Origin of the sequence: Devosia faecipullorum (genome assembly GCF_015158295.1) — a bacterium.
Lineage (GTDB): Bacteria > Pseudomonadota > Alphaproteobacteria > Rhizobiales > Devosiaceae > Devosia > Devosia faecipullorum.
Window position 1 is genome coordinate 111,640 of the sequence record NZ_JACDXV010000002.1, and the last position, 55,305, is coordinate 166,944.

The following is a 55,305-nucleotide window of genomic DNA, read 5'->3' on the forward strand; positions in this document are numbered from 1 at the left end:
ATAGTGCCGATGTGCCCGACATCAGGGACCGCGTTGCCGACCGCTATCCGTTCTTCATGTCACTACCGGAGGAGCGCGCTGCCCTTTTCGGAGCGCTTCATCCCGATCTCATCGCCATAAAGCCTTCGGCGCGGCAGGCGCAGCGGCTGGAATTGATGGAACGGCTCGGCTGAGAAAAGTGGTGCCGCTTAGGTGACTCGAACACCTGACCCCATCATTACGAATGATGTGCTCTACCAACTGAGCTAAAGCGGCGCCGGCTGGGTTTTGGTCCAGCGGATGGCGGGTCTTTTACTGGGCGTTTTCGGCGGATGCAAGGGGCAAGGGCGATGATGGCTCGGCCAGCGCCGGGAGGCTATCCTGCGCGGAAGGGGGCAGAGGCACCGGGCGGGCATTATTGGCTAGCGGAACCTTCCATTCAAAGGCATCGAGCCTGCCGGTGAGGGGGGAGACCGGCTCCCATTCGTCGCTGACGATATTGTCCGCGGTCCAGGCCGGGTCGCGCGGCGCATGCACGGCTCGGGCCAGCCATTCGCGGGCCTTGCCCTGATCGCCGCTCTGGCCTTCCTCGATCTCGGCCATGAGGGTGGCGACGCCCTGAGTGGCGTCTGACCCCGCAAAGGGCAAAAGGGCATCGTGGGCCAGGGGCCAGTCATAGGCGTCGATGGCGGCGCGGGCCAGCGCCATGGCGGCGGCACGGTGCGGAGCGGGCAATTCGACGATCTCGCGGATGCGCTTCAGCCGTTCCAGGGCCGAGGCGCCGGGCTGGGAATGGGCATAAAGTGCGGCGATGTCGGGATGGCCAGTGGCGCGCCACACCCGGCGCAGCAGGCTCTGGGCTTTTCGGGTCTCCCCGCGATTGATGTAGATGCGGGCCGCGATCAGGGCCGAGGGCACGAAATCGGGCAATAGCTTGAGCGCGGTGAGCGCATGGTCGAGCGCCGCATTGGGCTGGCCAATTTCGGTGTCGCGGGCGCGCGCGGTTTCGATAATGGCCTGGCGGCGGCGCTTGCGCGCCTTGTCTTCGCGCGAGGTGACGGTTTCGGCATTGACGATGGCCACGGCCTCCGCCCATTGGCCGCGCCGGGCCAGGTCGCCGAAGACCGCCTCCGCCGCCCAGGCGGTGCCCGGCGCCAGAGCCAGGGTCTTGCGGGCAAAGGTGAGGGCCGCATCAGGCCGATTTTGGGTTCGTGCCTGATCGTAGAGTCCGGTCAGCGCCGCGACGGCGGTTTTCTCGCTGGCGATCAGGGCGCGGTAATGTTCGCGCGCGGCGGGCATATCGCCCAACGCCAGGTCGGCGCGCGCTTCGAGCAACTTGGCCGCATCGCTGTCGGGCAGGCGGGCCTGGGCCTCGCGCGCCATGATCCGCGCCCGGGCCGGGTCGCCCGATTGCAGGGCGATAAAGGCATCGGACAATGCTTCCACGCCCTGTTCGCGCCTTTTGACGGCGCGGCGGCGCGCCATGGTTTTCGGGGCATCGATGAGCCGGCGCAGTACTGCCCAGATGGCGATGATCAAGGCGGCGGTGAGCAGCAGAACGACGACGGCCGTGCCCAGACGCGGTTGCAGGCGCTGGCCGGCAAGTTCCAGCGTCAGCGTGCCCGGCAAAGCGATGACCCAGGCGGCGAGGGCCGCAATGGCGAGGCTGGCGATGATCCAGGAGGCGAGCCGAATCATAGGCTGCCCTCCGGCCCGAGCGCGGCTCGGCGCAGATCGAGGAGGAACAATTCGGCATCGGCCAGAAGTGCAATATCGGCAGCGATTGCACCAGCAGCGTCACGCATCGATGCGGGCAGGGCCGTCAATGTGTTGTGGGCGGCGCTGAAATCCCGTCTGGCAATGGCCGCTTCCAGCCGCGCTACCAAAGCTTCGGGGCTGTCGCCCTCGATGTCTTCCGTCGGGCGGATGGCGATCACGCCGCGCAGCCAGTCCATGGCGCCATCCTGCCAGCTGGCGGCACTATCGGCGGGACGACCGGCCAGAATATCGGGAATGGCGGCATTGAGACGGCGCGCTACATCGTCGGGGCGCGGCAGGCCCTTGTCGGCGCTGGCGACGATTGCCTGCGGCACGGGCGCTTCATGCCAGATCGTGCGCAAGGCGGTCAGCTCGGTTTGGTAGGCGCGACCGGCGGCAAAGGCCTGGTCGAGCCCGGTGAGAATGAGTGGCAGGCGGGCCGGCGCATCGTCCGTAGCCTGTTCGGCTGCGCTGGCGAGGGCGGCAATCCGGCTTTCGGCGTCGGACAATCTCGCTGTCGCCTCGCTGCTCGTTTGCCGCAATTGGCTTATCTGCGCTTCGAGTGCGGCCAGCGCTTCGGCATTGTCCGCTTGTGCGGCGGTGTCCGTAGTCTCGGTCGGGCGCGCCGCCAGCATGTCGAGCCGGGCGGAGAGTGCGGTGACCTCGTCGGCAAGGTTGGAATCGGTATTTCCCGAGGGGATGGCGGCGAGCTCGGCTTCGATGGCCGTGAGGCGCGTCGTCAGCGACGAAAGCGTGTTTTCCACACTGCCCGAGCGCGATTGCAGCTCAGGAATGGCGGTGGCGAACTGGGCGAGGCGAGGATCGGCAGGCGGCGGGCTTTGCGACACACTCGGCCAGAGACCGAACCAGGCAAGACCATAGGCCGCGCCCAGCCCGAGCGCGCCCCCGACGAGGCCAGCGAGCCAGGGTGCGCCGGTCCCGCTGGTGGGTTCGGGGCTGTTTGGTTTGGTATTCGGCGATGGTTTGGGCGCTTCCGGCCGGCTGGGCGCCGGTTTTTCGGCTGGCTTGTCGCCGGCGGCAGTGCGCGCCGTGCCTTCCAGCACCGGGGGCCGCACCGGGCCGGTCTTGTCCGGGCTTTTGGGATCGGTGGACGGCGTCTGCTTGCCGGGATTGTCAGCCATGGGCCTTCCTCTCTTCTCTACCGATCATGATCCAGTTTGCTCGCGGGCAAAAGCCAGGGCCAGCGCCATCATCGCCTCTTCGCTGGGATGGTCGGCCAGAAGAATGCGGCTGAAATGGTTTTCGATCAGGGGCGAGGCGACATTTTCCGACAGGCAGAGCATGGGCAGGCTGCGCCTGGCGCTGTCGGGGAGCAGCGGCGCCGCGAGACGGACGAAGATTTCGGCGGTGCGGCGGGAATAAACGAGGACACCTCCGAAACCCCTATCGGCAAGGACTTGCGCAATATCCGGCGCAATCGCGGTTTCCGCGACCATTTCATAGACCGGGCTGGTCACCACCATCAGCCCGTGGGGGGCCAGAGCCTGGGCGAGATCGCCGCTCAAATGCTTGCCGCTGGGATAAAAGACCGGCCCGGACAGCCGGGCCAATGCAATCATGGTCACCAGCGAATCGAGTGTACCATCGGCTGCCTCGACCGAGGAAAACCCCATCGATCGTGCCTCATGGGCGGTCCGGTGGCCCACGGCGAAGACCGGAATGGAGAGGAAAGCTGTCAGTGCCTCAAGATCGGCAAGAGCGCGCAGGGCATTGGTGCTGGTAATGGCGAGCGCCGCGAAACCCTCGGCCTGCGGCAGGTTGGCGGGCAGGGTCTGCCGGCTCATCAGGGGGGCGACGCCCGACGCGATCCCCAGTGCGGCGAGGCGCTCGGCGCTGGCCTGCGCATCGGGCTCGGGCCGGGTCACCAATATCGGCATCATGAGAGGAACCTCGTCTGCCAATCTGGGCCGGCCTGGGCCAGCAGATCCTTGCCCACCTGTTGGCCGATTGCCTCAGGGTCAGTGCCGCTGGCTTCGGCGCGGAAGGTGGTCTGGCCGTCAAGACTGAGAATTTCGCCCTTGAGCGTCAGCATATTGCCCGCGATGGCGCTCAAGGCGCCTACCGGGGTGCGGCAGGAGCCGTCGAGCACCGCCAGCATGGTGCGCTCGGCGCTGATGGCGGCATGGGTCGGGGCATGGTCGAGCGGCGCAACGATGGCGGCGAAATGCTCGTCTCCCTGGCGCGTGGCAATGCCGATGGCACCCTGGGCGGGGGCCGGCATGAAGGCATCGGCATCCAGAATGGCGGTGGCGCGGGCCGCCTCGCCCAGCCGGTTGAGCCCGGCCATGGCCAGAAGCGTCGCGTCGGCCACGCCGTCCAGCAGCTTTTGCAGCCGGGTATGGACATTCCCGCGAAAGGGCACGATGCGCAGGTCCGGCCGCAGACGTCGGGCCTGGGCGGCGCGGCGGATGGAGGAGGTGCCGAAACGGGCGCCATCGGGCAGATTGTCGATATTGTTGACGCTGACCGAAATGAAGGCGTCGCGGATATCCTCGCGTTCGAGAAAGGCAGAGAGCACCATGCCCGGCGGCAGGCCAGTGGCGACGTCCTTGCTCGAATGCACCCCGATATCGATCTGGCCGGCGAGCAGGGCTTCATCGATCTCCTTGGTAAAGACCCCCTTGCCGCCAATATCGGAGAGGGTAGTGTTTTCGGCCTGGCTGCGGTCGCCGCCGGTGGAGATCACCGTGATGGCAATATCTTCCTCGGCCACGCCATGGGCTGCTGAAAGCAGCCTGCGCACCAGCCGGGCCTGGGCCAGAGCGAGCGGGCTGCCGCGTGTTCCGATCCGGGCGAAGGGGGTTGGCGATTGCATATCCGGGCGGTCCTAGTGTAGGCGATAGGCTCCCTTGTGGGAGTAACCAATTCGACATGACCGGGCAAGCGCCAGCCATCATTCTGGGCATCGAGACCAGCTGCGACGAAACCGCCGCCGCCATTGTCACACGCGATGAATCCGGCCGGGGCCGCATTCGTTCCAATGTGGTGCGCAGCCAGATCGATGAACATGCGGCATTTGGCGGCGTGGTGCCGGAACTGGCGGCACGAGCCCATGTCGAATGGCTCGATCATATCATCGCCCAGGCTATGGACGAAGCGGGGATCTGCCTCGACGATATCGACGCGGTGGCGGCAACGGCCGGTCCGGGACTGATCGGGGGTGTGCTGGTGGGGCTGACCACGGCCAAGGCGCTGACCGCTTCGCTCGGCAAGACCCTCATTGCGGTCAATCACCTGGAAGGCCATGCGCTGACGGCGCGGCTGACCGATGGGGTCGAGTTCCCCTATCTGATGCTGCTGGTTTCGGGCGGGCACAGCCAATTCGTGCTGGTGCGGGGGGTCGGCCATTACGAGCGCTGGGGCGGCACGATCGACGATGCGCTGGGCGAGGCCTTCGACAAGGTGGCCAAGCTGCTCTCGCTGGGCCATCCCGGCGGGCCGGCGGTCGAACAGGCGGCCAAGGTGGGGGACGCGCGCCGGTTCAAGTTTCCGCGACCGCTCTTGCGGGAGGCGCGGCTGGATTTTTCCTTCTCCGGGCTCAAGACCGCAGTGCGGCTCCAGGCCGAGGCCATAGCGCCGCTCACCGACAAGGATGTCGCCGATATTGCCGCCAGCTTCCAGGCGGCGGTGACCGAGATCGTCGCCACGCGGTCGCGGCAGGCATTGGAACGGTTCAGGACGGACTTGCCCGAGGCCATGCCGCAATTGGTGGTGGCGGGGGGCGTTGCGGCCAATCGCAAAATTGCGGCGGCGCTGGCGGAGGTGGCGGAGGAGATGGGGGCAAAGCTGGTCGTGCCGCCCATTGCGCTCTGCACCGATAATGGCGCCATGGTCGCCTGGGCCGGCGCCGAGCGGCTGGCGCTGGGCGCGGCGGATGGATTCGAGGTGGTGGCGCGGCCGCGCTGGCCGCTCGACAGTCCTGATATGAAGGTGGGCGGCGATGCGGCTTGAGACGGTTTCGGTCATTGGCGGCGGCGCCTGGGGCACGGCCTTGGCGCAGGCCGCTGCCATGGCGGGGCGGGATGTGACCCTGGTGGTGCGCAGCGCCGAGCGGGCCGAAGCGATCAACATGAGCCGGGTCAATGCCTCGGCTCTGCCCGGGCAGAGGCTGGTTGACGGGGTGACGGCGGTAGCCAGTTTTAGTGGCGCCGATATCATCATTCTGGCGGTGCCGGCGCAGGCGACGCGGGGATTGCTGGCCGGCATCGATCCGGCCCTTTTGGCCGGCCGGCCGGTGGCGCTCTCGGCCAAGGGGCTGGAGACCGGCACCTTGGCGCGGCAGAGTGAAATCCTCCTCGACATGGCGCCAGACGCGCTGCCCTACGTGCTCTCGGGGCCGAGCTTTGCGGGGGACGTGGCGGCAGGACGGCCGACGGCGGTGACTTTGGCCGGGGACGATGCCAGCGACACGTCCGATCTGGCGGCGGCGTTGGCCGGCCCCTCCTTCCGGCCCTATGCCGCCGATGACCGGATCGGGGTCGAGATCGCCGGGGCACTCAAGAATGTCTATGCGCTGGCCTGCGGCGCAGTCGAAGGGGCTAGCCTGGGGGCTTCAGCCCGGGCGGCGCTGATCGCGCGAGGCTATGCCGAGATGGCGCGCATGGTGACGGCCATGGGCGGTTCGGCCCATACGCTGACCGGACTGGCCGGGCTCGGCGACCTGACGCTGACCTGCACTTCGGTGCAATCGCGCAATTATCAGTTCGGCATGGCGCTGGGCGCCGGGCAACAGACCGAAGCAATCCTGGCCTCCGGGGCCAAACTGGCCGAAGGGGTCGCCACCGCGCCGGTCGCGGCCGCGCTGGCCAGAAGCCTTGATGTCGAAGCGCCGCTGATCGATGCCGTCAGCGATGTGGTCGCCGGTCGGGCCGATATTGCAACAATCGTGGCGGGACTGATGTCCCGCCCGCTCAAGAGGGAACATTAGAAATGCTCTATGCCATGATCGCCAAGGATGCCCCCGGCGCGCAGCAATTGCGGACCGATACGCGGCCGGTGCATCTGGATCACCTGAAATCGCTGGGCCAGAAGCTGGTCTTTGCCGGCGCGCTGCTCGACGCCGATGACCGGCCGGAGGGCTCGATCGTGGTGTTCGAGGCCGAGAGCCTTGCGGAAGCCGAACAGCTGGCCGCCGCCGATCCCTTCGTGCCCGCCGGGGTTTTTGCCAGCTATGAGGTCAAGCGCTGGCGTCTGGCCATCAACAATTCCGGCGCGGAGCTCTAGACCATGGCCTATTGGCTGATGAAGTCCGAGCCCGACGTGTTTTCATTCGACGACCTCGTGGCCAAGACCGAAAAGGGCGAGGCAGAAGAATGGCATGGCGTGCGCAATTATGCGGCGCGCAACAATATGCGGGCCATGGCCATCGGCGATGAGGCCTTCTTCTACCATTCCAATATCGGCAAGGAGATCGTCGGCATCATGAAAATCGTGGTGCCGGCCCATCCCGACAGCACCGCCGAGCTCAATGCCAAGGGCGAAGTGGTCTGGGAATGCGTCGATGTGCAATCGGTCAGGCCGTTCCCGCGCCCGGTGAGCCTAGCCGAGATCAAGGCGGTGCCGGAACTGGCCGATCTCGAACTGGTCAAGCTGTCGCGGCTCTCGGTCTCCAAAGTGTCGGAGGCCGAATGGCAGCGGCTCTGCGCCATGGGCGGGCTCTGAGACACGGACAGGCGAAAATGCCGGACGGCGAGGCGCCTCCGGGTTTGCTGTGGATAGAGTTCGCCATTCGAGCTTGGCGCTCATGGCCTTCTCGGCAATAACCTTCCACCGGAAGGATTTTGCGTGCCGCCGCCTCGAAGCTGCGGCGTGGGGCGAAATTCGCCTCGGTGCCGGTGGTCCGGCAAAGGTATAGGTTGAGGAAAACCTCGCCCCACGCACCGGCGGCTCGTTCGACGCGCTGGGTCCGGCGGAATTACGTCCGCTCCGATCCATGAGGGACTGCTTCGTCTTCGCCCTGCTGGCGACGTGGCAGCTGCCGATCCGGTGCAGCCGGAAGGGCCCGACATGGTTCCCCGGGGAGAGTACCGGGGGTCCGTCCATTCGCGCGAACGGAAGAAAGGCGACCCCTTCTCCATCCGGTCCCCCACACCGATTGTTCGTCGCGACCGCGCAGCCTGTGCAGGAGTGCGGACAATGTGCCTGAGGTTTCGGGGGAGGGGGATAGAGGGGATAAGTCTTGGTTCAGTTCACGCAAGCCCGAGGGTGACGAGCGAGGGTGAGAGTGTTTGTGAGCCCGCTGGGACTCGGTGTCTTTTTGAAGCTGCGGAACGCCCATTCTCGTTCTCTCCCCTCAGGGGGAGGGAGGCGCAGGAGCCGATGAATGGGCACCATCTTGATCCTGCAGATCAAGGGGCGATGGGCGGGGTTTCGGCTTCGGGGGCGTATTTATTGAGCAGCGGCAATTGGGTCAAAGAGAAGATCACGGTCAGCGGCATGATGCCCCAGACCTTGAAGGCGACCCAGAAATCGGTGGTGAAATTGCGCCATACCACTTCGTTGAGCACCGCCAGCACGACGAAGAACAGGCCCCAATTGAGGGTTAGCTTCCACCAGCCCTCGGGCCGCAATTTATAGACGTCGCCGAAGACATATTTGAGCAGCGATTGCCCGAAGACCAGTCCGCCCAGCAGCACCGAGGCGAACATCACATTGGTGATGGTGGGCTTCATCTTGATGAAGGTGTCGTCCTGCAGCCATAGCGTCAGCCCGCCAAAGACCAGGACCACCACGCCGGTGACCAGCGGCATGACCGCTACCTTTTTGAGGATCAGCCAGCTCAGCGCCAGCGAGACGGCCATGGCCGCCATGAACCAGGCGGTGGCGACGAAAATGTCGGCGCGGCCATTCATGATGAAGAAGATGACCAGCGGCCCCAATTCCAGCGCCAGCTTGATGATCTGGGGGCGCAATTCGTCCCAATTGACGTCCGGTTCGGCAGCTTTGTCGGTCATCATCTATTCCGTGGATTTGCCTGCCAATGTGATGGCAGGGGCCCCGCTATGCAAGCGATAGGGAGCAAGAATGGTGTTTTTGGGACGGTGCGCCAGTCTAGGGGTGCGCCCCGCCGGTGATCGCCCGGGCGAAATCGCTGGCCGCGAAGGGCTCGAGGTCTTCCACCCCTTCGCCGACGCCGATGAAATGCACCGGCAGGCCGAACCTTGAGGCAATGGCCACGAGAATGCCGCCCCTGGCCGTGCCGTCGAGCTTGGTCATGACCAGGCCGGTGACCCCGGCGCGCTGGCCGAAAATCTCCACCTGCTTGAGCGCGTTCTGGCCGGTGGTGGCATCGAGCGTGAGCAGGGTCGCATGCGGCGCGCTCGGATCGACTTTCTTGATGACGCGGATGACCTTTTCCAGCTCGCCCATCAATTCCTCGCGGTTCTGCAGGCGGCCGGCCGTATCGATGATGAGGATGTCGCGGTTCTCTGCCGTCGCCTGGGTGACAGCGTCGAAGGCCAGGCCCGAGGCATCGGCGCCGGCGGGGCGGGCAATGACCGGCGCGCCGGTGCGCTGGCCCCAGACCTGCAGCTGTTCGATGGCGGCGGCGCGGAACGTGTCGCCGGCAGCCAGCATGATCGAGCGGCCTTCGCGGCTGAATTTTTGCGCCAACTTGCCGATCGTGGTGGTCTTGCCCGAGCCATTGACCCCGATCATCAGGATGACGAAGGGCTTTTTGGCGCTGTCGATCACCAGCGGACGCGCCACCGGGTCCAGCACTTTTTCCACCTCGGCGGCGAGGACGGCGCGTACATCGGCGTCCGAAATCTCCTTGTCGAAGCGGTCGCGGCGCAGCGTCTCGGTGATGGCGCTTGCCGTGTCCACGCCCAGATCGGCCTGGATCAGGACATCCTCGAGCTCGTCCAGCGTTGCCGCGTCGAGCTTGCGCTTGGTAAAGACCGAGGTGATCGAAGTGCCGAGCGTGTCCGAAGAGCGGCGCAGGCCGGTGGCGAGGCGGGCGAACCAGCCCTGCGGCTTGGCCGGTTCGCCGACGGCAGCAGGCGGGGTGATGAACTGGTCTTCGATCCGCTCGATATAATCAGGCGTGGTCTCCGGCGGGCCGGGCGGGGGTGGATGATCGGCTGGGACCGGAGCCGGGGGCGGTTCGGGCGCAAAAGGCGCCGGCCCGGGCATCGGCGGGGCCGGGCTATCGGGTATTTTCTGTGGCGTTTCGGTCGGCGCCGGCAAAGGCGCGCCCTGGGTGCCGAAGAGGCGCTGGAAAAATCCGGGTTTCTTGTCGCTCATGGCAATCCCTGAAAACAATATTAGGCGGCGGCGCGCACGATGTGCCCAATAAGGCCATCGCCATCCATGGCGGTGATCTGCATCTCGACCAGCTCGCCCGGCTCGGCATCGGCAACGCGCACCGGGATGAAATGTTCGGTGCGGCCCCGCCCGCCGCGTTCGACCAGAACTCGTTCGATAGCGCCAAGCCGTGTCCCACACAAAGCGGCAAATTGTTTCTCGCCGGCCTCACGCAGCAATTGCGCCCGCTCGCGGGCCTGTTTCCGGGGCACTTGCGGCATGCGGGCGGCGGGGGTGCCGGGACGGGGCGAATAGGGAAAGGCGTGAATATATGTGAGACCGGCTTCGGCGATGAAGCGCAGCGAATTGTCGAACATGGCATCGGTCTCGGTGGGGAATCCGGCAATGATGTCGGCGCCGAACACAATGTCGGGGCGGCGGGCGCGCAGCTTGTCCACCACGGCAAGGGCCTCGTCGCGCAAATGGCGGCGCTTCATGCGCTTGAGAATCAGATCGTCGCCCGATTGCAGCGACAGATGCAGGTGCGGCATCAGCCTGGGGTCGCCCAGGGCGTCGTAAAGCGCGGGATCGGCCTCGATGGAATCGATGGAGGAGAGGCGCAGGCGCGGCAGATCGGGCACGTGCCGGAGAATGGCCTGCACCAATTGCCCGAGGCTCGGGCGGCCAGGCAGGTCGGGGCCATAGGAGGTGATGTCGACCCCGGTCAGCACGATCTCGGCATAGCCGCGGGCGACCAATTGGCGGATCTGATTGACCACCAGCCCCATGGGCACCGAGCGCGAGGGGCCGCGGCCCAAGGGAATGATGCAGAAGGTGCAGCGATGATCGCAGCCATTCTGCACCTGCACGAATGCGCGGGTATGGCCATCCATGCCCTCGATGAGATGGGCGGCGGTTTCGCGCACATTGGCGATGTCGTTGACCTGCACCTTGTCGTTGAGCGGGAGGCCCAGGACCATGGGCGCGTAGCTCTCGGCCTTGAGCTTGTCCTGATTGCCGATGACGAGATCGACCTCGTCCATGTCGCCGAAGGCGCGCGCCTCGGTCTGGGCGGCGCAGCCGGTGACGATGATGCGGGCATCGGGGTGCTCGCGCCGGGCCTTGCGCACGGCCTGGCGCGCCTGGCGCACGGCTTCGGCGGTGACGGCGCAGCTATTGATGATGACGGCATTGTCGAGCCCGGCCTTTTCGGCCTCCGCCTTGATCACCGCGCTTTCAAAGGCATTGAGGCGGCAGCCGAAAGTGAGGGTCTCGACCCCCATCACGCCGCCTCGCTGCGCGTCCAGGCGCCGCTGGCCGGGTCGAAGCGGCCACGCCATTCGAACTCGGCCGGGCCGGATAGGGTCACATGGTCATTGTCGAGCCATTCGACCACGAGGTCGCCGCCGGGCAGGGTGATTGTCGCCTTGCGGCCGGTGCGGCGGGTGCGCGCGGCGTTGACCAGAGCGGCGCAGGCGGCGGTGCCGCAGGCCTGGGTGAGGCCGGCGCCGCGCTCCCAGGTGCGCAGGATGATGCGGTCGGGTGCGATCACATTGGCGATGGAAATATTGCAGCGCTCGGGAAAGAGCGGGTGGTTTTCCAGAAGCGGGCCGAAGCGGTCGAGCGCATAGGACCACACATCGTCCTTGACCCAGAACGTGGCATGGGGATTGCCCATGGACGCGACCGAGGGGGAATGCAGGACCGGGGCGTCGATCGGGCCGATCTGCAATTCGATGGCACGGGTATCGGCGAATTCCTCATTGAGCGGAATGTCGTACCAGGCGAATTTGGGCGTGCCCATATCGACAGTGATCAGCCCGTCCTCGGCCTCCTGGCCGAAGAGAATGCCGGCAATGGTCTCGAAGGTGAAACGCTGCCGACCCTGTTCGGCGCTGAGCGTCTGGACCACGCAGCGCATGCCATTGCCGCAGGCCTGGGCGCGGGTGCCGTCGGAATTGATGATCTCAATATAATTGGCGGTGCCGGGGGTGCGCGGATCATGGATGGCCATGATCTGGTCGAACCGGGTTTCGGGGCGCGCATTGATGGCGATGGCCGCCTCGGCGCTCACCCGGGCGGCGGAACCGCGCAGATCGGCAACGATGATCTGGTTGCCCAGCCCGTTCATCTTCAAAAAGGGGACGTCGCTCAATGGGGTCTTCCCGGATGGGCCTGCATTCAGGTTGCTGTGCCATTCTATATGGCGGATGTGACCCCGAATTGCCAGCGGCAGACCTTGGGGAGCAAGGATGATCTTAACCAGAAAGCCAGCTTTCAGGTGCGGCAAAGCCGGGTTGGACTAGAATTGGCGCTGGAGCAATGTCGTCCGCGCACCCCTGGAGCCCGATCATGAACATGAATCTCGTCACCGACCAGATCATCAGCGATTGGCGTCCGTACTACCCCAAGCTCTGGGGCAATCAGGCGCTGCGGCTCAGCCATAACCTCGCCCATTCGGACCTGTTCAGCGACGCAGCTTTGGCCGCTTTGATCGACCGCACGCCGCGCGAGGCCTATCACGTCAATTACTCGCAGAAAACCCCCGGCAATCCGCCCAAGAGGCGCGAGGGCGAGATCAAGGATATTTCCGGCGCCGAAGTGCTGGACGTGGTGCGCAAGGGCAATATCTGGGTGAACCTGACCGCGCCGGCCAAGACCGATCCGGCCTATGGCGATCTGCTCGAGCGCCTTTATGCCGAGTTCGAGGAGCGGGTGCCGGGCTTCAGGAGCTATAAGCAGAACCTCACCATTCTCATCTCCTCACCCAATGTGTCGGTGAAATACCATTCCGACGTGCCGGGGCAGAGCCTGTGGCAGGTGCGCGGCACCAAAAAGGTCTATGTCTATCCCGCCCAGGCCCCGTTCATTTCCCAGCCGGCGCTGGAAAAGCTGATCCTGGGGCAATTGCGCGAAACCGACATGCCGTTCGAGCCCTGGTTCGACGATTTCGCGCAGGTCTATGATCTGGAAGCGGGGCAGATGCTGCATTGGCCGCTCAATGGACCGCATCGCGTGGTCAATCACGGCATGCTCAATGTCAGCTTCACCACCGAGCACTGGACCGACGAATTGCGCAAGCATTATGCGGTCAATTACGCCAATGGCGTCTTGCGCGGCAAAATGGGGATCAACAAGCTCAGCCAGCAGGTGACGGGCCCCTCCTATCTGACCAAGCTCGGCCTTGCCGGGGCGGTGAAATTCTCCCCGCTCAATCCGCAGAAGAAAAAGGTCTACACGGTCGATTTCCGGGTCGATCCAAATGCGCCCGAAGGCGTGCGCGATATCGACGCCCACGTCTTCGAGAAATAGCGCCGATGGGCGTCCTGGCCATGCCGGCGCCGAGAAGCGCTGCCCGGCCGGCAGCGCCGGCCATGGCGCTTGCGGCGCGGGTGGTGCGGGATCGGGCAGACCTCGAGGCCCTGGCCCAGGGCTGGCAGGCGCTGGAATGCAGGAGCGCCGACGCCACCCCGTTCCAGAGCCTGGGCTGGGTGCGGGCGATCTTTGATTTCGAGGCGGCGCGCAACAATAGCAGGTTCGATCCGGTGATCGCCGTGCTGGAGGATGAGCGGGGCCTGCTGGCGGTGTTGCCGCTGGAGCGCATCCGCACCCCGATGCGGCGGGTGCTGGCGCCGCTGGGCGATGGCTTCGGCCAATATGCGGGCCTATTGCTCGATCCGGCAGTCGAGCCGGCGCCGGCAATGCAGCGCCTCCTGGCGGCAGCCATCGAGGCGGCGCCCTGCGATGGAGTGAGCCTGCTCAAGGTGCGCGACGGCTCGCCGCTGGCGCGGGGACTGCCGGATAAAAGGATCGAAACCGGAACCACGGCCGGGGCGCCTTATGTGGCGCTGGATGAATTTGCCGATTTCGGCAGCTATTTCGCCACCATTCGCACCAAGACGCGCAAGAATATGCGCAATGCCCGCAATAGGCTGGAACGCGATGGTCCGCTGGAGCACCATGTCGTGCCGCCAGCGGATATGCGCGCCATGATCGAAAGCACCCTTGCCAGCCGCGCCTCGCGGCTGCGGGAGCAGGGGCTGACCTCCCGCGCTTTCCGCGACCGCCTGTTTCCCCAATTCTGCGCCGGCCTGGCCAGCCGCGACGATGTCGGGCTCATGGGATTTTCCCTCATGCACAATGGCCAGCCGATTGCCGAGCAATGGGGCTTCGTGCAGGACGGGCGCTATTATGCCTATGTGGCGGCGCGCGACTTTTCCAATTCCGAGGAAAGTCCGGGAAAGCTGCATCTGGCCGAAATCCTGCGGGCCGGCGCCGAACAGGGCCTGTCGGGATGCGATCTGGGCGTGCCGGCCATGCCCTATAAATTGACCTTTGCCACCAGGGTCGTGACGGTGCGCGATATCGCCCTGCCGGTCACGCTCAAAGGCTGGCTCGTCGTCCAGACCTGGGACGCCGCCATGCGGCCGGCGCTCAAGGCCCTGATGCTGCGCCTGCCCGCCGGCCTGCGGGCGCGGATCATGGACTGGGCGGGAGCGTTTTGAGTTAATCTTTTCTTACAATCTGTTTCCGTATTGTCGCGAACGCTGACAGTATGGAGGGGAACATGCCAGCCAGCGCCGTTTCGCGCCTCGAGGACGCCGACGAGACTGTCCGCCTGTCCGCCATAGGTGACCGGGCCGGGCTGCTGGGCGTGGAAATCGCCGATGTGGCGGGCCTCGTCTCCGATCTTTCAGCCATCAGCCAGCAGCAGGGATTGCAAGCCGACGCCGCTCGCAGCGCCGCGAGCGAACTCAATGCCACCACGGCGCAATTGAGCCGCACCATGGCGGTGACGCGCGAGGCGGCGGCCGAAGCCCGGCAGATTCTCGACCAGAGCGCGGCAACGCTGTCGGACGTGGTGACGCGCAGTTCGGGCACGATGGTGGCGCTTTCCGAGGGGGCCATGGCGTTCCAGACCTCGCTGGAAGGGGTGGCGGAAAATGTCGCCGGGGTGCAACGCGCCAGCGCAGCCATCGCCCAGATCGCCAGGGAAACCAAATTGCTGGCCCTCAATGCCTCGGTGGAGGCGGCGCGGGCCGGGGAGGCCGGGCGCGGCTTTGCCATCATCGCCAATGCGGTCAAAAGCCTTGCCGACCAGATCCAGGGATTTTCCGGTCAGACCGTGGCCCATCTCAGCGATCTGGGGGAAGCGCTGGGACATTTGCAGCAACAGGCCAGGAGCAATGGCGAGGCCGCGCAGCAGGCGATAAAGGATTCGGAGGCCGCGGGAGAGGCCAGCGCCACGCTGGAGGAATTGGTGGATTCGGTGGGACGGCTGGTGGTCGATATTGACGACATGGCCCAGCCCGTCGAGCAATCCATCGAAGGCTTCGAGACCATGCAGGGCGAATTGGCGGCTCTGGCCGATGGGGTCAGCGCCTGCCGGACGCATCTGGAAAAGGCCGAACAGCGCACGCAGACCATTCTCGGCATTTCCGAGGATTTCATGCTGTTCTTGGTTCAGGCCGGGGTGGAGACGGCCGACGCGCCCTTCATCGATCTGGTGCGCGCCCGGGCCGACGATATTTCGGAATTGTTCAGCGCCGCCGTGGCGCGTGGCGACATTTCCATGGGAGAATTGTTCGACGAAGCCTATCGCGATATTGCCGGCAGCAATCCCAAACAGATGCTGACCCGTTATACCGCCTTTACCGACAGGGTGCTGCCCGCATTGCAGGAGCCAGTGCTGGGTTTCGACCGGCGCATCGCCTTCTGCGCGGCGGTGGACCGCAATGGCTATCTGCCGACCCATAACCAGATCTATTCCCAGAAACAGGGCGCCGATCCGGTCTGGAACGCTGCCAATTGCCGCAATCGCCGCATCTTCAACGACCGCACCGGGCTGTCGGCCGGGCGGTCCACCAAACCCTTCCTGCTCCAGACCTATCGGCGCGACATGGGCGGGGGGCAATTCGCGCTGATGAAGGATTGTTCGGCCCCGATCATGGTCAATGGCCGCCATTGGGGCGGGCTGCGGCTGGCCTATAAGGTTTAGGCGCGCCGCCCGACCCCCGCGTCTTTCCTGAGACACGGAAGCGATTTTGCCGCGCAATCGTGTCGGCTTTTCTTGACTCCTGCCCGGCTTTCCCATAGAGCCAGCCCGTTCATCAGGCTTTTGCTCCTGACCAGCCGACCGGGGCCCCTGACGGGTTCCACGATCCCGGAGGCCAACATCCGCCAGCGCGTCGCGCCCGCGGGTGGGTTTTGCATTTGCGCTTTTGACACTTATCTCTCCGGGGCAGACCCCCGCGAGCGAAAGGAAAGACGATGTTCGAGAGCCTCTCAGACCGGCTTGGCAAGATTTTCGATGGCCTTCGCGGACGCGGCGCGCTCAACGCCGCCGATGTCGATGCGGCCATGCGCGAAATCCGCCGGGCGCTGATCGAGGCCGATGTCAGTCTCGAAGTGGTCCGCGCCTTTGTCGAACAGGTCCGCGAACGCGCCGTGGGCGCGGAGGTCACCCGTTCGGTGACGCCGGGCCAGCAAGTGGTCAAGATCGTCAATGACGAGCTTGTTGCCGTGCTGGGTTCCGATGCCGTCACTATCGATCTCAATGCACCCGCCCCCGTGACGCTGCTGATGGTGGGTCTGCAGGGCTCGGGCAAGACCACGACCACGGCCAAGATCGCCAAAAGGCTCAAGGACAGGCAGCGCAAGAAGGTGCTGCTGGCCTCGCTCGATACGCGCCGTCCGGCTGCCATGGAGCAATTGCGGGTGCTGGGCGAGCAGGTGGGGGTCGATACGCTGCCCATCGTCGCCAGTGAAAGTCCGGTCGAGATTGCCCGCCGCGCCGAGCGCGAAGGGCGTCTGGGCGGCTATGACGTGCTCATTCTCGATACGGCCGGCCGCACCCATATCGATGACGAGTTGATGGAAGAAACCGTCAGCATCAAGGATATTGCCCGCCCGCACGAAATTCTGCTCGTGGTCGATGCGCTGACCGGCCAGGACGCTATCAATGTGGCGCGCAGCTTCGACGGCAAGCTGGACATTACCGGCATCGTCATGACCCGCGTCGATGGCGACGGGCGCGGTGGCGCGGCGCTCTCCATGCGCGCGGCCACCGGCAAGCCGATCAAGCTGATCGGCGTCGGCGAAAAGATGGATGCGCTCGAGGATTTCCATCCCAGCCGCATCGCCGACCGTATTCTGGGCATGGGCGACATCGTCTCGCTGGTCGAGAAGGCGGCGGAACATGTATCGGCCGAAGACGCGGCCAAAATGGCCAAGAAGCTCAAAAAGGGCTCGTTCGACTTCGAGGATCTGCGCAGCCAGCTGTTGCAGATGAAGAAGATGGGCGGCATGGGCGGGCTCATGGGCCTGTTGCCCGGCGCCGGGCAGCTCAAAAAGGCCATGGCCGGCGCCAATGTCGATGAAAAAGTCTTCGACCGGCAGATCGCCATCATCAATTCCATGACCAAAAAAGAGCGGGCCGAACCGGACCTGCTCAATGCCTCGCGCCGCAAGCGCATCGCGGCCGGCGCCGGCGTCGAAGTCAGCGAAATCAACAAGCTTGCCAAGCAGCACCGCCAGATGGCGGACATGATGAAAAAGGTCTCCAAGGGCGGCATGGGCGCCTTGGGCGGCATGTTCGGGGGCAAGATGGGGGGCATGCTCGGCGGCATGCCGGACCTTTCCAAGATGGACCCCAAGCAGCTCGAGCAGATGGCCCGCCAGGCCGGGATTGACCCCAGTCAATTGCAGGGCCTGCCCTCGGCAGAGCTTCCGGCGCAAAAGGCTTTGCCCAGCGACGTCAATGCGCTGTTGAAATCCTCCGGCGGGCCGGTTCTCCCCGGCCTGGGCGGAGCCCCCCGGTTCCCCGGCCTTCCCGGCCTGGGCAAGAAGAAATAACCCACTTAAACCGACTTAACGTACAGGACTGAAAAATGGCTCTCAAGATCCGCCTTGCCCGCGCCGGCACCAAGAAGCGCCCCTTCTACCACATCGTCATCGCCGATGCCCGTTCGCCGCGCGATGGCCGCTTCATCGAAAAGCTGGGCACCTTTAACCCGCTGCTGGCCAAGGACGCGGAAAACCGCGTCGTGCTCAACACCGAACGTGCCCAGCACTGGGTCTCCGTCGGCGCCGTGCCGACCGATCGCGTGCTGCGTTTCCTCGACGCTGCCGGTCTGGTCAAGCGCGAAGCCCGCAACAATCCGAACAAGGGCGAGCCGGGCGAAAAGGCCAAGGAACGCGCTGAAGAACGCGCCGCCAAGGAAGCCGCCGCCGCTGAAGGCGCCGCCGAATAATTTCGGGAGCGCTGGTCTCCGGAATTGAAAAGCCCCGGTCGTGAGACCGGGGCTTTTTGTTGTCTGGATTATCGCTCGTCATCATTGCCGGGACGAGATGGACCACCGGGACAGGCCCGGTGGCGACGAAGACGGGACGCCTCTGGCTTATTGCTGCAGCTTGGCGAGGATGGCGGCGCCCATTTCCTCGGTGCCGACGGTCTTGCAATTGGCCTGGGCGATGTCGCCGGTGCGCAGGCCGTCGCTGAGCACGGCGGAGATGGCGTCCTCGACGCGGCCCGCCAACTCGATCATGCCGAAGCTGTAGCGCAGGGCCATGGCGAAAGAGGCGATCATGGCGATGGGATTGGCAATGCCCTTGCCGGCAATGTCGGGAGCCGAGCCGTGGACGGGCTCGTAGAAGGCCTTGCGCTTGCCGGTGGCCGGATCGGGCGCGCCCAGCGAGGCGGAGGGCAGCATGCCGAGCGAGCCGGTCAGCATGGCGGCGACGTCGGAGAGAATGTCGCCGAAGAGATTGTCGGTGACCATGACGTCGAATTGCTTGGGCGTGCGCACCAGCTGCATGGCGGCATTGTCGGCCAGGATATGGTGAAGTTCCACATCGGAATAATCCTTGGCGACGCCCTTGACCACTTCGTCCCAGAGCACGCCCGATTTCATGACGTTCTTCTTGTCTGCCGAATGGACCTTGCCGCCGCGGGTGCGGGCCAGGTCGAAGGCGACCCGGGCGATGCGGTCGATTTCGTAGGTTTCGTAGACCTGGGTATCGATGGCGCGCTTCTGCCCGTTGCCGAGATCAGTAATGGTCTTGGGTTCGCCGAAATAGACGCCGCCGGTCAATTCGCGCACGATGAGGATGTCGAGACCCTCGACCAGTTCGCGCTTGAGCGAGGAGGCTTCGGCCAGAGCGGGATAGCAGATGGCGGGGCGCAGATTGGCGAAGACGGCCAATTCCTTGCGGAGGCGCAGCAACGCGGCTTCCGGTCGGTGCTCATAGGGCACGTCATCCCATTTGGGACCGCCCACGGCGCCGAAGATCACCGCATCGGCGGCCTTGGCCTTGGCAACGTCTTCGTCGGTGATGGCGACGCCATGGGCGTCATAGGCAGCGCCGCCGGCAAGGCCGCGATCGGTCGAAAAATCGGTGAGGCCCTCGGCATTGGTCCAGGCGATGATCTTTTCGACCTCGACCATGATCTCGGTGCCGATGCCGTCGCCGGGCAGCAGGAAAAGGGAATGTTTGGCCATGAAAAAGCTCCTCGCCGTACTGGTGGGTACACCTTGGCGCGCACATAGCGCTTTTTGCGTGCGGGGCGCAAGCCGCAGAGCGGCGCGGCGATAGTCCACAGCCAGGATTGTTTTTGCTTTTCCAGATTCAGCAAGTGTTTACCCGTGACGGGTTTGATCGCCCTTTTGAAAAATCAGCCGCCGCGCGAATGGCCAGGGGATAAAGAATGACGAGACGACACGCCACGATTTCGGTGCTGGCCATGCTGGCGGTGTTGGGCCCCGCTTTCGCCGAGGAGGCCGGCAAGGGACCGGATATGGGCGAGGCATCGGCATGGGTGCGGTTTCCGGCCATCGCCCCGGATGGGGAAATGCTGAGCTTCACCTATCGCGGGCGGATCTTCATCGTCGACGCGGAGGGGGGGCTGGCCGTGCCGCTCACGGCCAATGGCACCTATTCGCATCGCGCCACCTGGTCGCCGGATTCGGAAATGCTGGCCTTTGCCTCCAATCTCAATGGCGACGACGATGTCTATGTCACCGATTTCTCCGGCACGCTGGAGCGCATGACCTGGTCCTCGGCCAATGAAGTGCCGACCAGCTTCACGCCGGACGGCAGCTCCATCCTCTATACCGCCCAGCGGCTGGGCGATGCCGAGCAGAGTGTGCAGGCGGCATTGTCGGGCAAGACCCAGCTCTATGCGGTCAATGCCGAGACGGCGCGTGAAACCCTGGTCCTGCCCAACCTGGCCGAGCAGGCCCAGTGGAACCGCGACCAGACCAAGCTCGTCTATTCCTACAATCCTTCCGGCGATCCCGATAACCGCCAGCATCGCGTCTTGCCCAATGCGCGCCAGATCTGGATCTATGACAAGGTCAGCGGCCGGCATGAGGCGGTATTCGAGGCCGATGGCGCCGATCGCCACAATCCGGTGTGGAGCGCGGATGGCGCCACGCTCTATTATCTCTCGGAAGCTTCGGGCTGGCTCAATGTCTGGCAGCTCGATCTGGCCTCCGGCGTGGAAACCCAGCTCACCGCTTTCGAGGGCGACCCGGTGCGCGACCTGTCGGTCTCCGATACGGGCACTATCGCCTTCGCCAATCGTGGGCGCATCTATGTCAAGGCTGCTGACGCCGCCGAAGCGACCCCTATCGAAGTGCTGACGCTCGAGCAGCGCGCCACGCGGCAAAGCAATTATGTCGGGGCGAGCATTCAGGATTTCGTCTCCTCGTCCGATGGCGAAGTGTTCGCCATGGTCTACAATGCCGATGTGTTCGTGCAGGATATTTCCGGCACGGTGCGCCAGGCGACCAGCACGCCGGGCCAGGAAAAGGACATCACCTTCTCCCCCGACGGCGCCATGCTCGCCTATGCGGCCATTCGCGATCATCGCTGGGGTATCTATGGCATCATGCTGCGCAGCGATCCGGAAGATATGGCGCTGCAGCACCGCTTCACTGAAATCCCGCTCTATGTGCCGGAACAGGGCAATGCCTATCGTCCGGCATTTTCGCCCGATGGCAGCAAGCTCGCCTTTGTCGCGGATCGGCGCGAGGTGCAGGTGCTCGATCTCGAGACCGGCGCGGTTACCAGCCTGGTCGGCGAGGGCGATTACAATTCCGTCTACGCGGATGGCGACATGCAATTCGCTTGGTCGCCGAGTTCGCAGGATCTGCTGATCCAATGGCGATCCATGGGTGGCACCGAATCGCGGCGTGTTGCCGTGGTTCCCGCCGATGGCAGCGCTCCCGCCCGGCCCATCGGCAATATTCCCAATCTCTTCGATGGCATCTGGAGCGCCGATGGCACCCAGGTCATCGGCTATACAACACTCTACTCAACGCAATCGGCGCAGCTTCATTCCCAAGGCGTGAGCATGTATCGCATCTTCCTCTCGGAAGAGGCGCGGCAGGATTTCCTTGAAGTCGTCAACGATGAAGGCACCGGTTTTGACGAGGATGAAGACGGCCTTGCCGTCGTCCGGCGCTATGAAATGCCGCATTTCCGCAATCTCAATCTCGAGGGCCGCCTGGGCGAAGGCGCGGCAAATGCATTGACGCTCGCTGCCCTGCCGGACCAGCAGAGCCTGCTCGAGGTCGTGCCGGTCGATCGCGACACGCTCGCCCTGCAGGTGACCAGTCTCGTCGATGGCAGCGCCGAGATTGCCGGCGAATTTGCCGCCCCGGGCTGGAACGCGTTCTACTATGTCGCCGAGCTGGGCGTGGTCGACGTCAAGATCGATGGCGCCATTCTGCGCGTCCCGGTCAGTGCCCCCGATCAGGCGAGCGTCATTGATTCGCGGGTCTTTTTCACCCGCGATGCCGATGCCGCACGCCTCGCCGCCTTCGAGCAGGCCTGGGCAGATGCCAATTATCGCTATTACGACAGCGCGCTCGAGGGCCGCGATTGGGATGCGATCGGGGCCAAATACCGGGCCTATCTCGGCTCCATCGCCAGCGACCGCGAACTGGAAGAGCTGATCTCGGCCATGTATGGCGAATTGTCGGCATCTCACATGTTCACCGGTTATCGCGGCGCAGAATCGGCCCGCTCCGACCTGGGCAACAGCAATGACGCGCTGGGCATCTATCTCGACTATGGCTATGAGGGCGCCGGCCGACGCATCGCCGCCATCCTGCCCGGCGGACCGCTGGATCGACGCGCCTTCGATATCGAGCCGGGTGACATCATCAGCTCGATCAACGGTACGGACGTGCCCGAAGCGGGGGGCATCGACCGGCTGCTCAGCCTCAATGTCGGCCGACCGGCTTTGGTCGGGGTGACCGACAGCGAAACGGGCGAGGAGCGGTTCTATACGGTCAAGCCCATCGACCAGCATGACGAGGCCGACCTGGCCAAGGCGAGGCTGATCAATGCAAGGCGGGAAATGGTGGCGCGGCTCTCCAATAGCTGCATCGCCTATCAATATGTGCCCAACATGGACAATGACGCCTATCTCGATCTGCTGGGCACGCTCAGCGCCCAGCGTGGTATCGCAAGGGCGGCGCTGGTCGATGTGCGCTCCAATGGCGGGGGCAATCTCACGCGCGAGCTGATCACGCTGTTGACCGGGGAGGCCTATTCAACCAATGGCTGGGCGCAGGGACCGCTTGACGTCGAGCCGAACAATCGTTGGGTCTGGCCGAGCGCCGTGGTGGTGGACAGTTTCGGTTATTCGGACGGCTCGATGTTCCCGCAGGCCTATCAAGACAATGCCGTTGGCCCGATCGTCGGCGACGTGGTGCTGAACACGGGGACGTCGGTGGACTACATCAAGAGCGCGGTGGTGCCCGGCCTTGTCTATGGCCTGCCCGTCCTGCCACACCGCCGCATGGATGGCACGCTCTACGAGAACAATGTCATCGAGCCGGAAATCCACGTGCCGTTCAATCCGAACGATGTGGGCCTCAATACCGATCCGCAGCTGGAGGCGGCCATCGCCGCGCTCATGGAAGAGATCGGCGCTGACGCCGATTGCCGCCTGCCCTGAGGGCAGACGGCAGGCAACAAAAAAAGGCGCCCGCTGGGGCGCCTTTTTTATTCATCGGCCATGGAGCCGGGAGCTTTTCAGCCGGCAAAGAAGGGCTGGGTGCCATGGGCCTCGATGGCGGTGGCCAGGCGGCCCAGGGCGTGGATATAGGCAGCGGAACGCGCCGAGACATTGCGGTCCTTGGCGATGGTCCACACGGCGCGGCCTTCGCGCTCGACGATCTTGAGCAGGCGCGCGTGGATTTCCTCGAGATCCCAGTAATAGCCCTGGCGGTTCTGCACCCATTCGAAATAGGACACGGTGACGCCACCGGCATTGGCCAGGATATCGGGCAGCACGATGACGCCCTTGTCGTTGAGGATCTTGTCGGCATCCGGGGTCACCGGGCCATTGGCCAGTTCGAGGATGACCTTGGCCTTGATGGTGGCGGCATTGTTCTTGGTGATCATGTCCTCAAGGGCGGCCGGAACCAGCAGGTCGGCTTCGACGGCCAGCAGGTCGTCGGCCGAGATGACGTGAGCCCCCAGTTCGGACGCCAGGTCGGCGACGCGGCGGCCAGCATTCTTGCCGGCGATCAGCTTTTCCACATCGAGTCCGCCGGGGCGATAGATGGCGCCGGCGGAATCGGAGACCGCGACCACCGAATTGCCGTCAGCGGCGCTGAGGCGCGCAAAGAACTGGCCGGCATTGCCGAAGCCCTGGATGGCGACGGTGTGATCCTTGTCGAGACCGAGTTCGGACGCCAGGTGGCGCACCAGATAGAAGCCGCCGCGGGCGGTGGCGTCATTGCGGCCGAGCGAGCCGCCCAGGGCGATGGGCTTGCCGGTGATGACGGCGGGGGAAACCTGGCCGGTGATCTGGTTATACTCGTCGGCCATCCAGCCCATGATCATGGCATTGGTATAGACGTCGGGGGCGGGAATATCGCGGTCCGGGCCGATGATATTGGCGAAAGCCTGCACATAGGCCCTGGAAAGACGCTCCAGTTCGGTGCGCGACAATTGATGCGGATCGACGCGGATGGCGCCCTTGCCGCCGCCATAGGGCAGGTTCATCACCGCACATTTGAAGGTCATCCAGAAGGCCAGCGTCTCGACTTCCTCGATGCTGGAATCGGGATGGAAGCGGATGCCGCCCTTGGTGGGACCGCGCGTGTCGTCATAGCGGCAGCGCCAGGCCAGGAACGACTTGCGTGAGCCGTCGTCCATGCGGATGAGCAGCCGCGTCTTGGTGGTTTCGCGCGGATATTTGAGTTTCTCGGTCACGTCCGGATCGATCTGCAGATGGTTGGCAGCCTCTTCCAGGCGGATAAGCGCGCGGTCGAGCAGGGTTTCGTCGGACATATTTGACCCTCATGGATAGGATTTATGCAGGACGCATAAAAAGACGGCATGTACTGGCATAGCGCGAGGGGTTAGGTCAATAAACCTGACGCATGTGGGATTGAAATATTCTTTCCTGCCATTGACTGGGCAAAAGCGCGCGGAAATATGAAGGGCGCGATCTTCCTATCGGTGTCAAAGTGTTCTCTTCCCTGCCGCTCCCGGAAATCCTGATCAATTCCGACGATTATCACCGGGTGATGCTGCTGGCGGAGCGCTCGTTCAACGCCATGCCCTATGTGTCGGCCTATCTCGAACGCGAATTGAAGCGCGCCGATATCTGCGATCCCTGGCACAAGGCGGGCGTGTCGATGGGGCAAAGGGTGATGTTCCGGCTCGACGGCGAGCCGCGCATGCGCCTGGGCACGTTGAGCTATCCAAACAGACCGTTCGGCGAACGAGGCAATGTGCCCATTCTCGGTCCGGTCGGCGCGGCCCTTATCGGCATGCATCGCAATTCCAGCATCGAATGGCTCGATGAGGGCAGAAACCGCACCCTGACCGTGGTTGATTACGGCTGGTAGGGGTCAGGCGGCAAAACCATTGCGGTCGAACAGCACCCAGAAGGCGAAGATATTGGTCAGCATATGGGCCAGGGCCACATAGAAGACCGAGCCGGTGCGCCAGGCAATCCAGGACCACAACAGGCCAAGTCCCGCCGCGCCGCCCACCAGCGCCATTGCGCCACCTTCGAACACGACGCCGGCGCTGAACGCCAAAGGCAGGTGCCAGGCCGAAAACAGAACCCAGCTCAACCAGAAGCCGAGCCGGGGCCGATCCCGGAACGTTCCCAGAAATCCACCGCGCCAGGCGATCTCTTCCAGGGGGCCGTTGATGAGGGCGATCAGCAGCGCCAGCCACATGCCGCCGCTGGTCAGCATGGTGGTGTTGGGGGCGAAATTGACGATGGCCACGATGCCGACCTGGGCCAGCAGGATGGCGATAATCCACCAGTCCCGCCAGGGCAGCTTTTCCGAGAAGAGCCGGCCGTCATTGTTCGGCAGCGCATAAAGCCCGATCACCGGCAGGCAGAAGAGCAGCCAATAGGCCGTCATGGAAAACAGATAGCCGGCCCGGCTGTCCCAGGCGGTGAGCCAGGAGACGATCGCGAACAGCGCAGCGATGGCCAGCACCGCATGGATGGTCAGAAACCATTGCTGTCGCGACATGCCGCTATTCCCCCAATATCAGCGCCCGCGTCATGTGTGACTAGTGGCGGCGCCGATGCGTGCGGTGACCTCGATTTCGATCTTCATGTCCGCCTCGATCATCGAGACGATCAGCATGGAGGCGGCCGGGCGGATATCCCTGAATACCGGCCCGACAGCGTCCACCACGGCGTCGACGTCGTCACGGGAAGCAATATAATAGACGACGCGCACCGTGTCGGCGATCGAGGAGCCAGCCTCGCGCAGGGCCTTGTCGATAGTGGCCAGCGCGTTGCGGGCCTGCTCGCCGACGCTCTCGGGCATGGTCATGCTGGCATAGTCATAACCGGTCGTGCCCGAGACATAGATGGTGTCCTCGTGGCGGACAGCGCGGGAATAGCCGAAGGTCGATTCAAACAGGGAGCCGGTGGAGACGCGCTGGACCATCGCCGCCTCAGAGCCAGGGGCGCTGGGACGCCATCTGCCCTTCGAAGGCGGAGATGGCCGGATCGGATTTCAGCGTGCCGGCAATGTCATCGAGCCCTTCGAGCAGGATCTGCTTGCGGGTCGGGTCGATGTCGAAATGGATTTCCCCGCCATCGGGGCCCCGCACGGTCTGGGCTTCGAGATCGACGGTCAGGGTGGCATTGGAGCCGCGCTCGGCATCGTCGAGCAGCAGCTTGAGCTGTTCGGGGCTGACCACCAGCGGCAGAATGCCGTTCTTGAAGCAATTGTTGTAGAAAATGTCGGCGAAGCTGGTGGAGATGACGCAGCGGATGCCGAAATCGAGCAGAGCCCAGGGCGCATGTTCGCGCGACGAGCCGCAGCCGAAATTGTCGCCGGCCACAATGATCTGGGCCTGGCGATAGGCCGGCTGGTTGAGCACGAAATCGGGATTTTCCGTGCCGTCCTCGTTATAGCGCATTTCCGAGAACAGAGCCGTCCCCAGACCCGTGCGCTTGATGGTCTTGAGATATTGCTTGGGGATGATCATGTCGGTGTCGATATTGATGATCGGCAGGGGCGCCGCGACACCAGTCAGGGTGGTGAATTTTTCCATGGGGCAGATGGACCTCGCTATTACAGGCGTCATCGCGCAGAACCGGGCTTTCGGTCAAGGCCGAACCGTACCGAAGCGTTCGGTTCGATCCGGCGAGCGGCCCGCGATAGCGGGAAGGTGAGTTCGGATCGTCAGCCGGCAAGGCTTTCGCGCGGATCGACGCCGAGCATGATGTTGAGGTTCTGCACCGCCGCGCCCGAGGCACCTTTGCCCAGATTGTCATAGACCGCGACGATCACCGCCTGCGCCGCATCGTCATTGGCAAAGACATGCAGGGTCAGGATATTGGTGCCGTTATGGGTCTGGGGGTCGAGCGCCACATTCTTGCCCAGCGCCGGGTCATAGGGCGCGACCTTCACAAAACCATTGGGGATCGCTGCATAGAAATCGGCGAGCGCCGCATGCAGATCCTTGCCGGAGGGGATTTCGGCGACCATGTCGAGATGCAGCGGCACCGAATTGGTCATGCCCTGGGCGAAATTGCCGACCACCGGCTCGAACAGGGGCGCACGGCCGAGACCGGAATAGGCCTGCATTTCGGGCAGGTGCTTGTGGGTGAAGGTGAGGCCATAGGGCATGAACTGGCTCGGCGTCGCGCCGGATGCCTCATAGTGCTCGATCATCTGGCGGCCGCCGCCGGAATAGCCGGAAATGCCGTGATAGGAGAGCGGATAATCGCCGGGCAGCAGCCGCGCCTCGATCAGCGGGCGCACAGCGGCGATGAGGCCCTGCGGCCAGCAGCCGGGATTGGCGACGTAGCGCGCCTTGGCGATGGCGTCGCTCTGGCCGAAATCCATTTCGGGAAAACCATAGGCCCAGGCCTCGTTAACGCGATGGGCGCTCGACGCGTCGATCACCCGCGTCGTGTCATTGTCGATCAGGGTCACGCTTTGTTTGGCGGCCTCGTCGGGCAGGCAGAGAATGGCGATGTCGGCGGCGTTGAGCAGGCGCTTGCGCTCGTCCTCGTCCTTGCGCTTGTCAGGGGCGATGGAGATGACTTCAAGGTCGCGGCGGCCCGCGAGACGCTCGCGGATCTGCAGCCCCGTGGTTCCGGCTTCGCCATCGATGAAGATTTTCGCGACCATCTCAATTCGCCTCCGTTCCTGGCTCGGGTAAATGGGACGGCTTGGCCCGGAGGTCAAGCGCCTCCATGGTGCCCGATTGTGTTTGGCGGAGCCCAATGGCAATGATTTGACCGAAATGAGCGATAAGGAGCAAGCGCCATGACCACGCCGCACAATCACGCCAAGCCGGGCGACTACGCCGAAGCGGTGCTGCTGCCGGGCGATCCCCTGCGCGCCAAGTGGATCGCCGAGACGTTTTTCGAGCAGCCCCGAGAGGTCAATTCGGTGCGCAATTGCCTCGGCTTTACCGGCACCTGGAAGGGCAAGCCGGTTTCGGTGCAGGCTTCGGGCATGGGCCAGCCGTCGCTGTCGATCTATGTGCACGAATTGATCAATGTCTATGGCGCCAAGACGCTGATCCGCGTCGGCACCTGCGGCGGGCTCAATGCGCGGGTCAAGGTGCGCGACGTGGTGCTGGCCCAGGCGGCGAGTACTGATTCCGCCATCGTCAAGGGGCGGTTCGACCCCTATAATTTCGCGCCGATCGCCGATTTCGGCCTGTTGCGCGCCGCTGCCGACAAGGCCGATGCCAAGGGGCTCAAGGTCCATGCCGGCAATATGCTCTCCTCGGACATTTTCTATCATCGCGAGCCGGGACTGGAGGGTTATGGCGCCCTGCTCGATCATGGCGTCATCGGCGTCGAGATGGAGGCGGCGGCACTCTATACGCTGGCCGCCCGTTTCGGGGTCAGGGCGCTCGCCATCTGCACCATGACCGATTGCCTTATCACCCATGAAGAGATCAGCGCCGAGCAAAGGCAGACCTCCTTGGTGGATATGGTCGAGCTGGCCCTCGACGTGGCGGTGGAGGCGTAAATGGCTCTTGCCGCCATGGTGCTGGTGGGGCTGGTTGGGGCAATCCAGCTCTATATCATGCTGCTGGAAATGGTCTTCTGGGACAGCCCGCTCGGCCATAGGGCCTTCGGCCTCAAGCCCGATTTTGCGCGCCAGACCAAGGTGTTGGCGATCAATCAGGGGCTTTATAACGGCTTTCTCGCATTGGGGTTGATCTGGGGCCTCGTGCATCCCGAACCGGGTTTCGCCTGGCAGATCCAGCTGTTTTTCCTCGCCTGCGTGGCGGTGGCTGGAATCGTGGGCGCGGCCACAGCGTCGCGGAAAAACCTCTTCATCCAGACCGTGCCGGCGGTGCTTGCGATTCTTGCGGTGTGGCTGGTTTAAGTGGCCGCAGGAACCTCAGTGTCATCCCGGCCTGCGCCGGGTGACAATTTGTGTTGGCCGAAAACCCCAGCCTTATTGCCCCAGCCATTCGAGCATAGCTCTCATGGCCTTCTCGCCTTAATTCGCTCCATTGAAGCGAATTAACCTGCGGTACGGCTCAAAGCCCCCAGCACTCGCACCCAGGAGCGGATGCCGCGATGGAAGCTTTCGAGGTCATATTTCTCGTTGGGCGAATGGATCTGGTCGTCCACCTGGGCGAAGCCGATCAGCAGGGTATCGAGGCCAAGGATCGACTTGAACTCGCCGACGACAGGGATCGAGCCGCCGGCGCCGGTGATCACCGCCTGCTTGCCCCATTCATCGGTCAGCCCCGAGAGCGCCTGACGCAGGAATTCGCCATCGGCGGGGACGGTGATGGCCGGAGAGCCGCCATGGGGAGTGAATTTCACTGACACGTCGGCGGGCAGCATGGCCTCGACATGGGCGCGGAAGGCGGCGCGGATTTTTACCGGATCCTGGCCCGAGACCAGGCGGAAGGAAATCTTGGCGCTGGCGCGGGCGGGAATGACGGTCTTGAAGCCATCGCCGATATAGCCTCCGCTCATGCCGTTGATTTCGCAGGTCGGACGAGCCCAGAGCTGTTCGAGCACCGAGCGGCCCTGTTCGCCCGCCGGCACCGACAGATCGACCGCGCCCAGAAAGGCCTTCTCGTCGAAGCCCAGGCCCTCCCATTGCGCCTTCAGGGCCGGGCTGATCTCGGCGACGTCGTCATAAAAGCCGGGCAGGGTGACCGAGCCGTCCGGGGCCCGCAGGCTGGCGATGATCTCGGCCAGGAGTTGGTTGGGATTGCGCGCCGCATTGCCGAACATGCCCGAATGCAGATCCTTGTCGGCGGCGATGATTTCCACTTCGTCGGCGACCAGACCGCGCAGCATGGTGGTGATCGAGGGGGTCTGGCGGTCCCACATATCGGTATCGCAGACCAAAGCAATGTCGGCTTTGAGCTCGTCAGCATTGTCCTTCATGAAGGGCGGCAGGTTCTTGCCGCCGCTTTCCTCCTCGCCTTCCAGCATCAGCGAGACGCGCAAGGGCAGGGCGCCGGTCGCCGCCTTCCAGGCGCGGCAGGCTTCGATGAAGGTCAGCATCTGGCCCTTGTCGTCGGAAGCGCCACGCGCCACGATGATCTTGCGACCATCCTTGTCGAGGATTTGCGGCTCGAACGGATCGGTATGCCACAGATTAAGCGGATCGACGGGCTGGACGTCATAATGGGCGTAGAACAGTACATGCGGGCCGGCCTGTTCGGGGTCATGGGCGACGACCACCGGATGGCCTTGCGTCGGGCGGGCGGAGGCATCGAAGCCCAGTCCGGTCAATTCCCCGGCGAGCCAGTCGGCGGCCTTGCGGCACTCGGCTGCATAGGCCGGGTCGGTGGAGATCGATTTGATGCGCAGCAGGGAGAACAGGCGCTCAAGGCTCTGATCTAGCCCGGAATCGACGTTCTCCAGGACTTTGTCGATGATGTCAGGGCTGGTCATGGCGGCAATATCCTTGTGGTCGAATCCCAATGATGTGGCGGCACCATGGCGCGCCACCAAGTGCGCTGTCCAGCCATGGCGTTCACCGTTATTGTCACACTGTTCGGGCCGTGCTTAAGGTCGGCAAGCCAGAAGGAGACAGGCGAGATGGACAGGTCCGGCGGACAGGCCCGCCATTCAGGCGACCTCATCGCCAGTGTTTCGGGGCGGAATCCGGCACGCAACCTGCATTCGGATGTGTTGTGGGCGCTGGGATTCGCCATTGTATCGGGGCAATATCCGCAAGGATCGATCCTGCCGCCCGACAGCGACCTTCTGGAGCAGTTCGGTGTGTCGCGCACGGTATTGCGCGAAGCGCTCAAGACGCTGGCGGCCAAGGGGCTGATCGAAGCGCGGGCGCGGATCGGTACTCGCGTGCTGGCCAAGGAGCGCTGGAACCTCTTCGACAGCGATGTCCTCGCCTGGCATTTTGAACTGGGCCCTGACATCGCGTTTCTGCGCAGCCTCGCCGAAGTGCGTATCGGCATCGAGATCGAGGCGGCGGCGCTCGCCGCCGAGCGCGCCTCGGCCGAGCAGGCGTCCACGCTCAGCGATTGGGTGGACAAGATGGCGGCATCCGAAAGCCCGGGCGATTTCGCGCGCCATGACCTTGCCTTCCACAAGGCGCTGGCCGAAGCCTCAGGCAATCCCTTCATGGCTTCGATCAGCGCGCTGGTGGAAATGGCGCTGACCGCCGCTTTCACCATTTCCTCGCCGGTCAATGATCCGGCGTCTTTGGCCGAGACCGTGAGCGTGCATCGGAGCATTGCCGAGGCGGTGCGCGATGGCGATGTCGCTGCCGCCCGCGCCGCGATGCGCGATGCCATAGCCCAGGGTTTTGCCCGCGCCGCCGGACAGATGGAAAAATCTTCGCCTTAGAAGCGCGCTGTTCGATGCCGAGGCGGCGCGCAAGGACTTCATTGCCCGGCCCGAGGACGTTGCCGACTTGGCGCTTCATCTTGCCGGCGCTACCTAATACAAGCAGCCAGGTTCATTTCATCGATGGTGGCTGGACGGCCTGAGGCGGCGATCCAGCCAGGCTCGCCGGCCCGCGCAGCAAACAGTGTCAGGACAAGCAATGCAGTCTCACAGAATTGGCAATACCGCCGTTTCCGTCACCGACGTCTCGATGGGCTGCGCGTCCATCGGCAATCTGGGTGCGGCCATCAGCGATGAGATGGCCCGCGAAGTGCTGGAAGCTGCCTGGGAGGGCGGCATCCGCTATTTCGACACGGCCCCCCGCTATGGCAGCGGCCGGTCCGAGCAGCGTCTGGGCGAGTTCTTCGCCACCAGAGCGCGGGACCAATTCACCGTCTCTACCAAGGTCGGACGGGTTCTGACCCCCGGCGCAGCGCGCGCCGAGGCCCATGGTTTCATCGATCCCCTGCCCAATGATGTGCACTACGATTATAGCGCCGAGGGGTTCCGCCGGAGTCTCGAAGGCAGCCGGGAGCGGCTTGGCGTCGACTATATCGACATCGTCTATGTCCACGATATCGGCGTCTATACCCATGGCGAGGCCGATAATCGGCGCCATATGCAGCCATTGATGGGGGATGGGCTGGCCTATCTGGCCGAGCTCAAGGCGCAGGGCCGGATCGGCGCCTATGGTCTGGGCGTCAATGAAAGCGCGATCTGCGTCGAGATCATGCAGAGCCATCCCCTCGATGTCATTCTCCTCGCCGGACGCTGGACCCTGCTCGACCGCCAGGCCGAGGCTGATCTGGTGCCGCTTTGCGCCAGGACCGGGACCAGGCTGGTCCTGGGCGGCATTTTCAATTCCGGCATCCTGGCAGTCGGGCCCAAGCCCGGCGCCTGGTATGATTATGCTCCGGCAAGCGAGGCCATCCTTGAGCAGGTGCGGGAGCTCGAACGGGCCTTTGCCGCCACCGGAACTACGCTTCCTCATGCCGCCTTGCAGTTCGGCAAGACGCGGCCAAACGTGGTCAGCATACTCATCGGCACCGGCAATCCGGCGACGCTGGCCCGCAATCTCGAAATGCTTGAAAATCCGCTCCCGCCAGCGGCGCTGGCGCTGCTGGGCTGAGGCAAGTCATGCAAATTCTCGATACGCATCTGCATCTGGTCTACCGGCCGCAATTCCAGCAGCCCTGGATGGCCGGTTTTCCCGCCATCGACCAGGCCTGGACCGCGCAAAGCTATTTCGCCGAGGCGGAACCGCTCGGCATTGTCGGCGCCCTCCATATGGAGGTGGACGTCGTCGAAGCGCAGATGCTTGAGGAAGCCCGCTTCATGGGCACGGCGCATCCAAAGGTCATCGGCGCCATTGCGGCGGGGCGGCCGGAGCATGCGAATTTCTCCGCTCACCTCGACGCGCTGGCAAAAATGCCCCATGTCCGGGGGGTGCGGCGCGTCCTGCACACCATGCCCGACGAGCTATCCACTTCGGCGCTATTCGTGGACAATATCAGGCTATTGGCGGCGCAGGGCCTGAGCTTTGATCTTTGCGTGCGCGCCAACCAGCTGCATCTGGCCCATCGGCTGGCGGCAGCCGCGCCCGACGTGCAGTTCATTCTCGACCATTGCGGCAATCCCGATATTGCGGGGGAGGGCTATGCGGGCTGGAAAACGGGTCTGGCGCAGCTGGCGGGGCTGCCCAATGTTGCCGCCAAGATTTCCGGCATTGCGGTCAATGCCGCGCCGGGCTGGGGGGCGGATACGCTCAAGCCCTATGTCGAGCAGGTGATCGAGAATTTCGGCTGGGACCGGGTGGTCTGGGGGTCGGACCATCCGGTGCTGCGGCTCAATGGCAGCCTTGGGCGCTGGGTCGAGGCCTCACTCGACTTGACCGCCTCGGCGTCCGAGGCCGAGCGCTCGAAGCTTTTTTATCATAATGCCAAGCGCATCTATCGGCTCGGAGGACAACATGAAGCGGGTCGGATCAGTCATCGGGATAAAGCCTGAGGCGATCACGAAATATTAGGCCCTGTGCGAACAGGAAAACCCGCTGTTTTCCGATTTCGAATATGCTGGGTCGGAGTACGAACGAAGACGGCCGCAGATGCCGAAACGCAGCGCTGGTTGGCCCTGGGCGTTTCAAGCAAACCCGTATCCAAGTCCTTGATTTTCATCGGAGTGGTGGAGCTGAGCGGGATCGAACCGCTGACCTCGTCATTGCGAACGACGCGCTCTCCCAACTGAGCTACAGCCCCATTCCGAGGCAATATATGACGAGAATCGGGTTGGAGAACAAGGGGGCGATTGTCAGGGCCTTCGGTGAAAGGCGCGGTTTTTTGCGGCGGGGGATAGGGCGTGGTGCGAGAATTTGGGCGGGGACACCGCCCGGAATTTGTTGTTGCCTGTGGGATCGAGTCAGAACAGCGCGATGCGGTGGTGGGGAGGCCGGTATCACGGATAAATCAGCGCTCCGGATTAACCCTGCTTAAATCTGCCCATATCTTGCCGGCTTGACCGTGTTAATTTCGCGTTAACGGCCCGAGGGGCCGGCAAGCTCCGGGGCCAGAACATGCAGCTCAAGCCGAATGCCTTCCGCCTGCACGAAACCGTGCGCTCCGTCGAAACCATGAGCCGCTTCGCGCTCGCCGTTCTTGCCTTGGCCTCGGGCGTCTATACCTATCTGGGCGTGCGCGGCCTGCTCGACGGCTCGGCGAGTTTCGTCTTTTTTGCCGCCATCATCTATTCGGTGGCCGTCTCGGTCGCCATCTATGCCTTCTGGACCTACATGATGCGCTTCATTCCGCTGGTGGTCGGCGGGGTGCAGCGGCTTGGCCTCTTCGTCACCATGGCGGTGGGCTGCTGCATGATCATCGCCATGTCGTCCTGGCTCAACGCCGCGGCGCTGGCCGGTTCGGCGGCGCTTGAGCAGCATATGGCGGTGACGCTGCAAGGCTATGCCGAGGATCTCGACAATGCCCATGCCCGGGCTTTGGCCAGCCAGAGCCTGTTGCCCGATGTCGAGCGCGCCGCCGCCCGCTTTTCCGCCCTGGCGCAGGACGAGCGGGACAGCGGGGCGCTGACCGGCACGCAGGGTTCGGGGAGTGTCGTGCAATTGCTCAGCCAGATGAGCACGCAGATGAACCAGCTCGGCGCCACGATCAGCGGTTCGCGCGCGGACGTCGCCACCCTTTTCGAGAACGGCTCGGCGCGGCTGGCCACGATGCGCGAACTGGTCTCGACTCCGGGCGACATCACGCCGCGCGCCGATGCCTTTCAGGCCGAGGCGGTGCAGCTTTCTGCGATCATCGCCGCCTTGCAGCAGACCGATGTGGCGGCTTCGGTCAAACGGGCCGCCGCCGATCTTTCCGCCGGTTTCATCGCCCCGATCGCCGATGGCCGCTCCGCCGACCTCGCCAATCGGCAGGATCAGGTCATGGAAACGGTGCGCGCTTCGGTGGCGGCGCAATCAGCGGCTTTGTCGGGCGCCGCCGATGAAATCCTCGCTCAGCCGGTGGTGGAACAACGCCGCTTCGTGCCGCTTTCCTCCGCCGAGGCGGTGATCCGCTATTGGTCCGATTTCATCCCCTCCTGGGCCGGCGCCATTTCCATCGACCTCTTGCCCGTGGTTCTGGTGCTGACGCTGATGGTGGTCAATGATGCGATGCGGCGCGAGGCCGAGACCCTCCAGGAGGCGGAGACCATTACCGCCGCCGAGATGCTGCGGGTCATGGCCCTTTATAGGCGCATGGGGGCCGAAGGCGCTTCCGAAGCCGCCGCGGCGCTGGCGCCACATTTCACGGAGCGGGAAGCAATCCCGCCCGATGGCGTCGACAAGCCGCGTCCGGATGACGATGCCACTGTTACCCCGATCGCTTCGGCGCCGCGCAAACGGGGCGAAGGTCCGCGTCCGGCATGAAAAGCGAGGCCAATGCGCGCATCGATGGCAAGGAGCGGCCAATGCTGGCGGCGCTGGCGGCGCGATTGATGCGCATCGATGACGGATCGATCCTGCGCGCGGCCTTTTTTGCGCTGCTTCTGGGCACGCTTGGCGTGCTGCTCATCGATTTCCGCGCGCTCACTGCAAATGCGCCCGAAGCGCTGACGTACCGGCCGCAGCCCGTCCTGCCGCCCGCCAATTCTCCTGACGAGGACGGGCAGAAACGCCCCGCGGTCACCACCAGTCCGGCGCTGCTCGAAGCGCCGCTGGTCATTGCTCTGGGCTCGGGCGGGGTGCTCAGCCTCACCGGCACCGTCGATCCGGGCAGCGCCGCGCGTTTTGCCGAAGAGATCGCGGCGCGGGGCGAATATGTCGAGACGGTATTGCTCGATTCCCCCGGCGGTTCGGTGGAAGATGCCCTACTTATTGGGGCATTGATCCGGGACAAGGCCATGACGACGCGGGTGGCGAGCGGTGGCCTTTGCGCCTCGTCCTGCCCGGTGATCTTCGCGGCGGGAGCCGAGCGGCAGGCCGGACGCGATGCTGCGATCGGGGTGCACCAGATCTATGCGGCAGCGCTCAGCGCCACGCTGATCGATGCTCTCACTGTGGCTGGAGTGGCCATGGCCGATGCGCAGGAAGTGACGGCGCGGATCACCCGGCACCTGGCGCTGTCGGGGGTCGATCCGGCGCTGTGGCTGCATGCCTTGGAAACGCCGCCTGACCGGCTCTATTATTTTTCGCCTGCGGAAATGGATGAATTCAGGCTGGTGACCGCCTGGCTGGACAATTGAGGACTTGGGGGAACTGCGGGCCACGCCCATTCGTTTTGCCACAGCAATGGGCCGAAATGTGCGGCATGGCGGTCCGCGACGTATTGAAGCGAGGAGGCCAGAATGAGCCAAGCGCATGTGCTGACCCGGCATCGGGACATTCAGAACTGGGTGCATGACCGCAAGGGCATGCCCGCCATCGCCCGCATCCGCGACCGGTTCGGCGCGGAGCATTCCGAGCTAACCTTGCGGTTCTCTCAGCATGATGAGGGCCATGAGGATACCGGCATGAGCCCCTGTTCCTGGGCGGCGTGGCTGGCCGAGCTGGACCGCCAGCAATTGGCGCTGCGCGTCGAGCCCGGCGGGCATTGCGATCTGGTATCGCGTCAAACGATGAATTGAGCGCCAAAACCCGCGTCGAGGCTATTGGTCCGTCGCCGCGCGCGGCGCAATGCCCAGCGCTTCGGCCAATAATTGGTAGGAGCGGCGGCGCAAGGCATAGGAATGGATGGTGGTGGTGATCATGACCTCGTCGGCCCCGGCCTCGTGTGCCTTGTGCGCAATGGCTTCCGCCATCTGCGTCGGATCGCCAACCATCCACAGGCTCGATTGCTGATCGATAACCTGCTGCTGGGCGGGGGTGAGGCGATGTTCGAGCGCTTTTTCCGGCGAGGTTAGCTGCCGCTGCTCGCCGGTCACGAAACGGGCCCAGTTCACCGATTGGGAGATTGATAGATATTTCGCCTCCTCCGCGCTGGGCGCACAGATGACCGAGAGGCACAAAATGGTGCGCGGCTCGGGAAAATCATGCGAGGGCCGGAAGGCGTCGCGATAGGCGGCAAAGGCAGGCGCGGCCGGGGTATGGCTGAAATGGGCGGCAAAGGCATAGCCGAAACCCAATTGGCCCGCCGCCGAAGCGCTGGCTCCCGACGAGCCGAGCAGCCATTTGGGCGGCAGGGAGACCCCACCGGGCGAAACCGGAACGCGCGAAAACGGATGGTCGGGCGGAAAGGAATCCTCGTCGAAGGCCATGAGTTCGGCCAGATAGGCGGAAAAGTCCTCGCCGCCGCCGCTGCGCAGCGCGCGCATGGCATAGCCATCGCCGCCCGGCGCGCGGCCAATGCCTAGGTCGATGCGGCCCGGATAGAGCGCTTCGAGCGTGCGATAGGCTTCGGCAATGCGCAAGGGCGCATGGTTGAGCAGCATGACGCCGCCCGAGCCGACGCGGATGCCCCGGGTTGCCGCGGCGGCGCTGCCGATGAGAATTTCGGGAACCGAGGAGGCGATTGAGGGCATGCCGTGATGTTCGGCATACCAGAGCCGGTTATAGCCCAGGGCATCGGCTTTTTGCGCCAGGAGCACGGTTTCCGCCATGGCCTCTTGCGTTGAAACGCCCTCGGCGATGGGGGCGAGGTCCTGCAGGGACAAGGCGAAAGGTGCGGGCATGGTGGGGCTTTCCGGTAGAACCTACTTTATCGTTAGATCACGATAATAGGCCGCAAGATCAAGAGGCGGCGCGAATTTTTGCCGGATCGCGTTGACAGGAGAGGCCACCGATGGCCCTATGCGCGCCATTATGGAGTTGCGGCGATGAACAGGCTGGTTGCGGTATTTTGGGCGTTCGGTGTCGGGTTTGTTCCGGCCCAGGCGCAGGATCTGCTGGATCCGCGGCCGCTCGCCGGTGTGGTGGATGAATTGCGGTTCGGGCTTCACGCCCATGACGTCCATCACGCCGCCCTGCCGTTCCTCGTCAATCAATGGGATACGAGCCGCGTTGAGGATGTGAGCTTTGACGTGCTCTTCACTTCGCCGGACCTCGATGCCTTTCGCTGGATCGGCGCGCCGCGGCCCGAAATCGGCGCCACCATCAATTTTGCCGGCCGCGACAGCCTGGTTCATGCCAATCTGACCTGGCAATTGCCGGTCTTCGACACCCCGTTCTATCTCGAAGCGGGTCTGGGTGCGGCCATTCACGATGGCGCCTTGACCGGCGCGGCGCCCGGCGCCAAGAATTTCGGCTGCCGCGTCAATTTCTATGAGCGCTGGGGCGTCGGGGCGCATCTGAGCGAGAATGCCACCGCCACGCTGACCTATGAGCACACCTCCAATAATGGCTGGTGCGCCGCCAATGATGGTCTGTCCAATTTCGGCCTGCGGCTGGGCTGGAAATTCTAGAGCGTTTCCAGGAAAAGTGGATACCGGTTTTCCGGTTCGGAAACGCGATAAAACAAACACTTAGACCATTTCAACGTTTCTACTAAACGCTGAAATGATCTAGGCTATTTGCCCGGCTGCCCAGCCCGAGGCCCAGGCCCATTGGAAATTATAGCCGCCGAGCCAGCCGGTGACGTCCACCGCTTCCCCGACAAAGAACAGGTTCGGTACGTCGCGCGCCATCATGGTCTTGGCGTCGAGCCCCCTGGTGTCGATGCCGCCCAGCGTCACCTCGGCGGTGCGATAGCCTTCCGAGCCCACCGGCTTGAGGCTCCAGCGCTTGACGATATCGGCGGCGGCCTGGAGCTTCTTGTCGGAGAGGTCGCCGATCATGCCGGGCTGATCGATGATCTCGCCCATGAGCTGGGCCAGCCGCTTGGGCAACTTTTCGGCAAGGATCGTCTGGATATGGAGCTTGGGGCTGGCCTGGCGGGCGGCGCGGAGCAGGTCCATGGCATCCTCATGGGGCAAGAGATCGACGGCGATGGCATTGCCCTCGCGCCAATAGGACGAGATTTGCAGGATGGCCGGGCCGGAAAGGCCGCGATGGGTAAAGAGCAGCGCTTCCTCGAATGCGGTCTTGCCATGGCTGATAATGGCATTGGTGGAGACGCCGGCCAGGGGCTTGAGCTTTTCCAGCGCCCCAGGCTCGAACATTAGCGGCACCAGAGCCGGGCGGGTGTCGGTGACCTTGAGGCCGAACTGGCGGGCAATGTCATAGGCAAGGCCGGTGGCGCCCATTTTGGGAATGGACTTGCCGCCCGTGGCGACGATGAGACTGGTGGCGGTGACCCGTCCGTCGCCGACCATGACGTCGAAACCCTCCTCGGTCCGCTCGATGCTGCCAATGGTGCGGCCGGTCCAGATCGCGGCCCCGGCCTGGCGCAGTTCGTTGATCAGCATGGCCACGATCTGGGTGGCCGGGCCATCGCAGAACAATTGCCCCAGCGTCTTTTCGTGAAAGGCGATGCCGTTCTTTCTCACCCGCTCGATGAACATTTGCGGGGTGAAGCGCGACAGGGCCGAGAGGGCAAAGCGCGGATTGCTGCTGAGAAAGCGGTCGCGCCCGATCGTATGAGTGGCGTTGATATTGGTGAAATTGCAGCGCCCACCGCCCGAAATACGGATTTTCTCGCCCGGATCGCGGGCGTGATCGACCACCAGCACCCGGCGGCCGCGCCGCGCCGCCTCGATGCCGGCCATCATGCCCGCGGCGCCGGCGCCTAGAATGATCACGTCAAAATCGGGCATGGATTATCCTCTTGGTTGCCGCAGGCCTATCGCTCTCCCTGAAGCGGAGCAAGCGCATTGACTCTTTCCTATTTGAGAGTATGAGAAGTCCTGCTCTGTCATAGGAAGCATTGTTCGTCATGAATCGCACCGGCTCCATCGCCGTTTCCGCCTCGACCCGGCCACTCGCCGGGGGCGCTGCGCTCATGACTAAAACCACCAAAACCGCCTGACGCTTTTCCCCGGGTCCTCCTCCCGCCGGGGAGAGGCTCAAAGCAAGCGACCGCGATGGTCTTCATCGCGCGGGGGTGGAAAATGGTAAGGGACCGGAGTTCCAAAATGGGTTATCGCGTCGCTGTCGTCGGGGCCACAGGCAATGTGGGTCGCGAGGTTCTCAATATCATGGCCGAACGCAAGTTTCCGGCCGATGAGGTCATTGCTCTGGCCTCGTCCCGTTCGATCGGCAAGGAATTGTCCTATGGCGACAAAGTGCTGAAGACGCGGGATCTGCAGCATTTCGATTTTTCCACCGTCGATTTCGCCATCATGTCGGCGGGCGGCTCCATCTCCAAGGAATGGGCGACCAGGATCGCTGCCGCCGGGGCCATCGTCATCGATAATTCCTCCTATTGGCGCTATCACTCGGATGTGCCGCTGATCGTGCCGGAAGTGAACGGAGATGTGCTCGACCGTTGGCTCGCCGATCCCAAGCGCACCAATATCATCGCCAATCCGAATTGCTCCACCGCCCAGCTGGTGGTGGCGCTGAAGCCATTGCACGATGCCGCCAAGATCAAGCGCGTCGTGGTCTCGACCTATCAATCGGTGTCCGGCGCCGGCAAGGAAGGCGTGGACGAGCTGTGGAATCAGACCAAGGGCATTTTCGTCAATGACAGCCCCACCCCGCAGAAATTCACCAAGCAGATTGCCTTCAACGTCATTCCCCACATCGATAGCTTCATGGAAGACGGCTACACCAAGGAAGAGTGGAAGGTGCTGGCCGAGACCAAGAAGATCCTCGATCCCAAGATCAAGGTAACCTGCACGGCGGTGCGGGTGCCGGTCTTTGTCGGCCATTCCGAGGCGGTCAATATCGAATTCGAAAACCCCATCACCGCCGATGAGGCGCGCGAGGCGCTGCGCGAGGCCGATGGCATTGCCGTGCTCGACAAGCGCGAGGCCGGCGGCTACGCCACTCCGGTCGAGACGGTGGGTGAATATGCTACCTATGTGTCCCGCATCCGCGAAGACGTCACTGTCGAGAACGGGCTGGCCATGTGGGTGGTGTCGGACAATCTGCGCAAGGGCGCGGCGCTCAATACGATTCAGATCGCCGAAACCTTGATCCAAAAGGGTTTTGAAAGCCGCAAGGCAGCCTGATAGACATGGCGCGGCGGCCCTTCGGGGCCGCCGATTTGTTTGTCTCGTTCATTTTGAAAGGAGCGGCTGATGCCGCTTCGCCACGTATTGCTCGCCCTTCTGGTCGTCGCCATCTGGGGCTTCAATTTCGTCGTCATCAAATTAAGCGTCGAGGCATTGCCGCCCGTTCTGGCCGCAGCCCTGCGGTTCGCCGCCGCTGCCTGTCCGGCCGTGCTTTTTGTGCGTCCGCCCAAGACCTCGTTCTGGATCGTTCTGGGGTTCGGCCTCTGTTTCGGGTTTGCGCTCTACGCCTTCCTTAATCTTTCCATCGCCTGGGGCATGCCGGCGGGCCTGTCCTCGATCGTGCTGCAGACCCAGGCTTTCTTCACCATGCTGATGGCTTTTGTGCTGTTGGGAGAACGCCCGAGCCGGTTTCAGGTTTTGGGCGCGCTGGTGGCTTTTGCCGGCATTGCGGTCATTGCCGGCGAGCGCCTCTCCGGCGCCGGGCTCCTGCCCCTATCGCTGACCCTGCTGGCGGCACTGAGCTGGGGGCTGGCCAATGTGCTGACCAAAAAGGCGGGCGAAATCAATGCCCTGGCCTTTACCGTCTGGGGGGCGCTGGCCGCGCCGGTGCCGTTGTTTTTGCTGTCTGTTTTGACAGAAGGCTGGCCCGCCATTGCGGAGGCGCTGCGCCATTTCTCCTGGTCCGATGCCGGGCTTATCGCTTTTCTGGCCTATCCCTCGACGCTTCTGGGCGGCGCAATCTGGAGCTGGCTGCTGAGCAAGCACCCGGCGTCGGTGGTGGCGCCCTTTACCCTGCTCGTGCCCATTACCGGTCTGGCCTCGGGCTATCTGGTGCTAGGGGAAATGATCACGCCCATTGAAGTCGCCGGGGCTGTGCTGGTGATCGCGGGTCTGGTGGTGACGCTCATGCGGGCGAAAAAGAGCGAGCCGGCGATCCGGCTCGACTAGGGGCGGAGCCTATTCGCCGCCCGGCGCCGGCAGCGCCGACTTTTGCAGGGCATTGAGCTCGTCGGGGCTCAGGCCGCCGCTGGCGTCGAGGTCTGCGGCGACAAATTCATCCTCGGTGAAATCGGTCCAGACGGCGCGCAATTCCTCATATGACAGTTCGCCATTGGCGTCGCTGTCGACCTGGGCGAAGGTGAGTGGGGTCTGGGCCAAAGCGGGCATCGCGCCCAGCGTGAGGGCGGCCAGCGTCAGGACGATCCTGCGCATGTCAAATCTCCTTTGGGTGGGGAAAGATAGTCCATTTGCAGCCGCGGCCACCCCGGAGTGCGGGGTGGCCGGCTGTCGTGCCCCGGATGTGGCGGGGCAGGCGGGCTTACTGGGCCGGTGTCGCCGCGGTGGTCAGGGCTTCATATTCCTCGGCCGAGAGTTCACCATTGCCATCGAGGTCGGCAGCGGCAAAGGCTTCTTCGGTCAGATCGGGCCAGGCGATCACGGCTTCTGCATAGGACACGCCGCCATTGGCATCGGTGTCCACTGCCACGAAATCGGTGGCAGCCTGGGCCATGGCGGCGCCGGAAAGGCCGAGGGCGAAGATGGAGGTCAGGATGATCTTCTTCATGGGAATGCTCCATGTTGACTTGAAAGGAGCGGCGCCGGAACCGGCACCGGCCATTCACGCTGCGGCGAAAGGCGAGGAGAAGATTCGTCGCCCATTGTGGCCCCGCCGGGCCTCGATCCGGGCGGCGAAGGACAAATCTTGGGGCCATTTCCGGGCAGGGTAGAGCGCCCGAATTTCGGGGTTCCCGAAGTCGTGATCGCAATGAACGGCCGGCCTGGAAAAGACTGCCGGATGAACAAGTGTTCACGATTGCGGCAGGGACAGTGCAGATTTGTGAAGAGATCGTGTCGTCTTGGCGGGCAAAAGAAAAGCCGCCTCGGGGGCGGCTCGTCATCAGCGAATTGGGCAGTGGTCAACCAATATCGGGCCGGATGAAATCGCCGCTTTCGGCCATTACCCAAAGTTCTCCACCCGAAATGTCGAACCAGGCGCCATGCAGAGCCAGCTTTCCGTCGGCTTCGAGCTTGGCGACATAGGGAAAGGTGCGCAGGTTGTGGATCGAATTGCGGATGGAGATGCGCTCCATGGCGGTCTGCCGCTCGGTCGGGGTCATCAGGCCGTTCTTGTCGACCTGGCCGGGCAGGTCGCCCAGCATGGTCAGCCATTTGCCGATGAAGTCGCCATCGTCGAGCGGCACTTTATGAGGATTGAGTGCGGCGTGAATGCCACCGCACCGGCCATGGCCCATGACCACGATATTGGCGATGTTGAGCGCCTTGACCGCAAATTCGATCGCCGCCGATGTGCCGTGCTGGCCGCCATCGGGCTGGTAAGGTGGCACCAGGTTGGCGACATTGCGCAAGACGAAGACTTCGCCGGGGCCCGAATCGAAGATCATTTCGGGTGCCGCGCGGCTGTCGCAGCAGGCAATCATAAGGGTGGAAGGTTTTTGTCCGGCGGCGGCCAGGTCGCGATAGCGATCACGTTCGCGCACATAGCGCCCGGACATGAAGGAGGCGTAGCCGTCAAGCAGATGCTGAGGAAAGCTGTGCATGGAATTTCGATTAGCGATATGACGCGGGAGAATCAATGACCCGCATATACAATTTCGCATGGGGATGAGCGATGCAGATTTACCGATTTCTGACCGGCGAGGACGACAGCGCCTTCTGTCACAAGGTCACCAAGGCGCTTTCGGAGGGCTGGCAATTGCATGGCGGGCCTAGCTATGGCTACGACGCGGTGAGCAAGAAGATGCGCTGCGGCCAGGCGGTCGTCCGGACCGTGGCCGACCAGCCTTATGATCCCGACCGCAAGCTCACCGATTATTGAGATGAGGATGCGAAAGCACCGGCATGACAGGTGACAGGGCCAGCGCATCCCCAAGGCTGCGCTGCCTGCTCCCCGGCATGAGCCCTACTATTGTCGCATGCGATTTCATTTGTCAGGGTTACGCCATATACGGAGATTTAATCATAAACGGATAGTCGGGAAGGACAACCAAATGCCTGAAAGGCCTTAGTTTTATGTCCTCGCCTATCCCCGATCAGTTGCAGACACGGCTTGATTTCCTCGGGCTGGATGATGCGGCACGCGCCCGGCTGGCTGAGACCAGGGCGATGGTCGAAGCCCGCCTCGAGCCGGCGCTGGAACGGTTTTACGGGCTATTGGCCGACGTGCCGGAGGTGGCTCGCTTTTTCGAGGGCAGGGGGCATATGGGCCGCGTACAGGGCAAGCAGAGTGGTCATTGGGCCGCCATTGCCAGCGGAAGGCTCGATGCCGAATATCTCGATTCCTCCAGCAAGATCGGTCTGCGTCACGCGCTGATTGGACTCGAGCCGCGCTGGCATATCGGGGGCTATGGCCTGATCATGGAAACCCTGGTCAAGGGTGTCGTTCACGACATGATGGCGGCGGCGACCAAGCCGGAGAAATCCCGCTTCGGGCGCAGCGTGCCGCGCAGCGGTGAGGCGGTATTGGCCGATGCCGACGCCATGGCCGAGACGCTGGTCATCCTGCTCAAGGCGATCATGCTCGACATCGATATCGGGGTCAGCGCTTATTTCGACAAGATCAGTGCCGATGCGCGGGCGCTCGAGGAGGCGTCGCGCGCCAAGATTTCCAGGGCGGTGGTGGCGACCGGCGCGGTGCTGCGCGATGTGGCCGCCGGCGATCTCACCAGCCGGGTGAGCGAGGAGCTCGATCCCGAATTCGATCAGATCAAGGCCGATACCAATGCCGTGGCGGAGCGGCTGGCCGATATTGTGGGGCAGCTCAAACAGACGTCGCGGACGCTCAAGACCACCACCGGGGAAATCCTCGACGGCGCCAACGACCTGGCGGATCGCACGACGCGGCAGGCGGCGACCATTGAGGAAACCACCGCCTCCATCGAGCAATTGGCCGCTGCCGTGGTCGACAATGCAAGACGCGCGACGACGGCCAATGACAAGGCCCAGGCCGTGGCCGCCAATGCCACCAATGGCGGCGAGGCGATGAAACAGGCCAATGAGGCCATGAACGCCATCGAAACCTCGTCGGCCAAGATTTCCAACATTATCGGGCTGATCGACGATATTGCCTTCCAGACCAATCTGCTCGCCCTCAATGCGTCGGTGGAAGCAGCGCGGGCCGGGGAAGCAGGCAAGGGCTTTGCCGTCGTGGCGGTAGAAGTGCGGCGGCTGGCGCAGAGCGCCGCTAATGCCTCCTCGGAAGTCAAGGCGCTGATCGAAACCAGCGCCGGGGAAGTGCGTCATGGCAGCCAATTGGTGGGTCAGGCCGCCGAAGCGCTGCTGGACATTCGGGCTGGCGCCGAGGAAAGCGCCAACCTGATCGAAACCATCGCCGAAGAGAACCGCAACCAGTCGAGGGCCCTCGAGGCGGTGAGTGTGTCGATGCGGCAGATGGACCAGATGACCCAGCACAATGCGGCAATGGTGGAACAGACCAATGCCGCCATTGAACAGACCGAAAGCCAGGCTGCGGATCTGGACGGCATCATCGATGTGTTTTTCACCGGCCATGACGCCGCGCGCGCTGCTATCGGCGTCGCCCGGCCCGCGCCGGCCCACCGCCCCACGGTCAAGGCTGCACCGAAACGCGCGCCGGCGCTGCGCGTGTCCGGCAATACGGCGATTTCCAAGGATTGGGACGAGTTCTGACCGGCGCGGACCGGGGATGGCCCAGGGAGGGTAGCATGGCGCGGATTGGCCTGGTGGCGCATGATGACAGGAAAGATGAGCTCTGCCGCTGGGCTGAGGCGCATCGCGAAACGCTCAGCCGGCACGAATTGTGGGGCACCGGCACGACCGGCAGCCGGGTGATGGCGGCGACGGGGCTGGACGTAAACCTGCTCAAGAGCGGCCCGCTGGGCGGCGACCAGCAATTGGGCGCGATGATCTGTGAAGGACGGCTGGACGTCCTCATCTTCTTCATCGATCCGCTCACGGCCCAGCCCCACGATGTCGATGTCAAGGCGCTGACCCGCCTCGCGACTCTCTACGATGTGCTCTCGGCCCATAACCGTCCCACCGCCGATGCGGTGCTGGCTGCCCTATAGGCCTGTAGAAAACCTCCCGGCCGATGCGGTTTTGTCGGCCTGGCTTTTATCCATCCGTTGACCATCAGCCCTCGTTGTGAGCAGATGCCCCAAAATCGCCCGGATCCAACCGGGTCGCATGGCATTGAGGAACCGGGGCTGATCAAACTTGTCCTCCGACTTGGTTATTGACGTTCGCAACGTCTCAAAAAGCTTTGGCGGCCTGCAGGCCGTCCGCAATTGCTCGCTTTCGGTGCGGCGCGGTTCCATAACCGGGCTGATCGGACCCAATGGCGCGGGCAAATCCACCCTCTTCAACATGGTGGCCGGCAATATCGTGCCCGATAGCGGCGCGGTCATTTTCGACGAAAAGGACGTGACCGGCTTCAAGCCGCACGAATTGTTCCGCATCGGCATGCTGCGCACCTTCCAGATCGCGCATGAATTTTCTCAGATGACGGCGCTGGAAAATCTGATGATGGTGCCGGGCGACCAGCCGGGCGAGCATCTGTTCGACAATTGGTTCCGGCCGGGTCTGGTGCGCTCCCGCGAGACCGAAGTGCGCAAGAAGGCGCTCGACGTCATCGATTTTCTCAAGCTGGGTCATGTGCGCGACGAACTGGCCGGCAATCTGTCGGGCGGCCAGAAGAAGCTGCTCGAACTGGGCCGCACCATGATGGTCGATGCCAAGGTCGTGTTGCTCGATGAAGTGGCTGCCGGCGTCAACAAGACGCTGCTCAACGATCTGGCCAGCAATATCGAGCGCATGAACAGCGAGCTGGGCTATACGTTCTTCGTCATCGAGCACGACATGGACCTGATCGGCCGCCTCTGCGATCCGGTCATCGTCATGGCGCAGGGCGAAAAGATTGCCGAGGGTCCGATGGCCGACATCCGCGCCAATCCTGCAATCGTCGAAGCCTATTTCGGCACTCCGGTAGAGGTGGCGTAAGTGGCGCTGATCGAACTCAAGCACGTCGTCGGCGGCTATGGCGGCGCGCCCATTCTCAATGGCGTCAATCTCGCCATCGAGAAAAGCGATATCGGTGTCATTGTCGGCCCCAATGGCGCAGGCAAGTCGACGACGCTCAAGGCCATTTTCGGCCTGATCAAGGTCACCGGCGGCACGATCGAATTCGGTGGCGAAAACATCGCCAATTCCCTGCCGGACAAATTGGTGCCCAGGGGCCTCTCCTTCGTGCCGCAGGAGAAGAACGTCTTCACCTCGCTCAGCGTCGAAGAAAATCTCGAAATGGGGGCCTTTACCCGCAGCGACGATTATTCGGAGACCATGACCTGGGTCTATGAGATGTTCCCGGTCCTGTTGGAGAAGCGCCGCCAGCCGGCGGGGGAATTGTCCGGCGGACAGCGCCAGATGGTGGCCATGGGACGGGCGCTGATGAGCCGGCCGAGCCTGCTCATGCTGGACGAGCCCTCTGCGGGCCTGTCGCCCCGCTATGTCATCGAGATCTTCGAGACCATCCAGCGCGTCAACCAGGAAGGCGTGGGCATTTTGATGGTGGAGCAGAATGCGCGCCAGGCGCTGGCCTTCGCCACCAGGGGCTTCGTGCTCGCGCAGGGGCAGAACCGCTTTACCGGCACCGGGCCGGAACTGATCGCCGACCCTGAGGTCGCCAAGAGCTTCCTGGGAGGTTGAGCGAATGGATGAACTGATTTTCTTCATCAACCGCGTCTTGATCTCCGGCACGGTGCTGGGCTCGATCTACGCGCTGGGCGCCATTGGCGTGACGCTGATCTTCGGCATTTTGCGTTTTGCCCATTTCGCCCATGGCGACATGATGACAATGGGCGCCTTCATCGCCTTCATGCTGGCGACCGCCCTGGCGGCCATGGGAATCGTGCTGCCTCTGCCTATGGCCTTCGTGGTTCTCCCCGTCGCCATGATAGTCACTGCCTTGCTGGCGCTGGGGATCGACAAGGGGTTTTATGCGCCGCTCCGGGCGCGCGGCGCCAAGCCGGTGACGCTCTTGATCGCCTCGATCGGCGTCACCCTGATGATCCAGGGCCTTATCCGCCTGATCTTCGGTACGGGTACGAAATCGATCTATGTGGCCGGCGAGGCTAAGGATATTTTCCGCTTCGACATGAGTTGGGCGGGAGGCTCGCGCCCCATCAACATTACCGAACCGCAGTTGATCATGTTCGTGGTCACCGCGCTGATCGTCGTGCTTTTGCACGTGTTCCTGACCCGCTCGCGGCTGGGCAAGGCCATGCGGGCCATGGCCGACAATGCCGATCTGGCGCAGGTTTCGGGCATCAATACCGCCCTCGTCGTCCGCGTCACCTGGGTCATCGCTGGTTCGCTGGCTTGCGTCGCCGGCACCATGTTGGCGCTCGATGTGGCGCTGATGCCGGACCTCGCGTTCAACATTGTGCTCCCAATCTTTGCCGCCGCCATTGTTGGTGGGCTCGGCCATGCCTATGGCGCCATTGTCGGAGGCTTCCTCATCGCCTTTGCCGAGACGCTGGCCGTGTTCAACTGGACTGCGGTGCTACGGCCGCTCAATGCCATTCTGCCCGAGGGCATGGCGCTGCCGGCCAATCTGGCGCTGGTGCCAACCGAATATAAGCTCACCGTGGCTTTCGTCATCCTCGTGGTCACCCTACTGATGCGACCCACTGGTATCTTCAAGGGAGCATCGACATGAGCGCCGCTTCCGCCGTTCAGGCCGGTCTGGACAATCCGCTGCGTCGAGGCTTGCTGCTTTTCGCTGCCATGTTCGTCATCATATTGGCGGTCGGGCTGGTCCAGGGCACGGCCTCCATTCTTCTGATCCTGACGCAGGCCACCGCCTTCGCGCTGATTGCCCTGGGCCTCAATATTCAATGGGGTTATGGCGGGCTGTTCAATTTCGCCATCATGGGTTTCCTCATGGTGGGCGGCGCCTCGACAGTCTTTCTCTCCTATCCGGTCAATATCGACTTCTGGCAGAGCGAAGGCCCGATGATGCTGGGCCGGGCGCTGATCGCCTTTCTTGTCGGCGTTGTTCTGGTCATGCTGGCCCGCCGCTCCGACCGCATCGGCATCAGCGGCGGCTGGAAGACCGCTTTGGTGGCCCTTGCCTGGTTCGCCGGCTATATCATCTACCGCACCCAGATCGATCCGGCCGCCGCCTATATCGAATCCACTGCCGGCTTTGTTGGCGGGCTGGGTTTGCATCCCGTGCTCGGCTGGGCTTTTGGCGGGCTGGTTTCGGCGGTGATCGCCTTTTATATCGGCAAGATCAGCCTTGGCCTCAGGACCGATTACCTGGCTATTGCCACGATCGGCATTTCCGAAATCCTGCGGGCCTTGATCAAGAACATGGACTGGTTGACGCGCGGCACCATGACCGTCTCGCCCATGCCCTGGCCCACCCCCTTGCCGCAGCACCTGCAAGCCGCCGGTTTCAGCATTCCCGAGAGCTTCATCTATGCAAGGCTCGGTTTCCTGACGCTGGCCGTCATCATCCTGGCGATCGCCTTCGTGCTGGTGCAGCGGGTCTATGGCGGGCCGTGGGGCCGAATGATGCGCGCCATCCGCGACAATCACATCTCGGCGGCCTCCATGGGCAAGGACGTCACCGGGCGGCAGCTCGAACTCTTCGTCTTCGGCTCGATCCTGATGGGCATTGGCGGGGCCATGCTGGCCACCTTCACCCAGATTTTCGACCCCTCCGGCTATCAGCCCATCAACCACACCTTCATGATCTGGGTGATGGTCATTGTCGGCGGCGCCGGCAACAATTGGGGCGTCCTGCTCGGGGCCTTCCTCATCTATATCGTCTGGATTATTTCCGATCCGCTGGCGCAGATGATCTTCCTCAACCTGTCCGCCTTCACCGACAGCATTGGCTGGGGCTCCATTCCCGAGATCGACAGCCGGGCTCTGCAAATGCGCGTCTTCGTGCTCGGCGTGGTCATCACCATCGCCCTGCGCTATGCGCCGAAGGGGTTGATACCGGAAGTGGTGCGGCGTGAGGCGTCACGCTAGGCCGCTTTCAGGAAGTGTGGATAACGGCCTTCCGGCGTGGGCATGCGATAAAACACACATAGAGGCCATTTCAGCGTTGTTGCCGACGCTGAAATGGTCGCGGTGCAGCGCCGTCTAGCCAGGGGCTCAGCGGCGCGCGGTGACCCAGAGCCATTCGGTAGGCTTTTTGTCATAGCCCGAGCCTTCGACGCTTTGCAGGGCGAGGGACGTCCAGGGCGCGGCCTGGCGATAATGGTCCAGCAGCGTGGCGGCGTCGGGATAATTGTAATAGCGACCGAAGCGGTCGCGGCCCTCGCCGGTCCCGGCCTTGAAGCTGGCGACAAAAAGCCCGCCTGGTCTGAGGGCGGTGAAAATGCGGGTGAGGTCGGCGGTCAATTCGGCTGCTGGTGCGTGCAGAAGGCTGGCGCAGGCCCAGACACCATCATAGGCCGCGACCGCGTCGAGTTCGTCAAAGCGCAGTAACCGCACAGGCAGGCCGATCCGTTTTGTGGCTTCCGCCGCCAATTGCGCGGAGGCGTCGGTCGGGTCGATATCAAGCCCATTGGCGCGCATGAAGGCGGCGTCGCGGCCGCTTCCCGACCCCAGTTCAAGAACCCGCGCGCCCGGTGGCAAGGCCGCGATGAAGGCGTTCAGATGCGGATCAGGCGCGTCAGCGCCGTGTTGCACATAATGGCTTGCTTCCCGCGCGTAAAATTCGAGCGTTTTATCGTCAGGCATGGCTCTCGATCATAAAAAAAAAGCCCGGGAGATTTACCCCCGGGCTTCATCAGGTCACAGACGATCAAATTACTTGATCAGGCCCTTGTCAACGGCAACGCCGCCTTCGATGACCCAGTAATTGATGGCACCGGCAACGTCGCCGGCATCGTCGAACTCGATGGAGCCGGAGGCGCCTTCGTAATTGATGTCGGTTCCGGCAGCGATCAGTTCCTTGGCCTTGGCCCATTCGCCCGGCAGGATGGTTTCGCCCGGACCATTGGCGATTTCACGCAGGGCGGCCGAAACGCCGGCGCGGTCAGCCGAGCCATTCTTCTCGATGGCCAGGGCCAGAAGGAATACGGCGTCATAGGAATTGGTCACATAAGTGCCGTTGACATCCTGCCCGGCGGCTGCGGTGAGCGCATCGAGAGCATTATATGCTGGACCTTCGGCCGCAGCAGCCTGGGTCAGGATCATGCCTTCGAGATCGGCACCGTTGCGGCTGGCGAGCAGGGCATCGCCGGCCATGCCGTCGCCACCCATGAACAGGTCGAACGAGCCGGATTCGATCGCCTGGTTGAGGATGGCGCCGCCGCCGGAATTCTCGTAGCCATAGATCACCAGCGCGGTGGCGCCAGCAGCTTCGATCTGACCGATTTCCGGACGATAGTCGGCCTTGCCGTCTTCGTGGGCGACATTGGCGAGCACCGTGCCGCCGGCCGCGGTGAAGGCGTCGGCAAAGGCGCCAGCCAGGCCCGAGCCGTAATCATTGTTGAGATAGGTGAGGCCCACCTCGTTCACGCCCATGCTCAGCAGCAATTCCGCTGCCTTGACGCCCTGAACGGAGTCGGGAACCACGTCGCGGAAGACGAGGTCGTTGTCGTCCAGTTCGGCGACGGCCGGAGCCGTCGAGGCCGGGGAAATCATCACGACATTGCCGGGAATGGCCGAGCCATTTGCGCCTGCAAGGGTCGCACCGGAGCAAAAACCGCCGAAAATGGCGACGACGTTTTCGGCGTTGACCAGGCGGTCGGCTGCCGGACCGGCGGCGCTGGCATCGCAACCGCTATCGGCGATGACCGAGGTCAGGGTCTGGCCATCGAGAATGCCGCCCTGATCGTTGACATTGGCGATGGCGAGATTGCCGGCATCGACCATGCCCGGTGCAAAACCGGCAATACCGCCGGTCAGGTCGGCAAGAAAGCCGAGCTTGACTTCCTGGGCCAGCGCCGGAGCGGCGACGATCAGCGTCGTGGCGGCGACCGCCAGGGTCAGGGTTTTGTTGAACATAGACGTCCCTCTGTTTCCTTTGCGCGCCGGAAGGCCTTGCTGGCCTGGTTTCTTTCGGCGCGACTATGCTCGGGGGCGCGCGATACGCCCCGCTGGTAGAGACTGTTGCACATTCTTGGCGCAGGAGTCACCGGGGTGCGGGCGATAAATCATCGCGCTTGCGCAGTTGCTTAACGGGACGGTTTTCCGCATAGATTTCCTCTCTCTCGAGGAGGGGCGGCCATGGGCCTGAGGCATGCATTGATCTTGGTGGCGATGCTGGCTGTGCCGGTCGGGCCGGCCCTCGGGCAATTGAGCGTGCTTGATCGCGCCCAGGACGTCGTTTCTCAGCCCGCCTCGCCTGCCCAGGCACCCGAGCCCGCTGCGCCGCCGCCGGTCTGCGGCACGCAGCCCCTCACCATTGCGCGGATGAGCTGGCCCTCATCGATCCTGCTGGCCGAAATCCATGCCCGGATCCTGCAAACCCAGTTCGACTGCGATATTCGGCTCACGCAAGGCGATCTGGGTGCCACCGCCTCGGCCATGGGTTCGAATGGCCAGCCTGCAGTGGCGCCCGAACTCTGGGTGAACCGGGTCGCCGATGTGTGGAACGGAGCGACGGAGGCGCAGATGGTGCGCAGCGCCGCGCCCAGCTATGCCGAAACGAGCCTCGAAGGCTGGTTCATGCCGCTTTATGCCGCCGACAGTTTGGGCGGCGCTGTGAGCGCGGCGGGGCTTGTGGCGGCCTTGCCCCTGCTCGCGCCCGGCCAGAAGACGCGCTTCATCTCCTGTCCGCTGGATTGGGCCTGCTCGATCATCAATCGCAACCTCATCGCCGCCCATGGCCTGGCCGGGCTGGTTGAGATCGTCGAGCCGGCCAATCGCTTCGAGATGGACCGGCTGATCGCCGAGGCGGTCAATCGGCGCGAGCCGTTCCTGTTCTATTACTGGCAGCCCAATGCGGTGCTGGCGCAACTCGATTTCGCCGCGCTGGACATGGGCGCATATGACGAGGAAGCGGCAAGGTGCCTCGCGGACCGGGATTGCGCCGATCCCCGTCCATCCGCCTTTGCGCCCGAGCAGGTGGTGATAGCCCTCGTTGAGCGCGTCTTTACCGGCATGCCGCAGATCGCCGCCTATTTTCAACGCGCCAGAATGCCATTGGCCGAGATGAACCAATTGCTGGCCCAGCTCAACCAGCCCGGCGCGACCCCCGAAGCGGTGGCGGAACGCTTCGTCGCCGAGCGGCGTCAGGTCTGGCAGGGCTGGGTCGAGACCGCCTATTGACGTGGCGGCTCCGGTCCGAAACCCTGTCTCTCAGATATTTTTTCCCTTTCTGATAGTCAATTTTCTACATGCCACCTTCTTGGGCAATCAAGAATTGAAGGTCTGACAATAGATCTTTCAAGTTACGCAATCCATGCGATCAAGAATTTATAAGACTGATTGTCTGTTATTGAGATAATATTGCCAGATTTGACACCTAATTCTGCCATCTTTATGGTCCGGCGCATTCCACAATAGCAGGAGTTAGCCTGATGATTTTGAAATCCGGTGGCATTGCCGCCGCGATAGCTGTTGCCTTGTTCTCGGCGACCAGCTTTCCCGCCCTTGCCCAGGATGACGCCGCGGCCTGCGGCACCGATCGCAAGATCGACATTGCCGAAATGACCTGGCCGTCCGCCGCGGCGCTGGCGCATATCCATGCGACGATCCTCGGGGAGGGGTTTGGCTGCAATGTCGAGATCGTCACCGGCGACACGGTGCCGACATCCTCCTCCATGCTCAGCCGCGGCAGCCCGGCCATTGCGCCCGAGCTGTGGACCAGCGCCATCGAGGATGCCTGGGCGGAGGGTGTCGAGGAGGGGAGAGTGGTCTCCCTTGGCGACGCCATTACCGACGGCACCGTCGAGGGCTGGTTCATTCCCCAATATCTGCAGGCCGAGCACCCCGAACTGACCAGCGCCGAAGCGGTTATCGCCCGGCCGGACCTGTTTGCCGATCCCGAGGACGAAGCCAAGGGCCGGCTCTATTCCTGCCCGCCCGGCTGGGCCTGTGAATTGTCGACCTCGGCCCTGTTCGAAGCCTATGACATGGACGAGACCTGGAACCTGTTCTCGCCCGGTTCGGGCGGTGCACTCGATGCCTCGATCGCCCGTGCCTTCACGCGCGATGAGCCTATCCTCTTCTATTATTGGGGGCCGACCGCGATTCTGGGCAAATATCCGGCAGTGCAGCTCGATCTGGGCGAAACTTTCGCCGATGTCTATGCCTGCAATACCGACCCCGATTGCGCCGATCCGGCGGGGGTGACGGCCTATCCGTCGAGCCCGGCAGTGGTGGGCGCCGCGTCCTGGATCGTCGATGAGGCGCCAATCCTGGCCGCGTATTTCGGCAAGGTCGGCCTCACCAATGCGCAGATCAGCGAATTGCTGGTCTATGGTGACGAGAACCAGGCCGATGCGGCCGAGACAGCCGAAAACTTCCTGCGTACCCGGCAGGAGGTGTGGACCAATTGGGTGCCCGCCATAGTGGCCGAAAAGGTTCTGGCCGCGCTCGGCTGAGGCCCTCCAACCCCCTGATCAACGGCCGGGCTCCGACCCGGCCGTTTGCCGCGTCCGATCCCGGGGCCAGCTGTGCTGGGTCCGGGTTCGAGCGCCGTCAATCGAGAAATTGAACATGTTTCCTGAACTGATCGATACGCGCCCATTGCGCCGGGCGATCGATGACGGCCTCAATTGGGTCGTCCGCAATTGGGGAGGCGAGCTGGAAGCCGCCGCCCATCCATTGCTCATGCTGCTCAACGGTATCGAGCGCCTGCTCGTTTCGACGCCCTGGTGGCTGATTTTCATCATTGTGGTCGGTGTCGCCTGGCTTGCCACCCGCAATTGGAAATTGCCGTCATTGGTGCTGGCGTCACTTCTGTTCCTCGGCATTATGGGGCTGTGGCGCGACGCCATGGCGACCACGGCGCTGATGATCGCCGCGACATTGACCGTTATCGTCGCTTCCATGCCCATCGGGGTCTGGATGAGCCGGTCGCTGCGGGCGCGGCAGATCATCACCCCGATCCTCGATCTGATGCAGACCCTGCCCAGCTTCGTCTATCTCATTCCCACGGTGATGATCTTCGGCCCTGGCAAGATCCCGGCCCTACTCGCCACCATCGTCTATGCGGCCCCGCCGCTGGTGCGGCTGACCGATCTGGGCCTGCGCTCCGTCGATCCGGCGGTGATGGAAGCCAGTCGCTCCTTCGGCACCAGTCCGGGCCAGCGGCTGGTCGGCGTGCAGATCCCCCTGGCTTTGCCGACCATCCTGGCCGGCATCAACCAGACCACGATGATGGCTTTGTCCATGGTGGTCATCGCCTCGATGATCGGCGCCGGTGGCCTCGGCTACCAGGT

55 protein-coding genes and 2 tRNA genes (2 of these 57 cut by a window edge) are annotated in these 55,305 nt (G+C 63.5%); 33 read left to right on the forward strand and 24 right to left on the reverse strand.

Translation table 11 applies throughout. The features are described from left to right. Positions 1-173: the 3' portion of an N-acyl amino acid synthase FeeM domain-containing protein gene (locus H0482_RS06330; RefSeq protein ID WP_193729213.1), read on the forward strand. The gene continues 583 nt to the left of window position 1, outside the view; only the last 173 of its 756 coding nucleotides appear in the window; its start codon lies beyond the left edge, outside the window; it ends in the stop codon at positions 171-173. A gap of 6 nt (positions 174-179) precedes the next feature. Here the strand turns inward: H0482_RS06330 and H0482_RS06335 are convergent. The 5 genes from H0482_RS06335 to hemC form a co-directional block, all read right to left on the reverse strand. Further along, positions 180-255 (reverse strand) — tRNA-Thr (locus H0482_RS06335). A 36-nt stretch (positions 256-291) separates the two neighbouring features. After that, positions 292-1,677, reverse strand: coding sequence for a heme biosynthesis protein HemY (locus tag H0482_RS06340; protein ID WP_193729214.1), 1,386 nt, complete (start codon positions 1,675-1,677; stop codon positions 292-294). Next, a complete protein-coding gene (locus H0482_RS06345; RefSeq protein WP_193729215.1) occupies positions 1,674-2,879 on the reverse strand; it encodes a COG4223 family protein in 1,206 nt (401 codons plus the stop codon). Before H0482_RS06345 ends, H0482_RS06340 begins: the two co-directional genes overlap by 4 nt. Positions 2,880-2,903: 24 nt before the next feature. Beyond that, positions 2,904-3,638 carry a uroporphyrinogen-III synthase gene (locus tag H0482_RS06350; protein WP_193729216.1) on the reverse strand — a complete coding sequence of 245 codons (735 nt, stop codon included), beginning with the start codon at positions 3,636-3,638 and terminating at the stop codon, positions 2,904-2,906. Then, positions 3,635-4,573, reverse strand: coding sequence for a hydroxymethylbilane synthase (gene hemC, locus H0482_RS06355; protein WP_193729217.1), 939 nt, complete (start codon positions 4,571-4,573; stop codon positions 3,635-3,637). Before hemC ends, H0482_RS06350 begins: the two co-directional genes overlap by 4 nt. A 56-nt stretch (positions 4,574-4,629) precedes the next feature. On the opposite strand from hemC, the gene tsaD reads away from it, so the two are divergent. From tsaD to H0482_RS06375, 4 genes are read left to right on the forward strand one after another with little or no spacing between them, the layout of a single operon-like run. Further along, positions 4,630-5,709, forward strand: coding sequence for a tRNA (adenosine(37)-N6)-threonylcarbamoyltransferase complex transferase subunit TsaD (tsaD, locus tag H0482_RS06360; RefSeq protein WP_193729218.1), 1,080 nt, complete (start codon positions 4,630-4,632; stop codon positions 5,707-5,709). Continuing rightward, the gene (locus H0482_RS06365) at positions 5,699-6,685 is read left to right on the forward strand and encodes an NAD(P)H-dependent glycerol-3-phosphate dehydrogenase (protein WP_193729219.1); all 987 of its coding nucleotides are present in this window, start codon (positions 5,699-5,701) and stop codon (positions 6,683-6,685) included. The genes tsaD and H0482_RS06365 overlap by 11 nt, the downstream gene beginning before the upstream one ends. Positions 6,686-6,687: 2 nt before the next feature. Further along, on the forward strand, positions 6,688-6,981 hold the full coding sequence (locus H0482_RS06370; RefSeq protein WP_193729220.1) for a YciI family protein: 294 nt from the start codon (positions 6,688-6,690) through the stop codon (positions 6,979-6,981). A gap of 3 nt (positions 6,982-6,984) precedes the next feature. After that, positions 6,985-7,419, forward strand: a complete 435-nt coding sequence (locus H0482_RS06375) for an EVE domain-containing protein (protein WP_193729221.1) — start codon at positions 6,985-6,987, stop codon at positions 7,417-7,419. Positions 7,420-8,105: 686 nt separating this feature from the next. On the opposite strand, the gene H0482_RS06380 is transcribed toward H0482_RS06375, so the two are convergent. The 4 genes from H0482_RS06380 to dapF all read right to left on the reverse strand — a co-directional run bounded on the left by H0482_RS06380 (position 8,106) and on the right by dapF (position 12,133). Next, a complete protein-coding gene (locus tag H0482_RS06380; RefSeq protein ID WP_193729222.1) occupies positions 8,106-8,714 on the reverse strand; it encodes a septation protein A in 609 nt (202 codons plus the stop codon). Between the two features lie 94 nt (positions 8,715-8,808). Next, positions 8,809-10,002 carry a signal recognition particle-docking protein FtsY gene (gene ftsY, locus H0482_RS06385; RefSeq protein WP_193729223.1) on the reverse strand — a complete coding sequence of 398 codons (1,194 nt, stop codon included), beginning with the start codon at positions 10,000-10,002 and terminating at the stop codon, positions 8,809-8,811. A gap of 20 nt (positions 10,003-10,022) precedes the next feature. Further along, entirely contained in the window at positions 10,023-11,285 is a 1,263-nt protein-coding gene (gene mtaB / locus H0482_RS06390) for a tRNA (N(6)-L-threonylcarbamoyladenosine(37)-C(2))-methylthiotransferase MtaB (RefSeq protein WP_193729224.1), read from the reverse strand. Then, entirely contained in the window at positions 11,285-12,133 is an 849-nt protein-coding gene (gene dapF / locus H0482_RS06395) for a diaminopimelate epimerase (protein ID WP_230989524.1), read from the reverse strand. The genes mtaB and dapF overlap by 1 nt, the downstream gene beginning before the upstream one ends. Before the next feature lie 221 nt (positions 12,134-12,354). On the opposite strand from dapF, the gene H0482_RS06400 reads away from it, so the two are divergent. The 5 genes from H0482_RS06400 (at position 12,355) to rpsP (ending at position 18,254) form a co-directional block, all read left to right on the forward strand. After that, a complete protein-coding gene (locus tag H0482_RS06400) occupies positions 12,355-13,314 on the forward strand; it encodes a hypothetical protein (protein WP_193729226.1) in 960 nt (319 codons plus the stop codon). Between the two features lie 5 nt (positions 13,315-13,319). Beyond that, positions 13,320-14,507, forward strand: coding sequence for a GNAT family N-acetyltransferase (locus tag H0482_RS06405; protein WP_193729227.1), 1,188 nt, complete (start codon positions 13,320-13,322; stop codon positions 14,505-14,507). 62 nt (positions 14,508-14,569) lie between these two features. Beyond that, positions 14,570-16,000, forward strand: coding sequence for a methyl-accepting chemotaxis protein (locus tag H0482_RS06410; RefSeq protein ID WP_193729228.1), 1,431 nt, complete (start codon positions 14,570-14,572; stop codon positions 15,998-16,000). A gap of 272 nt (positions 16,001-16,272) precedes the next feature. After that, positions 16,273-17,856, forward strand: coding sequence for a signal recognition particle protein (ffh, locus tag H0482_RS06415; RefSeq protein WP_193729229.1), 1,584 nt, complete (start codon positions 16,273-16,275; stop codon positions 17,854-17,856). Positions 17,857-17,891: 35 nt separating this feature from the next. Further along, positions 17,892-18,254: a 30S ribosomal protein S16 gene (rpsP, locus tag H0482_RS06420; RefSeq protein ID WP_193729230.1), complete on the forward strand. Its 363-nt coding sequence runs from the start codon at positions 17,892-17,894 to the stop codon at positions 18,252-18,254. A 147-nt stretch (positions 18,255-18,401) separates the two neighbouring features. On the opposite strand, the gene leuB is transcribed toward rpsP, so the two are convergent. After that, positions 18,402-19,502 (reverse strand): 3-isopropylmalate dehydrogenase, encoded by a 1,101-nt coding sequence (gene leuB / locus H0482_RS06425; RefSeq protein WP_193729231.1) that lies wholly within the window; start codon positions 19,500-19,502, stop codon positions 18,402-18,404. Between the two features lie 206 nt (positions 19,503-19,708). Here leuB and H0482_RS06430 point away from each other — a divergent pair, with 206 nt between their 5' ends. Next, positions 19,709-22,972 carry a S41 family peptidase gene (locus tag H0482_RS06430; protein ID WP_193729232.1) on the forward strand — a complete coding sequence of 1,088 codons (3,264 nt, stop codon included), beginning with the start codon at positions 19,709-19,711 and terminating at the stop codon, positions 22,970-22,972. A 77-nt stretch (positions 22,973-23,049) separates the two neighbouring features. Here H0482_RS06430 and H0482_RS06435 read toward each other — a convergent pair whose 3' ends face one another. Further along, on the reverse strand, positions 23,050-24,315 hold the full coding sequence (locus tag H0482_RS06435; protein ID WP_193729233.1) for a Glu/Leu/Phe/Val family dehydrogenase: 1,266 nt from the start codon (positions 24,313-24,315) through the stop codon (positions 23,050-23,052). Positions 24,316-24,494: 179 nt separating this feature from the next. On the opposite strand from H0482_RS06435, the gene H0482_RS06440 reads away from it, so the two are divergent. Then, positions 24,495-24,878 (forward strand): hypothetical protein, encoded by a 384-nt coding sequence (locus tag H0482_RS06440; RefSeq protein ID WP_193729234.1) that lies wholly within the window; start codon positions 24,495-24,497, stop codon positions 24,876-24,878. Between the two features lie 3 nt (positions 24,879-24,881). On the opposite strand, the gene H0482_RS06445 is transcribed toward H0482_RS06440, so the two are convergent. The 4 genes from H0482_RS06445 to argC form a co-directional block, all read right to left on the reverse strand. Then, positions 24,882-25,523 (reverse strand): CPBP family intramembrane glutamic endopeptidase, encoded by a 642-nt coding sequence (locus tag H0482_RS06445; protein WP_193729235.1) that lies wholly within the window; start codon positions 25,521-25,523, stop codon positions 24,882-24,884. Positions 25,524-25,553: 30 nt separating this feature from the next. Further along, complete coding sequence (locus H0482_RS06450; RefSeq protein WP_193729236.1) at positions 25,554-25,949, reverse strand: RidA family protein; 396 nt, start codon at positions 25,947-25,949, stop codon at positions 25,554-25,556. A 7-nt stretch (positions 25,950-25,956) separates the two neighbouring features. After that, entirely contained in the window at positions 25,957-26,562 is a 606-nt protein-coding gene (gene leuD / locus H0482_RS06455; protein WP_193729237.1) for a 3-isopropylmalate dehydratase small subunit, read from the reverse strand. A gap of 131 nt (positions 26,563-26,693) precedes the next feature. Beyond that, positions 26,694-27,647: an N-acetyl-gamma-glutamyl-phosphate reductase gene (gene argC / locus H0482_RS06460; protein WP_193729238.1), complete on the reverse strand. Its 954-nt coding sequence runs from the start codon at positions 27,645-27,647 to the stop codon at positions 26,694-26,696. A gap of 138 nt (positions 27,648-27,785) precedes the next feature. Between argC and deoD the strand changes: the two genes are divergently transcribed. Both deoD and H0482_RS06470 read left to right on the forward strand, forming a co-directional pair. Continuing rightward, positions 27,786-28,502, forward strand: a complete 717-nt coding sequence (gene deoD, locus H0482_RS06465) for a purine-nucleoside phosphorylase (RefSeq protein WP_193729239.1) — start codon at positions 27,786-27,788, stop codon at positions 28,500-28,502. Then, a complete protein-coding gene (locus H0482_RS06470; RefSeq protein WP_193729240.1) occupies positions 28,503-28,865 on the forward strand; it encodes a DUF1304 domain-containing protein in 363 nt (120 codons plus the stop codon). A 140-nt stretch (positions 28,866-29,005) separates the two neighbouring features. Here the strand turns inward: H0482_RS06470 and H0482_RS06475 are convergent, their stop codons facing one another. Further along, positions 29,006-30,403, reverse strand: coding sequence for a M20/M25/M40 family metallo-hydrolase (locus H0482_RS06475; protein ID WP_193729241.1), 1,398 nt, complete (start codon positions 30,401-30,403; stop codon positions 29,006-29,008). Between the two features lie 147 nt (positions 30,404-30,550). Here H0482_RS06475 and H0482_RS06480 point away from each other — a divergent pair, with 147 nt between their 5' ends. The 3 genes from H0482_RS06480 to H0482_RS06490 all read left to right on the forward strand — a co-directional run bounded on the left by H0482_RS06480 (position 30,551) and on the right by H0482_RS06490 (position 33,367). After that, a complete protein-coding gene (locus tag H0482_RS06480) occupies positions 30,551-31,321 on the forward strand; it encodes a FadR/GntR family transcriptional regulator (RefSeq protein WP_193729242.1) in 771 nt (256 codons plus the stop codon). A 199-nt stretch (positions 31,322-31,520) separates the two neighbouring features. Continuing rightward, positions 31,521-32,489, forward strand: a complete 969-nt coding sequence (locus H0482_RS06485) for an aldo/keto reductase (RefSeq protein ID WP_193729243.1) — start codon at positions 31,521-31,523, stop codon at positions 32,487-32,489. Between the two features lie 8 nt (positions 32,490-32,497). Beyond that, a complete protein-coding gene (locus tag H0482_RS06490) occupies positions 32,498-33,367 on the forward strand; it encodes an amidohydrolase family protein (protein WP_193729244.1) in 870 nt (289 codons plus the stop codon). Positions 33,368-33,539: 172 nt separating this feature from the next. Here H0482_RS06490 and H0482_RS06495 read toward each other — a convergent pair. Then, positions 33,540-33,615 (reverse strand) — tRNA-Ala (locus H0482_RS06495). Positions 33,616-33,929: 314 nt separating this feature from the next. Between H0482_RS06495 and H0482_RS06500 the strand changes: the two genes are divergently transcribed. From H0482_RS06500 to H0482_RS06510, 3 genes are all read left to right on the forward strand, one after another. Then, a complete protein-coding gene (locus tag H0482_RS06500; protein ID WP_193729245.1) occupies positions 33,930-35,276 on the forward strand; it encodes a hypothetical protein in 1,347 nt (448 codons plus the stop codon). Then, positions 35,273-36,091 carry a COG3904 family protein gene (locus H0482_RS06505; RefSeq protein WP_407925697.1) on the forward strand — a complete coding sequence of 273 codons (819 nt, stop codon included), beginning with the start codon at positions 35,273-35,275 and terminating at the stop codon, positions 36,089-36,091. The genes H0482_RS06500 and H0482_RS06505 overlap by 4 nt, the downstream gene beginning before the upstream one ends. A 102-nt stretch (positions 36,092-36,193) precedes the next feature. Further along, entirely contained in the window at positions 36,194-36,472 is a 279-nt protein-coding gene (locus H0482_RS06510) for a hypothetical protein (protein WP_193729246.1), read from the forward strand. A gap of 21 nt (positions 36,473-36,493) precedes the next feature. Here the strand turns inward: H0482_RS06510 and H0482_RS06515 are convergent, their stop codons facing one another. Beyond that, positions 36,494-37,516 (reverse strand): LLM class flavin-dependent oxidoreductase, encoded by a 1,023-nt coding sequence (locus tag H0482_RS06515; protein WP_193729247.1) that lies wholly within the window; start codon positions 37,514-37,516, stop codon positions 36,494-36,496. A gap of 144 nt (positions 37,517-37,660) precedes the next feature. On the opposite strand from H0482_RS06515, the gene H0482_RS06520 reads away from it, so the two are divergent. Beyond that, on the forward strand, positions 37,661-38,245 hold the full coding sequence (locus H0482_RS06520; RefSeq protein ID WP_193729248.1) for an acyloxyacyl hydrolase: 585 nt from the start codon (positions 37,661-37,663) through the stop codon (positions 38,243-38,245). Positions 38,246-38,344: 99 nt separating this feature from the next. Here the strand turns inward: H0482_RS06520 and H0482_RS06525 are convergent, their stop codons facing one another. After that, entirely contained in the window at positions 38,345-39,535 is a 1,191-nt protein-coding gene (locus H0482_RS06525) for a BaiN/RdsA family NAD(P)/FAD-dependent oxidoreductase (protein ID WP_193729249.1), read from the reverse strand. 318 nt (positions 39,536-39,853) lie between these two features. On the opposite strand from H0482_RS06525, the gene H0482_RS06530 reads away from it, so the two are divergent. Together H0482_RS06530 and H0482_RS06535 are read left to right on the forward strand one after the other, a co-directional pair. Beyond that, positions 39,854-40,894, forward strand: coding sequence for an aspartate-semialdehyde dehydrogenase (locus tag H0482_RS06530; protein ID WP_193729250.1), 1,041 nt, complete (start codon positions 39,854-39,856; stop codon positions 40,892-40,894). Between the two features lie 69 nt (positions 40,895-40,963). Continuing rightward, entirely contained in the window at positions 40,964-41,845 is an 882-nt protein-coding gene (locus H0482_RS06535; RefSeq protein ID WP_193729251.1) for an EamA family transporter, read from the forward strand. Positions 41,846-41,854: 9 nt separating this feature from the next. Here H0482_RS06535 and H0482_RS06540 read toward each other — a convergent pair whose 3' ends face one another. The 3 genes from H0482_RS06540 to H0482_RS06550 form a co-directional block, all read right to left on the reverse strand. Then, entirely contained in the window at positions 41,855-42,109 is a 255-nt protein-coding gene (locus H0482_RS06540) for an EF-hand domain-containing protein (RefSeq protein WP_193729252.1), read from the reverse strand. Between the two features lie 106 nt (positions 42,110-42,215). Beyond that, on the reverse strand, positions 42,216-42,461 hold the full coding sequence (locus H0482_RS06545; RefSeq protein ID WP_193729253.1) for an EF-hand domain-containing protein: 246 nt from the start codon (positions 42,459-42,461) through the stop codon (positions 42,216-42,218). Positions 42,462-42,813: 352 nt separating this feature from the next. Continuing rightward, on the reverse strand, positions 42,814-43,455 hold the full coding sequence (locus H0482_RS06550) for a carbonic anhydrase (RefSeq protein WP_193729254.1): 642 nt from the start codon (positions 43,453-43,455) through the stop codon (positions 42,814-42,816). 71 nt (positions 43,456-43,526) lie between these two features. Here H0482_RS06550 and H0482_RS06555 point away from each other — a divergent pair, with 71 nt between their 5' ends. The 7 genes from H0482_RS06555 to H0482_RS06585 all read left to right on the forward strand — a co-directional run bounded on the left by H0482_RS06555 (position 43,527) and on the right by H0482_RS06585 (position 49,933). Then, positions 43,527-43,733 carry a DUF1737 domain-containing protein gene (locus H0482_RS06555; protein WP_193729255.1) on the forward strand — a complete coding sequence of 69 codons (207 nt, stop codon included), beginning with the start codon at positions 43,527-43,529 and terminating at the stop codon, positions 43,731-43,733. A 194-nt stretch (positions 43,734-43,927) separates the two neighbouring features. Then, a complete protein-coding gene (locus H0482_RS06560) occupies positions 43,928-45,562 on the forward strand; it encodes a methyl-accepting chemotaxis protein (protein WP_230989495.1) in 1,635 nt (544 codons plus the stop codon). A 35-nt stretch (positions 45,563-45,597) separates the two neighbouring features. Further along, a complete protein-coding gene (locus H0482_RS06565) occupies positions 45,598-45,960 on the forward strand; it encodes a methylglyoxal synthase (RefSeq protein ID WP_193729256.1) in 363 nt (120 codons plus the stop codon). Positions 45,961-46,120: 160 nt separating this feature from the next. Then, a complete protein-coding gene (locus H0482_RS06570) occupies positions 46,121-46,891 on the forward strand; it encodes an ABC transporter ATP-binding protein (protein ID WP_230989496.1) in 771 nt (256 codons plus the stop codon). After that, the gene (locus tag H0482_RS06575; RefSeq protein WP_193729258.1) at positions 46,892-47,596 is read left to right on the forward strand and encodes an ABC transporter ATP-binding protein; all 705 of its coding nucleotides are present in this window, start codon (positions 46,892-46,894) and stop codon (positions 47,594-47,596) included. Positions 47,597-47,600: 4 nt separating this feature from the next. After that, entirely contained in the window at positions 47,601-48,608 is a 1,008-nt protein-coding gene (locus H0482_RS06580; RefSeq protein ID WP_193729259.1) for a branched-chain amino acid ABC transporter permease, read from the forward strand. Continuing rightward, a complete protein-coding gene (locus tag H0482_RS06585) occupies positions 48,605-49,933 on the forward strand; it encodes a branched-chain amino acid ABC transporter permease (RefSeq protein ID WP_193729260.1) in 1,329 nt (442 codons plus the stop codon). Before H0482_RS06580 ends, H0482_RS06585 begins: the two co-directional genes overlap by 4 nt. Before the next feature lie 126 nt (positions 49,934-50,059). On the opposite strand, the gene H0482_RS06590 is transcribed toward H0482_RS06585, so the two are convergent. Continuing rightward, complete coding sequence (locus tag H0482_RS06590) at positions 50,060-50,650, reverse strand: class I SAM-dependent methyltransferase (protein WP_193729261.1); 591 nt, start codon at positions 50,648-50,650, stop codon at positions 50,060-50,062. Positions 50,651-50,719: 69 nt separating this feature from the next. Next, a complete protein-coding gene (locus H0482_RS06595) occupies positions 50,720-51,922 on the reverse strand; it encodes an ABC transporter substrate-binding protein (protein WP_193729262.1) in 1,203 nt (400 codons plus the stop codon). A 222-nt stretch (positions 51,923-52,144) separates the two neighbouring features. Here H0482_RS06595 and H0482_RS06600 point away from each other — a divergent pair, with 222 nt between their 5' ends. From H0482_RS06600 to H0482_RS06610, 3 genes are all read left to right on the forward strand, one after another. After that, a complete protein-coding gene (locus tag H0482_RS06600) occupies positions 52,145-53,188 on the forward strand; it encodes a glycine betaine ABC transporter substrate-binding protein (protein ID WP_193729263.1) in 1,044 nt (347 codons plus the stop codon). A gap of 251 nt (positions 53,189-53,439) precedes the next feature. Then, positions 53,440-54,465 carry a glycine betaine ABC transporter substrate-binding protein gene (locus tag H0482_RS06605; RefSeq protein WP_193729264.1) on the forward strand — a complete coding sequence of 342 codons (1,026 nt, stop codon included), beginning with the start codon at positions 53,440-53,442 and terminating at the stop codon, positions 54,463-54,465. Between the two features lie 115 nt (positions 54,466-54,580). Beyond that, a protein-coding gene (locus H0482_RS06610; RefSeq protein ID WP_193729265.1) for an ABC transporter permease crosses the window boundary here: on the forward strand, positions 54,581-55,305 show its 5' portion. It continues 145 nt past the right edge of the window; only the first 725 of its 870 coding nucleotides appear in the window; the start codon lies at positions 54,581-54,583; its stop codon lies off the right edge, out of view.

Coding starts and splice junctions, on each gene's coding strand:
- H0482_RS06340 (WP_193729214.1), bottom strand. CDS start 1,677: ATGATTCGGCTCGCCTCCTGGATCATCGCCAGCCTCGCCATTGCGGCC.
- H0482_RS06345 (WP_193729215.1), bottom strand. CDS start 2,879: ATGGCTGACAATCCCGGCAAGCAGACGCCGTCCACCGATCCCAAAAGC.
- H0482_RS06350 (WP_193729216.1), bottom strand. CDS start 3,638: ATGATGCCGATATTGGTGACCCGGCCCGAGCCCGATGCGCAGGCCAGC.
- hemC (WP_193729217.1), bottom strand. CDS start 4,573: ATGCAATCGCCAACCCCCTTCGCCCGGATCGGAACACGCGGCAGCCCG.
- tsaD (WP_193729218.1), top strand. CDS start 4,630: ATGACCGGGCAAGCGCCAGCCATCATTCTGGGCATCGAGACCAGCTGC.
- H0482_RS06365 (WP_193729219.1), top strand. CDS start 5,699: ATGCGGCTTGAGACGGTTTCGGTCATTGGCGGCGGCGCCTGGGGCACG.
- H0482_RS06370 (WP_193729220.1), top strand. CDS start 6,688: ATGCTCTATGCCATGATCGCCAAGGATGCCCCCGGCGCGCAGCAATTG.
- H0482_RS06375 (WP_193729221.1), top strand. CDS start 6,985: ATGGCCTATTGGCTGATGAAGTCCGAGCCCGACGTGTTTTCATTCGAC.
- H0482_RS06380 (WP_193729222.1), bottom strand. CDS start 8,714: ATGATGACCGACAAAGCTGCCGAACCGGACGTCAATTGGGACGAATTG.
- ftsY (WP_193729223.1), bottom strand. CDS start 10,002: ATGAGCGACAAGAAACCCGGATTTTTCCAGCGCCTCTTCGGCACCCAG.
- mtaB (WP_193729224.1), bottom strand. CDS start 11,285: ATGGGGGTCGAGACCCTCACTTTCGGCTGCCGCCTCAATGCCTTTGAA.
- dapF (WP_230989524.1), bottom strand. CDS start 12,133: ATGAACGGGCTGGGCAACCAGATCATCGTTGCCGATCTGCGCGGTTCC.
- H0482_RS06400 (WP_193729226.1), top strand. CDS start 12,355: ATGAACATGAATCTCGTCACCGACCAGATCATCAGCGATTGGCGTCCG.
- H0482_RS06405 (WP_193729227.1), top strand. CDS start 13,320: ATGGGCGTCCTGGCCATGCCGGCGCCGAGAAGCGCTGCCCGGCCGGCA.
- H0482_RS06410 (WP_193729228.1), top strand. CDS start 14,570: ATGCCAGCCAGCGCCGTTTCGCGCCTCGAGGACGCCGACGAGACTGTC.
- ffh (WP_193729229.1), top strand. CDS start 16,273: ATGTTCGAGAGCCTCTCAGACCGGCTTGGCAAGATTTTCGATGGCCTT.
- rpsP (WP_193729230.1), top strand. CDS start 17,892: ATGGCTCTCAAGATCCGCCTTGCCCGCGCCGGCACCAAGAAGCGCCCC.
- leuB (WP_193729231.1), bottom strand. CDS start 19,502: ATGGCCAAACATTCCCTTTTCCTGCTGCCCGGCGACGGCATCGGCACC.
- H0482_RS06430 (WP_193729232.1), top strand. CDS start 19,709: ATGACGAGACGACACGCCACGATTTCGGTGCTGGCCATGCTGGCGGTG.
- H0482_RS06435 (WP_193729233.1), bottom strand. CDS start 24,315: ATGTCCGACGAAACCCTGCTCGACCGCGCGCTTATCCGCCTGGAAGAG.
- H0482_RS06445 (WP_193729235.1), bottom strand. CDS start 25,523: ATGTCGCGACAGCAATGGTTTCTGACCATCCATGCGGTGCTGGCCATC.
- H0482_RS06450 (WP_193729236.1), bottom strand. CDS start 25,949: ATGGTCCAGCGCGTCTCCACCGGCTCCCTGTTTGAATCGACCTTCGGC.
- leuD (WP_193729237.1), bottom strand. CDS start 26,562: ATGGAAAAATTCACCACCCTGACTGGTGTCGCGGCGCCCCTGCCGATC.
- argC (WP_193729238.1), bottom strand. CDS start 27,647: ATGGTCGCGAAAATCTTCATCGATGGCGAAGCCGGAACCACGGGGCTG.
- deoD (WP_193729239.1), top strand. CDS start 27,786: ATGACCACGCCGCACAATCACGCCAAGCCGGGCGACTACGCCGAAGCG.
- H0482_RS06470 (WP_193729240.1), top strand. CDS start 28,503: ATGGCTCTTGCCGCCATGGTGCTGGTGGGGCTGGTTGGGGCAATCCAG.
- H0482_RS06475 (WP_193729241.1), bottom strand. CDS start 30,403: ATGACCAGCCCTGACATCATCGACAAAGTCCTGGAGAACGTCGATTCC.
- H0482_RS06480 (WP_193729242.1), top strand. CDS start 30,551: ATGGACAGGTCCGGCGGACAGGCCCGCCATTCAGGCGACCTCATCGCC.
- H0482_RS06485 (WP_193729243.1), top strand. CDS start 31,521: ATGCAGTCTCACAGAATTGGCAATACCGCCGTTTCCGTCACCGACGTC.
- H0482_RS06490 (WP_193729244.1), top strand. CDS start 32,498: ATGCAAATTCTCGATACGCATCTGCATCTGGTCTACCGGCCGCAATTC.
- H0482_RS06500 (WP_193729245.1), top strand. CDS start 33,930: ATGCAGCTCAAGCCGAATGCCTTCCGCCTGCACGAAACCGTGCGCTCC.
- H0482_RS06505 (WP_407925697.1), top strand. CDS start 35,273: ATGAAAAGCGAGGCCAATGCGCGCATCGATGGCAAGGAGCGGCCAATG.
- H0482_RS06510 (WP_193729246.1), top strand. CDS start 36,194: ATGAGCCAAGCGCATGTGCTGACCCGGCATCGGGACATTCAGAACTGG.
- H0482_RS06515 (WP_193729247.1), bottom strand. CDS start 37,516: ATGCCCGCACCTTTCGCCTTGTCCCTGCAGGACCTCGCCCCCATCGCC.
- H0482_RS06520 (WP_193729248.1), top strand. CDS start 37,661: ATGAACAGGCTGGTTGCGGTATTTTGGGCGTTCGGTGTCGGGTTTGTT.
- H0482_RS06525 (WP_193729249.1), bottom strand. CDS start 39,535: ATGCCCGATTTTGACGTGATCATTCTAGGCGCCGGCGCCGCGGGCATG.
- H0482_RS06530 (WP_193729250.1), top strand. CDS start 39,854: ATGGGTTATCGCGTCGCTGTCGTCGGGGCCACAGGCAATGTGGGTCGC.
- H0482_RS06535 (WP_193729251.1), top strand. CDS start 40,964: ATGCCGCTTCGCCACGTATTGCTCGCCCTTCTGGTCGTCGCCATCTGG.
- H0482_RS06540 (WP_193729252.1), bottom strand. CDS start 42,109: ATGCGCAGGATCGTCCTGACGCTGGCCGCCCTCACGCTGGGCGCGATG.
- H0482_RS06545 (WP_193729253.1), bottom strand. CDS start 42,461: ATGAAGAAGATCATCCTGACCTCCATCTTCGCCCTCGGCCTTTCCGGC.
- H0482_RS06550 (WP_193729254.1), bottom strand. CDS start 43,455: ATGCACAGCTTTCCTCAGCATCTGCTTGACGGCTACGCCTCCTTCATG.
- H0482_RS06555 (WP_193729255.1), top strand. CDS start 43,527: ATGCAGATTTACCGATTTCTGACCGGCGAGGACGACAGCGCCTTCTGT.
- H0482_RS06560 (WP_230989495.1), top strand. CDS start 43,928: ATGTCCTCGCCTATCCCCGATCAGTTGCAGACACGGCTTGATTTCCTC.
- H0482_RS06565 (WP_193729256.1), top strand. CDS start 45,598: ATGGCGCGGATTGGCCTGGTGGCGCATGATGACAGGAAAGATGAGCTC.
- H0482_RS06580 (WP_193729259.1), top strand. CDS start 47,601: ATGGATGAACTGATTTTCTTCATCAACCGCGTCTTGATCTCCGGCACG.
- H0482_RS06585 (WP_193729260.1), top strand. CDS start 48,605: ATGAGCGCCGCTTCCGCCGTTCAGGCCGGTCTGGACAATCCGCTGCGT.
- H0482_RS06590 (WP_193729261.1), bottom strand. CDS start 50,650: ATGCCTGACGATAAAACGCTCGAATTTTACGCGCGGGAAGCAAGCCAT.
- H0482_RS06595 (WP_193729262.1), bottom strand. CDS start 51,922: ATGTTCAACAAAACCCTGACCCTGGCGGTCGCCGCCACGACGCTGATC.
- H0482_RS06600 (WP_193729263.1), top strand. CDS start 52,145: ATGGGCCTGAGGCATGCATTGATCTTGGTGGCGATGCTGGCTGTGCCG.
- H0482_RS06605 (WP_193729264.1), top strand. CDS start 53,440: ATGATTTTGAAATCCGGTGGCATTGCCGCCGCGATAGCTGTTGCCTTG.